The organism is Haliea sp. E1-2-M8 (genome assembly GCF_030649675.1).
In the GTDB taxonomy this organism is placed as follows: Bacteria; Pseudomonadota; Gammaproteobacteria; order Pseudomonadales; family Halieaceae; genus Haliea.
Genome location: NZ_JAUTDR010000029.1, coordinates 1 through 53,449, shown reverse-complemented (window position 1 = coordinate 53,449; position 53,449 = coordinate 1). Strand labels below are relative to the sequence as shown.

Below are 53,449 nucleotides of genomic sequence, written 5' to 3'. Positions count from 1 at the left end.
TCTCGGCAAGATGCAGATCTCAAAATGTCTCGACATTATGTTTCGTAATTAATGGTTTATGATACTAGTGAAATCTCGTTGCTAGTGCAAAATCTACATATCGGAATCAGGGAGACTGCATCAGCACTGGGTGTCGCAGTAAGCTCAGATTCCGACTCTCTCTCAATACAATTTGAAGAAGGTAGGAGGCAACACAATTTCAGAATACAGTTTCAGACGTCTTGGTATGACGGGATAATTTACCTATATATATATGGGCAAGGAAGTGAGTCGGGTAAAAAATCCCGGGCGATTTGTTGACCTTTTTAGAAAAACGCATCGCTCCAGTCGTCAGTAAGACACCATTTAAAGCCTACTCTGGCAATCGAAATTACCCCGCCGCTAGTGGCCCGAGCCTTTCAGCACGCGAAGATGATGGAAGATACTCAATAGGCAAAGGAACCTGTCCGGTTTGTTCTGGCGATGGCGGAGCAGCGGGGTGGTGCCGTAAATGTAAAGGTTCGGGCTGGGCATGAAGCAGAAGCACCCAGAAAAGTCGCACCTCTTTCTGCGTTCTGAGAGCGAAGTTCAATCCAAGCAGAGATTAGCCCTGCCGCATGTCGGCGGCCTGCCAGCACGCCGCTACACCCAGTCCACGTAATCACTTGCCCCACCAGAGTCCGCTAGGGCGCGAAGGAGTACGTCTCCAGAGCATTGTGGAAGTATCGTTGGCAAGATATGCCTTGGTCTTGATCGTGCAGTGAAGACGTTCTGTAGCGGACCTCCTTGCCTGGGTGGGAGAGGCGGGGGATACCTGAGCTCCCTCAGTGGCCACTCGCTGGCCTGCAGGCTAGACTTGGGTAATGAGGTCGCTCGACAAAGACGAGCCAGCCAGGATACGCAGAAAAGCCGCAGAGCGGGTTGCCAATACAAAGCGCAATTACCTTCGCTCAGTCTATTGGCTGGTCGGAGCGGACATGCTAAAGGGCATCCTGATCGGTTTCGAGGCCGGCTTGGTGGTGGCTGATAGCTGGTCTAGTGGCGGGGAGGTGGTCCTTGTCCCTAAGAGCCAGGGCACCGTAGCTTAGCCGATGTGGCATCGCTGGTGGTCAGCGGGTGCTTGAATATAATTCAGCCATCCAGCCGGAGCAGGTCATGTCTGAACACAACCAAAGTCTGAACCTTCGCTTCAGGCTGGCGCGCCAACCTAGCAAGCCGCTAAAACCTCACAATCAAATTACATTTGAGAAAGTCCAGAAGTGTCTGCAGTCTAGCGGTGGTGTTGCCAGGTACCAGGATCTTGAAGCCGCTGCTCGAGGGCATCAATCTGGTGACGCCGGTAGCCCGCACCCCCACCAGTTCATTGATTATCTGATAAAAATCAAGCTGCTGGCGCCAGTAGACCAAATACTTCACAACGAGATTTGGGAAGCCGGTTTGTCGCTTCGGTTAGGTTTTTTCTCGCGTCCGGTTTAGCCAAAAGCTCGCAACGGACTACTGGCAAAACCGCACATCGGTGCGGCAGCTCGACGCTGGCTGAGTCATCAGTACCGCACCGCGGCGGCTCAGCAACGCCGACCTTTGCCAGGATGGTCGGGCGTGAGGGGCGCGCGGCTCTGATGGTGCTGAGGACCCCGTCAGATATGTTCAGATATGCTGCGCTAGAGGGGAAAATCCAACTACGGCCCTGAGGCTTCGACAAATATTCGAGCGGCACGGGTTATATAGAAAACTCTACCTCCCTTGCTGTTGTAGTCGAGCCGGAGTAACCGCATATCGACCAGCGTCAGCAAATCATCCTCGATAAACTGTGGATCGTCATACGCGATCGAGCCACTATTCAAAGCGAATTCCGGACCACCGTACACGTTCAGTTCGATCATGTTGTTTGAGCCAGAGTCAAGAATCTGCTTCAAGATTGAGCCTGCCTGCGTAGAAACAACAGAGTTTGGGTGAATCACACCCGCCACTTCGCCAAAACCCTCCATTCGACTTGCAACGCTCGCAAGCAGTTCGTCGATCTGCGACAGCCTGCTTCTGAGAATCTCACGATCCTGGTTAAGTATCGACTTGATTCCAGTAACGCCGACCAAGCTTTGCTCAATGAGGTGTTTTGTCTCTGAGTGGTTGTTTTGAACAAGCCACTGCGAGAACTCTTTGTATTCATCGTCACTAACCGACTGCCGTCCAGACTTAAACTGACCAACCAGCCCTATGATCGTCGCGAATGCTGTCGCGGTAGATAACGGTTCCAATGCGCATCCTTGAGGTATAGTTGATTTTCTTAGGTATCCAGACCCTACCTATTCGTCGAAGTAGTCCGAGTCGATCCGCTTAATCTCGTAACTTCCAGCAGTTGCGACCCCGACGTCATGGTCGACCATTAACTTTGCCATTCGGTCGCCGTCGATCAAAATAATTTTCGACTCGATCATGGTCACATAGTCGATAGCTTCTTTGGTAAACGAGGATGTGGTTATAAATATACCCTTTTTGGACCTTTTACCCTGAAGTGCTCCCGCGAATTTCTGGATTTCCGGACGGCCAACAGTGCCCTCCCACCGCTTGGCCTGAATATAGATGACGTCGAGACCGAGCTTATCCTCGTTAATCATCCCATCTATGCCCTCGTCCCCTGACTTGCCCATCGCCCGGGCCGCATCTTGCCGGTTGCCGCCATAGCCCATCCTTACCAACAAATCGACGACGGCTCGCTCAAAGAAACCCGGAGAGTTCGATTTAATTGTCGAAAGCACTTCGTCCTCGATGCTCGCCCGCAATTGCTTGTATGCGGAACTGAGGGCGTCCTCGGGGGTGTAATTTGTGTCAAATTCCAGAGGCTACTTGGATCCTCTGGCTTTGTTTTCTTCAACGCCCTGAACTCCCGGAAAGACTCGTACCTTTCTAGGGACGCACTGCTAATTGACACCGGATTCTCCGCGAGCAGATCGAGACCGACGGGCGTAATCTTGAGGTAGCCGCGTTTGGGGCTCGCAAGCACCCCCGCCTTTTTCAGATAGGTACTTGCCCACCCGATCCGGTTACTCATAACGGCGCTGCCGCCACTAGGGAGCATTTCCGACCGCTCTTCCTCGGTTAGCTGGAACTGGTCAGATAATGCCGTCACCGCGTCTTGTTTCTTGTGTTCGTGGCCATCGGCGGCCAGCTTCAAAAGCGGCAGCATAAGAGTCTGGTAGTCGGGAATTGCCATTCGTGCCTCAGAATTGTTTTGCGGAGACTATACAACAAAATTGAGCGATAGGGCTGTATCTGGCAAAGGCACTGGACCTCATGCTGGGATTTTCGCGGGTAGTTTGGCGGGCGGCCTTGAATCGGTTGATGATCGATTTCAAAGGCCGTTGACGGAATATGTTTAATCCGGGCGGTTACACAGGATTATCTACAGGCTCAGTTTTGCGGCCAGGTTCATCGTCGATCCCTGGCTGCTTGGCGACCAGCGGACGCAAATTCTCCAAATACCAAGGCCGCAACTCCGCCAATTTTTCGATGCGGTGCTCGGCACCTTTGAGGCACACGATATAGCGCGCTTTAAGAAATGAACCCTCCACCTTAAGCTTTCCACCTGCAGCCCTAATTGCGTCCCTATATATCTCCACAGGCGCATAACCGTTTTCAATGATGTCCAAAAGCCGCTCAAGCTCCGTATCGTCCGGGGGTGCATTATCCGGGTCAGAATCTAACACCGGTTCAACATCTGACCCGCAGTAGCGACACTTCGTCGCAGCAGCAAGAATACTCTCAGCACATTTCGGACAAATTCGGGTTACCTCAGTAACGTTTGTTCTAGCACTGGCACCAAACCCAAACAGTATTACGCCCGCTAACGTAGCGACGCCGGCAAGTGTCAAATGCGTGCGCCGCTCCTCAACCAAACCCACATTGTGAACTCTGGTACCCCCTGATCGCACTGTGGTATCCATCGCAAGGGCCATCAATGCCCAAAGTATTCCAATGACTACAAGAATTGCCCCAAATGTTTTCATTACTCCCCCTGCTTCCTGCCATTGCATCCGAATTTTTTAAAGCAATGTACTTATACATCACCTATACAATTTCTGCTGGCCGGACCGGCTGACTTTCTTACCCTAGACGGCCCATTATCTCCATGACTCCCGCTTCTGGAACTACTTTTCCGATAAGCCCACTGCTGCCTCAGCAAGGTATCCACTTTGCCAGCAACTACAAAATCAACAACGCGAACTGCCGCTCAATCTCGCCCCCCCCCGAGTATAGCTAAAGACTGAGTCTCGTGGTCCTTTAGTGCTCGAGCAGGCTGTACGTGCAGTCTAGTTATCGACGTCAGTAGTAGGTAAATATAGCCGCTCCTGGAACCCGATGAATACTTCCCTAATATTCTGGACACTGCCCAGCACCTCAACAGCGTCCTGGATGCCATGGTATTTTAGTTCTATCAGATCAGGCAGCTTGCTAATGGCTAACTCGCCAACGCCCTCACCGACGTACTGAGCCAGCACGAAGTCAATGAACTCTCGCTGCTTGTCGTTGTACTGGCTGTTGATGATCGGCTTCTGGCGTCGAGCCCGTTCGTCTCTGGTCAGGGTGCTGGTGGCGAACGCAATGTAGGCGAGGACGTCGTATATGTCGCTGTCCTCGGCGGCAATGATGTGAGTGATTTCCGCCAGCTGCTCTTTGCCGAAACCTCTTTCGGACAGTTCCTGTAGCAGAGCCTCCCTAGTATCGGGCTTGCTCCAAATTTCGCGTAGTTGATCTTCGTCATTGAAGAACGTGGGCAGTTCACCGTATAGCCGCTCTACGAACTGTGCCGCCGACATTGGGGTGCCATCAGGACTCCAGAACGTCGTGGCCACCATGTGCTGGATAAGACGTTCCTTGCCGTCAGCGAGTTTGATTACGACCTTCTGAACTCGTGGAGGCGGATCAACGATAATTGGTGGCTCGCCGAGGGGTGGCTCGGTGTCTGGCCTCGGGGGCCTCGGGGTGCTTGGTTCTGGCTCTATCGGCTCACCGTCCCACTCCGGATCGCTGAAATGCTCGTAGGCCCTGACGAAGTCATATACCGTGAAATAGTCCTTGCCATCGTATAGCCGAGTTCCCCTGCCAATGATCTGCTTAAACTCAATCATGGAGTTCACAGGACGCATCAGGATGATATTGCGGACGTTGCGGGCATCGACCCCCGTTGACAGCTTCTGGGAAGTGGTGAGGATGGTCGGGATGGTCTTCTCATTGTCCTGAAAAACGCGAAGCTGCCGTTCTCCTTCTTTACCATCGTTGGCAGTGACCCGAACGCAGTAATCCGGGTGGGTGCTGGTCTTGTTCTGGTTGATCAGGTCGCGCACCGTGAGGGCATGGGCCTGGTTGGCACAGAACACCAGGGTCTTTTGACGTTGATCCATATCGCCCATAAATATCTTGACCCGCCTCTGCTCCCGGGCCTTGATCTCAATGATGCGATTGAAGTCGGATTCCGTGTACCGCTTACCGGTCTCAACCTCGCCCGCGATCACGTCGTCGTCGGGGGTATAGATATAATCATCCAGGGTCGTCGCAATCTGCTTGACCTTGAACGGGGTCAAGAAGCCGTCGTTGATGCCCTCCTTCAATGAGTAGATGTAAACCGGCTCACCGAAGTAGGCATAGGTGTCGGCATTGGCGTCACGTTTAGGCGTTGCTGTCAGCCCGAGTTGGACGGCAGGTGCAAAATACTCAAGGATGCCTCGCCAGGTGCCCTCGTCATGGGCGCCGCCCCGGTGGCACTCATCAATGACGATGAAATCAAAGAAGTCGGGTGGGTAGTCGCCGAAACTTGGCTTGGGATTGCCCTGTTCATCCCTGCCGGCCATAAAGGTCTGGAAGATGGTGAAGAAAACGCTGCCATTCTTGGGAACCCGGCCCTTCTTGCGGATCACATCGGGTTCAATGCGGACCAGAGCGTCTTCCTGGAACGCTCCGAAGGCGTTGTAGGCCTGGTCTGCTAGGATGTTCCTGTCCGCCAAAAAGAGTATGCGGGGCCTTTTGCCGGGTTCCCCCTCAGGAATGCCCTTGCGCCAATCAGCGATATTCCAGCGGCTTTGGTAAAGCTTCCAGGCGATCTGGAAGGCAATGGCGGTCTTGCCGGTGCCGGTGGCAAGGGTCAGCAGGATTCGATCCCGGCCCTCGGTGATCGCATCCAGAGCCTTGTTGATCGCATTGTGCTGGTAGTAGCGGGGCTGCCACTGACCGCCACTGTCCTCAAACGGGACGGAGGAAATACGGTCGCGCCAGTACCGCTCTGTGGCTTGCTGCTCGGCGTAGGTGGCCTCCCACAGCTCCTGGGGAGAGGGGTAACCGTCGACAGGGCCCTCGGCACCGGTGTGCATGTCCACGCAGTAGATGCCCACCCCATTGGTTGAGTAGGCGAAACGGGATTGAAGCTTCTCCGCATATCGCTTTGCCTGGGCTAGACCCTCGGTGACTGCGGCATCGGCCCGCTTGGCTTCTATAACGGCCAGTTTTTGGTTCTTGTATTCAAGGACATAGTCAGCAATGTCCTGCTTTGCCCTGGAGCCCGCACCCTGCAGGCGGCCAAGGGTGATAGCCTCCCGGCGCACTCGGCTGGCCTCAACCACGCCCCAACCAGCCATTTTTATGGCAGGGTCGATTAGGTCGGCTCGGGTTTCGGCTTCGTTCATGTAAGGCCAGTCATATCGTCAACGAATTCACCTTCAGATTTCATATTGCCGTAATCACTGGCTTTCCAAAAGTGAATAACGGCTCGCGGCACAGGGCCGCCTTTACCTTTTCCGCGGATTCACTGGCCGTCTTGTCCAGGCCCTGGATAGCCTCAAACGCCGCTGTAGGTTCGAGAGGCATCTCCACCACACTGAATTTCAATCCTGCGGGATTGCCCAATAATTTATGTAGGTGCCGCAGGTCAGAAATGTATTGGTCCGTCGTGGCAGAATTACGCAAGCTGGACGGATGGAAGTGGAGATATACCAGTTCAGGCAGGACGTGACGGGCAGTCGCAACCGCACAGGCAGATGCGGCTCGATGCAATACCTGGTACACCACGTCCATAAAATCATCAAGACAAAGATCCTGTTTTGCAAAAGGCCGAAAATATTGTAACCACCCGCTCACTGTGGTTCGGGGATCAGCGCCGTCTGACTCCGGATTTCGGATTCGCTTTGTCACAGTGTCATACCGAGGCTCTCTCCATTTGGCTTCAATGGCCCAAACCCTCGAGTCAGATATTAGCAGGGCGTCGGTCTGGGACGGATTGCCACCTGGCTTTGGTGAGGCGACGCAGTACTCAAAGTAAACCGTGCTGTCAGTCGGTGCGCCCATGGATGTCAAAAGCGAACGCCAATCAGGCTGGCTGTGCTCAACCAGGCTCAATAACGGCACCGTGGAACGATATGGAGACCGCAAGGCCTTTCCTGTCATTCGTTCACATAGTCCTTCAATTCCATCTACCGGCTTGATGTCGAAGCAATAATTGTTCCTCTTCATTATAGTTCTCCGGTGAAGGCTTGGTGAAGAAGTGACTTCTTCAATGCCTGTAGCGCGGCGAGCTTGTGGGAGTAAATGGCGGCGAGGCGTTGGGTTTCTTGGCGGAGGCTGTCGAGGTTAGCGGCAAGTTGTTCTTGCTTTTTCACGTCGGGGAGCCAGACGCGAAACGCGAATAGGTGCTCGCGATTGACCTTCGGCATTCCCGCTCGAGCCGAACCTTGGATTGCGTAATCCGTGAACTCCTTGCTCAACAACAAGTGAAAGAGGTAATTGCGAGTGACCACGTTCGGGGTTGGGGCGAGCGGATACATATCGGCGCTGCAGAGCCCCACGAAGTCGGGACGAGCAACTTTCATCAGGTAGGGACGAATCTTGCTGTAGAGCACCATAGATTGGTCGAACAGGAACTTGCCGGAAATCAGTCCTTCTTCTCCTGCCGTCTTGAGGTCAATGAAGCCGCCAGTTTTTGATTCGATGTTCCCCGCCCCGACGTGTGTCAAACCAAGGAGCTCAGTTTTCCGGGGGTCAACGAGCGTTGAAGTGATCGTGCAGACTTCACCAAGGGTCGTCTCCAGCCACCCCTCACCGCGCTGGCTGAAAACGGAGTGCAAGTGGCTCTCAAACAGTGCGCGGGCGTTTTGGAGGTTCTTTTTGGCGTTGGCTTTGGCGGTGGCGATGCCCTCAAAGGCTTCGTCCAGCAGGACGACGATTCGATGCTGTTCGGGGAGTGGGGGCAATGCGATCTGAAAATCTCGAACCTGTGCCAAAGAGAGATTCTGCTGAGCTACACCGCCTTTGAAGCTTTCGATTTGTGCTAATACGACGCCCGTTTCCAGTGCCTTCAATACGAACTTCGGCGACAAGCCAACGTCACGCTTCAAACGGATTATTGCCAGAGCTTGATTTGTGTTTGCAGGAAGAATGTCGTCTGTCACGAACCCCGTTCGTCCGAGAGCGCCAGCGATGGAAAATAGAATATCACCAGATTGAAGTTGAGAGCGCGCCAAAACCGAATGGCAAGCTGGGGTAATATGTGCAAACTTTTCTTTGATGAACTGACCGGCCGTATTGATTGATTCAACTTTTACGAAGTTGATGCCTTCTTCGACAAACGCGTGTCCGAGTGATGTTGGTGTTGTTCCCTTCGTCACCAAATCGGTCAAGTCACCAAGCCTTGCTACTGGCCACCCTCGCTTCATAGCAGCGCCTTGATTTTGCTCAGTACTTCCGCGCTCTCGGCATCCAGCGCGGCAATTTCTTCCATGATTTCCCGCGGGCTGCGGTGCGTGATTTCCTCGCCACAATCGGGGTTCTTCACCGAAAGGTCAAAGGTCTTCTGATCAATGGCATCGACGTCTGCGCTCCAGCTTTTAGGTGAATCAGCGAAGGTTTTCTGGAGTTCGATGAATTCGGCCAGGTCCGTATCGTTGAGCGGGTTCGTCTTGCCCATGTTGCGGCCGGGATCAAGCTGGTAGTACCAGACCCTTTGAGTCGATGAGCCTTTCTCAAAGAACAGGACCACGGTCTTCACCCCAGCCCCGATGAAGGTACCGCCGGGGCAGTCCAGTATTGTATGCAGGTTGCAGCTTTCCAGCAGTTCCTGTCTCAGGGCTTTGGAGGCATTATCGGAATTGGACAGGAAGGTGTTCTTGATCACAATCGCGCCCCTGCCGCCGGCTTTGAGGCTCTTGATGAAGTGTTGCAGGAACAGGAACGCTGTCTCGCCGGTCTTGATGGGGAAATTTTGCTGAATCTCTTTCCGCTCCTTGCCTCCGAAGGGGGGATTGGCCAGGATCACGTCGAACCGATCCTTGTCCTGAATATCAGCAAGGTTCTCGGCCAGGGTGTTGGCATGGATGATATGCGGCGCGTCAATGCCATGAAGAATCATGTTCATGATGCCAATGATGTAGGCGAGTGACTTCTTTTCCTTGCCGTAGAAGGTGCGGGTCTGGAGGATGTCCAGTTGCTCGGTCGTCAGGTCATTGGCCCGCATATAGTCGTGGGCCTCGCAGAGGAAGCCCGCGGAACCACAGGCACCGTCGTAGATACGTTCCCCTATATTTGGGTCCACAACCCGGATCATCGCCCGGATCAGCGGCCGGGGCGTGTAGTACTCACCACCATTGCGCCCGGCATTGCCCATGTTCTTGATCTTGGCTTCGTACAGATGACTCAGTTCGTGCTTTTCCTTTTGGGATCGAAAGCGCAGTTGATCCATCAGTTCCAGGGCATCACGAAGGGAATAGCCGCTCTGAAACCGATTCTTGATTTCGCCGAAGATTTCTCCGACCTTGTACTCGATGGTTTCCGGCGATGTGGCCCGCTGCTTGAAGCCCTGGAGGTAGGGAAATAGCTCCTGATTGACATAGAGGATCAGGTCGTCGCCGGTCAGGGCGTTGTCGTGATCGAATGAACCATCGGCATTCTTGGGGGCCGCCCACTTAGCCCACCGATGATCCTCATCGAGCAGATACTCATAGGGCTTTCCGACAAGCTCGGCTTCCATGGCCCGCTCTTGCTCCAGGTCATCGAGGTATTTGAGGAATAGCATCCATGACGTCTGCTCGGTGTAATCCAGTTCGGTGGTGCAGCCGGCCTCTTTCCAGAGGACATCGTCAATGTTCTTGAAGGTTTTCTGAAACATCCATATTCGCCATATTGGTCATTTTTTAGCCAGCCACAACATAACCGGAGCTAATCGCGTTAGATGATACCAAGTCTCTGCCATGGGAGAGTCGTTTTTGCAGGTGCAAAGTACACATAAAGACCAGACGGCTGCTACTGCTCCTACTCCCCTTCATATCTCAGCTCTTACTAGATTTCCCAGCCGTCTCGCAGAGAACACAGCTACGCTGGCGTCAACAAACTCACGCACTTTGTCAGCATCCCAAGCGACCAAAGGGCCAGGGACTACGAAGTGGTGATCGGCGAATTCGATGGCGCCCTCTGGCTCGAACAGGGGCAGGGTAGTGGGCGTATTGAAGCCTCTTTCGCCGGAGCGTAACTCGGCGCCTTGATCTGTCACAGCCTAGAAGTTGACTCGGATCGTCACCCCAGTGATCTCTATCAGCAGTTCCAGCAGATCTGCTTCTTCGGCTGCAGAGAGGGATCCTTCCTCGAAGATCTTGTCCAGTGTGACGTAGAGCGTCAGCAGGCTAGGTTCGGGCCACAGATCAATGATCCTCAATCCATTGCAGGACAAAATGCGCCTCTTGGGCGTTAACCACCCCAACAGATGGCACTCCCTTGCAGACCGCATGGCTCTCGACGTCAGCCTGGCTGCGCCCAGCCCTTCGTAAACACTTGTTATCTCCACTCCCATATACTATCCCTGCGACTATTACTGAAGCTTACCCCCGGCCCATACCGCGCGACCAATGATGCCTTGTTCTTGGCACTTGCTGCTGCGGACCTCACAAGCCTGCGTTTAGCCTTGATTCAGTTCCTAGCAATGACGTGATCATAGTCGCCGCGCAATGCACAAGGGTGGCTGTACTCCCTCGACACGTCCACGTGGCTGCAGCCACTAGCAAACGTAACCTGAATTGCACCTTGGCACGGTTGATCCGTGCCGACAGAAGGATCTGCGTAAAAATTCACAAATCTACGTAAATCGACAGGCAGACTAGGTATTGATCGCATTCGTGCAACTTGACCACCACACATGGTTGAGAGGTTTGTACAATAGGGCTTAATGCCTCGCTGCTTTAGGCTTAGCAGCACTTCCTTATCTGGGTGATGTGGGTTTCCGTTTGCAGATATGAGGGCAATTCTTTCTTGCTCCGCGTCTCCACTGAAAAGGTACTCCAGCACGCTGTCGTTACAATCCGCCTTTGCGCCGTGATGTGGCAGCTTTACCACTCCTCCTTCTAATTTTTCCTCAACTCTTAAAAGCTGCCTTCTGTGGTCAAACCAGCTTTGGAACGTCCCGTCGGCGCCCAAGATAATTTTGTGGTGACCGTAGGTGATTTGAAGCGCGACACTGAGATTATTCCAATGAGGATTCGCGACGACACTATCAGTACCTTTTCGAATCGCGTCAAAATAGGCACCCTTTTGCTTGCGAAATGGCAGGATGGCATCAATTTCAAGGCCCTTAGCTCCGTCCACATAAAGACGGTTCTTAGGCCCGGCGCACTCCCCCCATAGGATTCCTGAGGTATGAACCTTTTGCAGTAGACGCACAAATTCAACGCTCTGGGCTCTTACTGTTTCGCTAGGATTCGTTGTATATCTCAGGTATTTCTCAGCTAACTTTTTGAGGTTTCCTCCAGCACTCTCTAGACCTATCGGATAAGAATAGAACTGTTCTACCTCAAACTCACAAAGGACTCTATACAGTCCCATGTAGTGATCGGCATGAGGGTGTGTCAACAAAACAAATGCTAGCTTTTCAGCGCCTAACATTTTCAAGTGGGGCAGTGCTGGGGGTTCAGATTTTCCCGTAGGCACATTTGAATCAATCAGGGCATAAACGGGGGAACGGGAAGGAGGGCAATAGCGAAGGACTATCGAATCGCCTTTGCCGGCATTCAAAATCCAAACGTCTAACATTCAGAAGATTTCTAATTCAGAGGTCGTTTACCAACGCCAATGCCTCCAGATACTCTTCGGTTTCAGACCACAAATCTTCCTCTCGAACGACTTCAATTACTGGCGCCTTGAAGCCATCATTTTGATCAACACTAATTTTCAATCTAGATCCGTATTCGACATGCTCCAAAAACAGACTACGAGGGAGCTGCAGCTGCTCAAGCCCACCTTCCATCTCCACCTCGCACCTGACCGACCAATCATCAACGTCAATCACGGAACCCATTACGTGAGGCTGAATCCCGACTTGTGCCGCGACTGGAATGATACCTTTCCTGGTGCTGGGGTTTTCAACAATCCTTATAGTCTCAAATTCGTCCACGCATTCTGTTGTGGATCCCATGTTGGTCTCGTTGTAATTGATCTTCTTAGATAGGGTGTTGCTGCTCTCGGTTTTGTAAATTGAGTCAGAACGAAAAGCTCGCACGCTGTCCGAGGCCGAGGCGGTGGTGTCTGTTTGTGAGGCCATCATTTCTCAATCCCCCTCTTTTAAGCTACTTTCCAATGCACGAAAAGACGAAAGCATCAATTGTGCAGCATCTCTAGCCCACTTTCGTGGCGGCGCGTAAGTGGTAGTTATTCCTGTCTCATACACATCTATGTCGCACACCGCGGTAAAATCCTCCTTCTGCATCAGCTCACTACCAAGTCGTTGTAACTGCCGCGTAGCCTCTTCGGGCCTAGCGGGCCCTGCTCTATGATGATACTGAAGACTCTCATTCTGTCCGTCCAGCGCGATCCCGAAATCTTTTATTTCGCCCAATGTGGACTCTATTAATTTGCTATACCCAGATCCTATGAACGAAGCAAACGATCTAGTGACTTGTTCATATGGGGCGGGAGCAAAAAAACTGAAGCATCTCATGCCCACCCTACGGACATTCTTAATACTGAACTCGGTCAATAGCCCTTCCATTAGGCGTGTGAGCTTGTCGAAGTCTTCCTCCAAGTGGAGCTTGGCGACGGACACCCCTGACACGTATTCAATATCCATGATTAAAGTAGTAGGTTCAAAAATAAGGACACAAGATTTCCCATTCCCTTCATCATGACGATTCCCAGAAATTCGACCATTGTTTCTGTCCTGACCAACAGACTTCCAATAGTCTTTCCCCAATGATTCCAAATGTCGCACCACAGATCCTGGTCTGTCTAGGAATTCGTAACAGACTTCAAAGTCGAATCTCAAAATAACACGACGAACGCTCACACAGTCACCTAAGACTATCGCCAAGCTAAAGGGGAAACCATTCTCAGGTGCCGCGCAACTCTTGTCAAACGAGAATATCCTTACCAGCGTTTCAATTTGTTGACCGCTGCCTTACCCGGCCTGTGACTGCCAGCTAAGCTCAGCCCGAAGGGCTCAGACGCTCGAATGTATATTATATTAATAATTAGTTGACACATCAAAACCGGCCCAATACTCTGTACATTAAATCAGCCATTTATATTTATTGACACATTACTGTCAAGTATTCGATTTAGTGTACACATGGGAGCCGGAATATGGTCAAGCTCGGATATGCCAGGGTATCAACCAATCAGCAGGACCTCACCACGCAACTCGACAAGCTGAAGGCTGCCGGGGTGAGGGATCACAAGGACTTCCTGTTCACCGATAAGGCCAGCGGCAAGAACGACAAGCGACAGGGCCTTNCCACGCAACTCGACAAGCTGAAGGCTGCCGGGGTGAGGGATCACAAGGACTTCCTGTTCACCGATAAGGCCAGCGGCAAGAACGACAAGCGACAGGGCCTTGAACTGATGATGACCAAGGCCCGCCAGGGCGACCATATCGTCATTACCAAGCTCGACCGTCTCGGTCGCAATACCGCTGACATGATTCGCATCATTGAAGACCTTCATGAGCGCGGCATCACCGTCCAGTTTTTGGACGACGGAATCAGCACCGAGGGCTCCATGGGCAAGATGGTCACCACCATCCTGGCCGCGGTGGCCCAGGCCGAGCGGGAGCGCATCCTGGAGCGCACCAATGAGGGCAGGCGGGCCGCAATGGCGCGAGGGGTGAAGATGGGTAGGAAGCCATCAATCTCCCAGGCTGAACGTGAGCGGGCTGTGAAGATGGTATCCGAGGGCATACCGAAGGCTGCGGTGGCCAAGCAGTTGGGGTTCAGCCGGCAGAAGCTTTACGACATCCTTGATGAGCTTGGGTGACTGGGATTATCTTCCGTCAGATGTCGGCTGTGCGCGGTCATATTCCCAAGGGCGGTCCCATTCGCAAGACAATTTCAGCATCTCTCGACATCAACTTCTCCTGATACTTCTAACGCTTGCAGCGTGCGCGCCCATGGAATGGAGCCGAAGGCGTAATGTAATGGGCGTCGCCGTGCCTGCATTGGTTAGATTCGCCACTCACTGACGTTTCTTTGCTTTCTTGAGATTATCTTCTGCGTCTCCGGCCCCAACACCCGTTGTTTCCTCAAACCTTACCCTTTCAACTTCCAGTTCGGTTTTTATTTCATTATCTTCGCAACGCCGCGCGACAATCTCGGCAGCCGCGGCTACCTTATATGCGTAATTCGCGAGACATTCGGTGAATTGAGGTATACGCGGAGTTCCCGACATTCCAGAAGTAAAAAATCTACACCGGTCAAGGGTAGGCCCACTGTACATCTCCATGATGTGGACGTAGGCACCATGTACATATCCGGAAAATGTCCGACCGAGAACTCGGTATAACTGATTCGCATCAGATGGGTTTATAGGCATTCCTTGAATCCGGGCGATCCCCGCCCGAACTTTATCTCGAGGTACTCGGGCTCTGGGTTGAGACTGCATGAGAGGACCGGGATTTCCCGGAAACTCTTCTTGAAAAAATTCCTCCACCAATCGACTCTGTTCAACGGAGTAACTTCCATCTGTACCAAGCGGCGTAGCGAGGAAAAAGACGTCCTCACAAAACTCATCGATGCATCGGCATTGAGCACCTACCTCTTGGACGAATCCGTTACGCAATAGCACAACTGAGGCATTCAATGCGCTTACAGCCCGAATACATTTCAGGAACGACAGAAGCAGATCATTCCGATGGGCGTGCCGAAATTGCGGGAAACCGTTAACATCCACAAACCGTGGCGGCTCGAAATGGCGAGCAAGCCGATGGACCGAGCCCTCCAGCTGTGATGTAAATTCCGCAATCTGTTCTAGAGAAATTGTCATAGATAATCGAACAGCGAATTAACCAGACCGGGCCGACTAACACATTCCGGTTAATTCGAACATAGAAGCCAATGGTAAAATCATCTCCAGCCTACAATCAGCATCTTATCGAAACTTACCCAAAATTCAACGAAGATAACCGGACGCTGCCACTCCGCGCAATCGCTCTGGGCCCACCGGCTCGGCGAGCGGTAAAGATGGTCTCCGAGGGAATAGTGAAGGCGGCGGTGGCGAAAGAACTGGGGTTCAGTCGGCAGAAGCTGTACGACATTCTTAATGAGTTTACGTGAGCAGGATTGGTATCTGCCGGATTCCTGCTTTCACCTCATAGCGGCCGGTCGTATTGAGTGGGGCCTGGATCGGCTTCCGGCCAACAGCAGCCGGTGGATGCCCTGCCGTAGAGAGGCAGCTACCACCTCATCGCGGACATATAGTGAATTACTATTTGAACGGCCCGGCGACTTACCACATTCAGAGACTAAAGAGACTCGGGGTAGATATAGGTCAGGCGATGTTGTTCAGCGGGTCGACGAGGAACTTGCATTCGATCTCCTGTCCAACATCGACCTGACCTTAAACTCTACTGATTGGAGGCTGTGTACACCTTGATCAGCCGTGCAGTGGGATCCTGCTGCTGCTTTTGCATGAAGGCCTCGAACTCCGGGTGGTCCGCGTCTTGGAATTTGGCCCAGGCATCCCAGCTCGCGAAGTTCATGACGTAGTGCATTCGGTTCATCTGATCGGAATTGATCGAAACCGCAGCTCCGTCCTTTTCGTGCAGAGCCTTAGCCTGCACACCAGCTTGGAACATGTCGGGGCCTCGTCCCAGCTCAGCCTCCCAGATGAATACCTGATAAACATCACCTTCGCCACCGGCAACCGGCGTATTAAGCAGGTAGTTCTCAATCAGTTCCGCAGAAGGGTCGGCACTCCACTTGGCAATAAAGGAGGTCCAGGCCTCATTCTTCTCAAGCTTCGCGTTCTGTTCTGCCCACTCCGCCCAGTTCTCGTGATAGGTGACGAAATGCAGTGTGCCGTCAAGGTCGACGGCGATGCTCACGTTACCTTCAGCTTTGGTGATTATGGCCTGAGCCTCCTTGGCCGCCGCAAGGGTTTCCGCCGCACCGCCCATCTGAGGTTTCCAGATATTAACTTCCAGAACCTGCGCGCCAGCCAGCGATGTGAACAGCGTTAAAGCAATTGCTAGTAATACTCTCATGATATTAATCCCGTTTGTTTTGGAGAAGTTATCGGTTTGCCATTCAGGTACGACAACTCACACCCAGGCCGTTAACTATGACGGCCCTTGATGAGAGCGATGAGTACAAGCGTAGACTATATGCTCCAGTTCGCTAGTTGGCGGGAAATTGACCGAGGTCCGCTGCTAGGACAAAGCGGCCATCCCGAAGGTTGATGGAGCGGTCTCCATGTCGCACGGTCTATACTCAGCCCATGCTCTCAGTGACAATCATATTCAACGGAATCGAGTGGGTGGCTAAGACCCATTGTTCCAGTATCACCGTACGCGGATTTGGCCATACGCAGACACACGCCTGTACGGATTTGCTGCGTGCTTATAGGTGTATCTCGGGCGGCGCCAGGTCAGACTTGCCGAAGGACATTGACGATCTTTCGGGAGCATGAGCGAGGAAACGCATGTCTGGTGAACCGCATCGTATTGCCACTCCAGTATTGCAATTGGTCTCTGAGACACAGGTGTATGAAATCTACGCAGACGGCTCCAGGTATATCAGTAGCGATGCGGGTGGTATCACGCTGGTCAGCCCGTGCGGCTGGTATCAAATAGCGCCGGCCGGGCCTGCGGAGATTGTCGACATCGGCCGTGGTCGATGCCAGGCTCCGAAACGGCGAGCACTGAATTAGAAACGGCGTTTATACTCGCTATCGTGAAGGCGCGCAACGTGAGCGAAATTCACGCGGCGCTGGAGCCACTTCAAATGCCGCCCAGTGGAACACGGGTTGTATGGCCCGTATACAGAACCATCGAACTACATATCGGTTCTAGATATATGCTGAACTTTAACCATAGTACCTTCGGCATCGAACACGATAGCAACGTGTGCTCCCGAACCGCCCACCAAAGTTCCTTGAGCATACTGCCATTGATAGAGCATATCGCCTTCTGGAAGCGCAGATTGAGCCATTGGTGGGCCAAGTAAGGCTGTTGCGTCTTCGATAGTTGAGACTTGGGGCTGCAATTGGTTTATCTTCGCCGGATCGAATTTATTCCCAACAGTGGTGCAAGACACCAAGCAAACCATCAGCAATAACGTAGCAAACGTCTTTAACATCGCCAATCCTCAAAAAATTCAAATGTTACTCACCTCGATGCGAAGGGTTCATGGGCCGCCCTTACCAACAATCAAGTTCTATGGCTGGACGACGTAGCAGGTGTTTTCCACACACTTCACTTTCATAGACCCCTCGTCCCCACAACCCAGCAGCCAGGTCTCGGTGTCGTCAACTACTCCGAGCAATGAAGCCGATTCTTCGCAAGTCATCGCTTCAGCTATCTCCTTGACCTGCTTAGTGTGCTGAGGCTGGTAGATATTCTCACCAGCATCAGCACGATAAGTGCCGGATTCAGCATCTTTCATGATTTCTTCCGGCGACCTAGATGAGATACCGCATTTCTTTTCGACCGAGTTCAGTCGAAGAGCCTCGTGATCGCCCTGGAGTTGAGCGTACTCAGCTGCCTCTGGTCCATCACCGCCTTCCAGAAAGAACAATGATGGCCAGAAAAGAACGAGGCCAATACCCATCTGCCAGTTATCTGCCTTCCTTTCTGACTTCAGCCGCTGGTATAGGTCATTAGTTCGCCTTTCAACATGCTGCATTTCTGTCGCTATCTGGTCACAGTCGTGATTCTTATACTTGGTAGGTGACACATAAGCGGCATCAATTTTATCTGGGTTGGACGCGCAACCAGCAATCACGCTAATCAATGCCCCAATGAGAAAAGTCCTTTTCATTATAATTATTCCTAAAAATGGTATTTTTTAGTCGATATGATGTGCAGCGTACAGACTCCTCATGTTTGACACTGAGCTGGTCGGCGTGGTTACGAGTAAAGCGACGGATGAGCCGTCGCGTCCCCGCGATTCACCCTTACTCAATGAGCGTCGATTTCCTCGGCGCTGTCACCCTGATTTGACGCCAGCGCGCTTGAGGGCCGCATTAAGCTTCTCGACCAAATCGCTTTCAACAACCTCCACCTTGTGGTTGTCCTTCCAGGCCTCGACGTCGACGTGACGACCGACAAGCTCCTGGAGGCGGGTTCTGTCTGCTAGCCTTATCTTGATCACCTCACCAAAAGCGCCATCCCCGTTGCCGATTCGCTGGACATCAACGCCTAGGACAAGACCCTGGCGCCAGATCAGCGGCCACTCGTGGATGGGCTTAAGGGTGCCCGTATCGGCATGATAAATATCGGCAAGGTCTGCCACGACCTGATCGGCCAGATGCTGTAGGAGCCAGTCGGCGGTGATCTGCGTACGGATTGACCTCTCCGCCTTGGCTTCAGCAATGGCTGCGGCGACATTAGTATTCTTTCGTAGCTTGTCTGCATTGGTTCCGGCGTACTTTGGGCTATACCCGGCCCGGATCGCCGCCTGTGTGGCGTTCAGATCAGTCAAATATTCCATCACGAAGACTTCCTGTCGCGGCGTCAGCTTTTTCGTATCGTTTGGCATGTGCTACTCCTTGCAATCATGCATTTAACTTTCCTAGTGCTGGGCCTCGGTCGAACCATCAACTACCTTGATCCAATTCGGGAAGAGGAAGCCAGGGTGATTATCATCCTGGTTGTCCCTGAATCTGGATCAGTGTTTGCTCGGCTTCGTCAAAGACCACCAGTTGCTGCATGGGCTGTTCACCGGAAATGAAAAGCTGTTGGAGGCTAGGGCGATAACGCTGCATCACAAACCCTCCATTTCAGCTGCAGCCAGCTCCTCAGGCGGCTCCCCAAGGCACATCATCCTCAATTTCTATACTAGCAGCAGTTTCAACACTACGAAGTAGCTCGCGTAGTAGTCGCTCACACTCGACCACAGTTATATCCTGGTGGACGAGAACTCGAATACCCTTGCCGTGACCTTCTTTTGTGAGTCCCGTCTCAGGCCCGTAGACTCGCGGTGGGCTATTTTTATAGCGCGCCGTTGGGTCATCCTCTGGCGAGAGTACGTCGTAGTAGTTAACTACTTGTAGGCGCTCATCCCGGGTCAATTCAGAATGTTCCAGTCGGGTGGTGTAGGGCTGTGCCATGGTGTGGTCCTCTTAGTCGCAAGCCGGATTGCTGGTTTGGTGCTTCATGGTGATGTATTCCCGCAGATCATAGTCTGCGAGCCATTCCTCATGTGTTTGGTCTTCAGGGGGTATAGATGGATAAGGGGAGGGTCCCCGTGTACCGCACTCCCTTATGACCGTATTACCGTAGTTTGCTGTGCCCGTAGTTGGATTCGGCTGCAAGTCAGCAGGGGCAAGGGTTTCGGCTGATTCCTTCCCGGAACCACTTCCCGGAACCTTCCCGGAATCTTCCCGGAACCTTCCCGGAGATTCCCCGGAAACAAATGCGCGGCGTATGGTGTCGGCAGTCATGGTCACTGGCTGCAATGTGTCCTTTGCGATTCGCTCATTTGATCGGCTGCCCTGGAACGCGAGTCCCTGAAGCTGATTCATTTGCTCGTGCAGATCAGACCTATACCGTAGCGGCAGGCCGCACCGCTTCCAGAACTTCAAGAAGGCGCTGCGCTGACCTACCCGGAATTGTTTGCCGGGGTAACGCTTACCCTTCTTCGAGCCGCGGTCATACTTCAGGGATGCATTGAACACGGCGTATGCGTCCGACTGGTAGATGGTACTGAACTGCAATGTCACGCCTGGCGCTGAGCATTTGCCATAGCAGCCAGTGCTGAAATTCTCATAGAAGAAGCCGTCCTGGCCGGTTCGCTGCAATATTTCCGTCAAGATTTCGCGGGAATGCGCCTTCAGCCAATCAGGCGGGACGGGTGCGCCGCTCGCTGGTTCAACGCATAGCCGTCCCCCTACAATCGAAACGCTGTCGCCCCGTTTCAGTATTTGGTGCAGCAATATGGTACTTGCTGACATCTCAGACCGGCTTCCTTCTGGAGGGCCACAGTTCTGATTCTGGCGCCACCTCGAGTCCACTACGAATGCCAGTTGCAACTGTCGCCAGCCGGAAACGGACCTGTCTCCTCGTTAGCCGCGAGTCATCGCGAAGACACTTGAAGAACGATCCGTTCATACCTCGGCCTTCAACCATGCTGTTATGGCAGGAATGTCGTAAAGAACAACGGCGCCACGTTTCATCGGTTGCGGGAATCCGGTCTGGTGGCGCCAACGATGCAAAGTCATGATGCTGATTTGAAAGTGATCAGCTGTTTGCTTCGGGCGGGTCAGGGCGGCTGGTGGTGCTGCGTGGGGGTTGGTAGCCATGTTCTGCGCCTCCTTCGTGGCGGTTGATAACAATGGCTACAGATTTAACAGATCAAATGGCGATGAAACCATGCCGAGCTTTCTGGTCTAAGTTTTTCCGGAAAGACTCAGGACTCCTATTCTTCCGGGTTCCCCTCGATTGCTGCTAGCGCCTCCAAGTTGCTGAGGTCTGCCATCAGGCGTTTGGCCAGGGGCGGAACCGTCTTTCGGAAGCTGTCACCTCCTTTACGATACCCTACAGCTTCCGCCATCACGTGATGCGGAATTGAATGTCCGGTTTCCTTCGACCAGATTCGTAGATCCAAATATGGGAGCAGGCCATACCTGGCCCAATACTTGTAGGCCGGACGCTCCCGCTTGCTGTCAATGGCAATTTCCGAACGAGCATCTCGGAGCCATGTTGCGAAGGCATCAATTAGTATTGAGTCAGAGGCGCGCAGGTCTACCAAAATAGGGTATGTATCGAGGCAGTCACTACCAATCGGGGTGCCCAGTTCACTGCTAGGAAAGAAGTTTCCAGTAGTCATATGTTCTATTATCTTGGCCCACAGCCCATTGTTTTTTGAGAGAAAGGGGTCCAGTAAGATGTCGAACGAGGCGCGAGTCGCTAGATCGGCGTAACGTAGCGACCTTACTGGGTTAGCCGGGCCGCCACCGAAGCAGTATAAGAGGTTGTCAATTGGATCGTCGCGAAGGTACTCCGCCCGCTTAGTCGCCTCGCCATCCCCGAGAGCAATCAGTTCGAAAATAGACCTCCGAGTCTCCAGATTGCTCAGCCAGTCAACTGCCGCGAATGATTTACAAAGTTGGTATTTATCCAAATCGAACCAATCCGGCAGGTCTTCTACCCGATCAATTTTCGCCATCGACCACCCTCCCCAGGTTTTCCCGTTGAATAGAGTGGCTGGCCAGGCGGGTGGGAATCCCGCTTTTCGCTCCGTCGAGCTAGGCCAGCCGAAAATCGTTATACGTTTTGCTTGAAACTCACCAGGTTGGATGCAGTGGGTATGGTCACATACCTAGCCCAGGCCTCCATGAGTTCTCGGCGCCGCTCAAGCAGGTCACCCCGCCGGTATGCGGCTTCGGCTTGGTTTGCGATGGTATGTGCCAGCGCCTGTTCAACAACAATGTTCTCAAAAGCGGTATTCTCAGCCGCCCAGTCCCGAAAAGTCGAACGAAAGCCGTGAGGGGTGATAATGTTACCCTGATTGTCGCGCCAGCCACCGGCCTGAGTCTCATCCATGCCGCGCACCAGCATTAGCATGGCCATGTTGCTGATCGGCCTGCCTACTTTGAGCCCCTCGAATAGAAGTCCGCTGCTGGAGCGAGGAATGGTTTCTAGCAAATTCAATGCGGCGCCGCTCAAGGGCACCCGATGATCCTTGGTTTTGATCTTCATTCGACGGGCGGGAACCGTCCAGATGCGGCGCTCTAGATCGAATTCAGACCAGTACGCGCCTAATATCTCGCCAGTGCGAAGCCCTGTTAGAATGGCCAGTTGTAGGGCTTGGGCGCTTGCGGAGGTCTTCTTACTCAGCTCAGACCAGAAAGCACTCATCCGATCCCAGGGCAAGGCAGGATGGTGCTTGCGGTCTGTGGTTGTACGCTTGGCTAGCAGAAGCTCCAGGTGACCACGCCATGCCGCCACGTTTTCGCCGGTGCGCAGCTTGCGAGCCTTGGCCGCATTCAAGACCTTTTCAATACGATTACGCACGCGGTCGGCCGTCTCGTTCTTGGTATTCCATATCGGTTGCAGGATCTCCAGAACTTGCTCGGTTGTTACATCGGCCGGCGCCAGATTGCCAATGATTGGGCTGGCGTAGGTAGCGAGGGTATTCTCCCATTGCTGAGCGTGCTTGGCGTTTTTCCAGCTTGAGCGTTGGGCTGCGATGTAATCGGCCGCCACCATATCAAAGGTCACGCCCTGTGCCTCTGCTTGCTTCTCTACTGCTTCACGATGCGCTTTGGGGTCTACCCCTTTGGCTGTCAGTTTGCGCTGCTCAGCGGCTAGCAGGGCCGCCTCGGCAAGACCAACCGTATCGCTCGAGCCAAGGCCGATTTTTCCCGTTTTGCCGTTTATCTTGTATCGAAAGATCCATGACCCAGAATTGATGCCGTTCACCTTCAGGTAAAGGCCCTTCCCGGACGAGTAGAGGCCAGGCGCCCCGGTCTTCAGCAGGCTAGAAACTCCTCGGGCAGTGGTTGCTTTGATTTGCTTACTCATTTCGGCCAGTCCTATCATTAGGGTACATTTCAGGGTACACCTTTGCGCTGATAATAGGCCGTATTAGTTGTTATGGCTAGTTAACGTTTTGTTGCTATTGTGGCGGTTTCGTTGGCTTAATAGCAGAACTTTGAGCGATTTGTAGTGGCTGGCAGTTACCTAGAATTGGCGGACTCTCTCTCCGCCAAATAGCCCTAAAAATCAAAAGCTTACAACGAAAGTCACACTTACCCCCCAACCTGCCCGGCAAAGAATAAACGCTAGGTAGATCCGATCACGACCCCCGCCATCCCCGATTCAACATCACGCAGCTCGCACTACAATCCCAGAATCCGCCCGATCCCGCTCAACATGCGCGCGGCACTCAGCGTCCCCGATCAACTGTGATTGGTCGCTGGACGGCTGGCGAAGCGTCAGCAACTGAACACCTCAAATAGATGCATCTAGCGGATATTCGTTACAAACCGATGTTTATGGTCTTGATATTCCTGTTGTCTCTATGAAAATGTTCAGACTGTGTAACAAACGCCGCGTTTCGGAATCAATGTCGCGTAAGTGATAACGAACCAGAAAAACCTCTTACGCTGACGCCACGGGAATCTCATAAGATAGGTGATTATGGAACAACGCATTGCCAATGCCCTGCTGCTACTGCGTCTTGGGGTTTTCATCGTGATGATCATGTGGACTTTGGACAAGTTCATAAATCCGCAGCACAGCGGCGCCGTGTTCGAGAATTTCTACGGCCTGAGCGGGCTGTCAGGCGCCACTTTCATGATTATTGGCTTCCTGCAGCTGCTGGTAGTGCTGGCGTTTGTGGCAGGCTTTCTGAAGCGGTACAGCTACGGAATCATTCTTGCGCTGCACAGTATTTCTACACTGTCTTCGTGGCAGCAGTATCTTGATGCCTTTAATAACCTGCTTTTCTTTGCCGCCTGGCCGATGCTGGCTGCCTGTATTGCGGTCTACATGTTGAGGGATCTGGATACTCGCTGGACTGTCGACGACCGAGATCGTACTCGATCACCATTCTGACAATACCCGCCGGCGGATCGCAGAGGTTCTGGATGAACTGGTAACGCATTGCCTGGTCAAAAAAGCGGGAATGCAGACGTTCTGCATTCCGATGCAGGAAGGTGGAACCTGATGTCCCAGCAACCCCCAAAACCAGAAACACGTATTGTATTTTTCGATGTCGTGGAAACTGTTTTTTCCCTGTCCCCGCTGGAAGAAAAACTGACGGAGCTCAATCTGCCCCCCGGCACGGACCGGCTGTTCTTCGCCCAGCTGCTTAGAGATGCCTTCGCTCTCTCCGCCAGCGGTGTGTTTCACACCTTTCCGGAAATCGCCAAAGGCACGCTGAAGGTCCTGCTTCACAGCCGTGGCCACGAGGCCGATGAAGGAACGCTGAAGGATATCCTGTCCGCCTTCTCCCAGCTCCCTGCTCACGGGGATGTCAAACCCGCACTTGAAAAACTCAAGCCTTCGGCTTGCCAGGCCGTTCTGCTTACCAATGGATCCAGGGTCAATACAGAGAAGCTGGTTCGGGACAACGGCATCGAACACCTGGTTGACGATATCGTATCGGTGGAGGACTTCAGAGTCTGGAAACCGCAAGCAGCTCTTTACCAGCAAGCGGCAATGAAATACTCCTGTGCCCCGGAAAATGCACTGCTGGTGGCGGCTCATGCCTGGGATATCCACGGCGCTATCCGCGCCGGATTTCATGGCATCTGGATTCAACGCCAGGAGTCGCTCTACCATCCCCTGATGGATAGCCCTGACCACCAGGTTGCCAACCTAGTCGATGCGGTGGATCTGGCAGTTCAACGGCTAAAGGTTTAAAGCCGCTGATCTGCTCAGCTTCGGTGTTCGGGATTTTCGTAATCGAACCGGCAACCAGCTGACCACGCCTTGCGGTCGTTGCCGTGATTGGGAAGGCCGCCGGCGTCTTTAAGCATCCGCGCCACATGCAGCAGATTCCAGCTCATGATTGTCGTGTTGCGCTGGGTGAATTCATTGTCGAGGCCCGCTCCATCGTCGCCATAGCTCGGGCCCGGTCCGGCTTCGCCAAGCCAGCCGCAGTCTGCTTGCGGTGGAATCAGGTAGCCCAGATGCGAGAGTGAATAGAGTACATTCATTGCCACATGCTTTGCTCCGTCCTCGTTACCGGTGACCACGACACCCCCGGTCTTGCCATAAAAGATGGACTGTCCTTTGACATTCAGACGTCCCGACATGGCGTACAGGCGTTCAATCAGCAGTCGGCAGACCGAGGATTGCTCGCCCAGCCAGATCGGCGTGCCAAGCACCAGAATGTCGGCGGCCTCGATCCGCTGCCACAGGTCTGGCCAGTCGTCGTATTCCCAGCCGTGCTCGCGCATGTCGGGCTGGACACCGAAGGCGATGCGGTGGGCGGTGCCGCGCATGTCGTCAACGATAACACCGTTCCGGCGCATGATCTCGGCAGATGCGCCCATCAGCAGCGCGGTATGCGATTCCTGATCGGGAAGCTTCAGGGTACAATTGAAAAAAACGGCCCTGAGATCTGAAAAATCGTTGTCGTTTTGGTCGCAAAGTGCGGTTTGTCGTTCATTCAATTCCATCGGTTTGCCTCGCGTTCGCGCGCCGGCGTTACACGCCATACCGAGTTGCCGACGTCATCGGCTACCAGCAGACCTCCACGTCCATCCAATGCCACCCCTACGGGCCGCCCACGGGCATTGCCGTCCGTGTCCACGAAGCCGGACAGCACCACCTGTATCGAACCAGTCGGCCGGCCGCCGGTGAACGGTACAAAGACGACTTCATAGCCATTCAAGGGTTGCCGGTTCCAGGAACCATGGAGGCCGACGAACGCGCCCTCGCCAAGGCCGGCCACGCCGCTGTTGTTGAAGGCCAGACCCAGGGGTGCTACGTGCGCGCCTAGGGCGAAATCAGGTGAAACTGCGCTAGCCACCAGTTCGGGCCGTTGCGGGCTCACGCGCTCATCGACGTGCTGGCCGTAATAGCTGTAGGGCCAGCCGTAGAAAGCGTCCCGGCGGACCGAGGTCAGGTAATCGGGCACCAGATCGCTGCCGAGTTCGTCGCGTTCGTTGACAACCGCCCACAGCGCGCCTGTGTGCGGTTCCCAGTCCAGGCCGACCGGGTTGCGCAGGCCTGAAGCGAAGATCCGCGTAGTGCCGGTGGCAGGATCAACCTCAAGTATCGCCGCGCGCATGTGCTCGACCTGCATGCCGTTCTCACCGATATTGCTGTTGGAGCCGACGCCCACATACAGGCGGGCGCCATCGGCGCTGGCGAGCAGGCTCTTGGTCCAGTGATGGTTCAACTCGTCGCCCATGCCGGGCAGATCCGTAACCTTGGCAGGGGCTCCGGTGATGCTTGTGTCGCCGGTCTGATAGGGCACTTTCAGCAATGCATTGGCGTTGGCCACGTATAAGGTGTTTCCGACCAGCGCCATGCCGAAAGGCGAATGCAGGCCCTGGAGAAACACGCTGCGGAATTCGGCCTTGCCGTCGCCATCGGTATCGCGCAGGAGGGTGATGCGATTGGCGCTCGGTACCGCGGCGCCGGCGCGTTTCATCACCCGTTTCATTACCCAGCCCTTGATGCCGTCGATTCCGCTTTTTCCCGGTGGCGCGTTGGTCTCGGCGACCAGCACGTCGCCATTGGGCAGGACGTACAGCCAGCGCGGGTGGTCCAGGCCCGTGGCAAAGGCAGTCACCTCCAGGTCCGCGGCCGGGGTCGGAGTAGCACCGTCTGTCCATCCGACCGCCGGCGCGATCTCGATGGTGGGAATCAGGGTGGGGTTGGGCTGCAGCAATACAGGATCAGCGCCGGTCCCGGCTTCCGCAGGCAACCGTGCATGGTCTCCGCAGGCTGTGAGCAAGACAAGCATGGCTGGCAATGCCACTACGGACCGGAGTGCGGCTTTGGCGGTGTTTTGCGGTGCGATCTGGTCTGGCATGCTCATCTCCTGACTGCATCCATTGTTCACTCATCAAGCCAGGCGATCCGTGCGTTTGCCAACATATTCGTCAGCGCACAGAGTAAGAGAGTTTCATCATGCCACCTCTTGAACTCATGCCCGATGCTATGTTCGGAAACCCACCGACGACATACCCCTACCAGAGCTTTAATGGTTCTCCTGCTTCATATACACCTACCAGAACCTCAGGAGAAAGAACTATGACCAAGCTGAAACCAGCTATTGGCGCGCTTGTGGCCCCTTCAAGCGTATCCTGCTGACTCGCGAGGAGCTGCCGCACCACTTCCCGATCGTTCACATGGACTACCTCCAGCACACGATCAGCTACGATGTGCCGCCCGACAAGGCGGACGAAGTGCTCGCATTCGACCGCACCACCACGATCTATCGCGTAGGCGGTGAGTTGTCCGCACGGTGCGATCTCGAGAGCAACAACGTCCTGACGCTACACCTCGCGCATGAGGTGATCGAGGGCAAGAAGAATGTCCAGCAAGCGCGCAAGGAGTTTGGCGAAGCGGTGATGGCGCGCACCACGGCCGAGAGTCCTGCCATCACTTCGGGACTGCAGTGTGAGCCGCCCGCCCTCAAGGTGGCAGCCGACACCGACACCGTCTCGATTCCTGGCGCACCCAGGCCAGAGGACGCAAATGGCGAGTCAGCGGACCCGGACTCCGAAACGCTCGCCCTGTTGATCGCCGGCGATATGGACAAGGTCCACGCCGCCATGATTGCCAAGAACAAGAAGGTCGACGAGGCTATTCTGGCCTATGCCCGCATGATGCCCGAGTCGCATGGCAAGCACGTCAAAGCGACCGTCGAAGTCGGCATGAAAAACAATGTGACGCCGGTCGTGACCGGGCGCGTCCGCGCGGCGAAAGACAAGCTCGCCGCTGCGCTCGCCGAAATCGTGTTGCTTGATGGCGATGCGTTCGGACGTGCGTACATTGATTTCGCGGTCAAGGCGCACTCCAACGGCCAGAACATGATCGATGAGCGCCTCGCGATGACCGACAACGAGGAAGTCCGAAACCACCTGAACAAGACTCGCAAGATGGTCACGATGCACCTGCAGCAGGCCAGGGAGCTGCAGCAGAAAACCGCAACGGCGGCTCGCTGAAGGCTGTGGCGCGCGGCCTGGCCTGCGGCCCGGTCGGCTGGCGACGCGACCTGCCAGCCACCCGAAGCCTACCCGATTAAAGGAGAAATCAATGACCGAGCAAGACGATATTCTGTTCAAACCCTTTGTCCTCGGGGACCTGACACTCCCCAACCGGGTTTTGATGGCGCCGCTGACGCGCTCGCGGGCCACACAGCCCGGAGATATTCCGAACGACATGAATGTGGAATACTACCGTCAGCGTGCCGGTGCCGGGCTGATCATCTCCGAGGCGACTCAGGTCTCGCCCCAGGGCAAGGGTTACGCCTTTACCCCGGGCATCTACTCCGAGGCGCAGATCGATGGCTGGCGTCGCGTGACCGACGCAGTGCACGAGGAGGGCGGCCGCATCATCCTGCAGCTTTGGCACGTTGGGCGCATCTCGCACCCGGACCTGCAGCCCGACGGCAATGCGCCTGTGGCGCCCTCTGCCATCAAACCGGAAGGCGCCGAGACTTACGTCAGCGCCGACTCCGGCATGGTCCAGATTCCGACGCCACGGGCGTTGACGCTCGAGGAGATGCCCGACATAGTCGAGCAGTTCCGCCAGGGAGCCAAGAACGCCAAGCGCGCCGGCTTCGACGGGGTCGAGGTTCACGCCGCCAACGGTTACCTGCTGGACCAGTTCCTGCGAAGCTGCAGCAACCATCGCGACGACGCCTATGGCGGCTCGCTGGACAATCGCCTCCGTCTGCCATTGGCGGTGGTCGAGGCGGTAGTGGAGGTCTGGGGCGCGGATCGCGTCGGCGTACGGGTCAGTCCCACCGGGAGTTTCAACGCCATGGAAGATGCCGATCCGGTAGCAACTTTCGGCGCCTTCGCCAGAAGACTTGACGCTTTCGGGATCGCCTTTATTGAGGTAGTTGAGGATTCCTTCCAGGGCAATCACGTCTCTGGCCGTCCCGACGCAGTGATTGAGGCCATCCAGAAAGGATTCTCGCGTGCCTATATCGCCAACGGTGACTACACTGCCGACGAGGCTCGTGAACGCATGGCCGCCGGCAAAACCGATCTGGTGACCTTCGGCCGTCCCTTCATTGCCAACCCCGACCTTCCGGAACGCCTCCGCGTCGGCGCGCAGCTCAACGAATGGGACGAAAGCACCTTTTATGGGGGCGATGAGCGTGGCTATACCGACTATTCAACTCTCGCCGGGGCGCCGGATTAGGGCTGGTCAGCCAGTGCCACGAGCCGGATAATCCTTTCCCTGGATAACATCCACCCCCATCTTGATCATTTCCAGATCCGGCCGGCAGAAAGGCGCACTGGCAACCTCAGCGAAATGTAGCCCGCCATCCGGGCGGATAAGAAACATTCCTGGCTCAGCAAAAGGCTGGTCAGTCTCCGTACTATCAATGCGGGTAGAAATATACAGCCCGAGTTCCCGCGCCTGGTCGATACTCAGACCATAGGCCACCTCGAAGTTCAGACCCGATTCAGCTGCAAACTTTCTGGCTTTGTCCTCGGGGTCGGTGGATGCCGCGACAATCTGTACGTCGAGTTGGTCGAAGTCCGCCTTCATATCTTTGAGCTGCTAGAGGGCTACATCGAAAAACTGGATGAGCTGGACCTGGCACCGGGCAGCTTCGACGTGATCGTCTCCAACTGTGTAGTCAACTCGGCCACCTACCGGCTGTTCAAGCTGGAAGGGCTGGAGACCGACTGCGAGGACTACGGCCAGGCGGTGGTCTACCGGGGTACCATGCCGAATTGCCCCCACGGCTTTAGCCTCGACAGCCACCATTTCATCGAGACGGGCCGCGTATTCCCGGTCTGCGGCTGCAACCAGATCTCTCCCACTAGCAGTATCGGTAAACTGAACAAAGTTGTCCCTGAACATGGAAGCCAGTTTGTGAGCTTATCGATCCCACCCATCTGGATTCTGGTAGGTTTTTTGAGGATCGAGAATGCCACTATCCACTCCAGTTAGTGATCGGGGAATGGACAGCTGGAAGGCGGGCATGCGCCTTCCGCATACGCTGATTCAATACTTCAGCATACTGAGTGGGATGCAGGGTCAGAAACGCAGTGTCAAAACAGGCTGAAAACGTCGGCACAGGCTCAGTGACATCGCGCTCCGTTCCCGCCAATTTTGCTGTGTAACCGGAGAGGAAGTAGTATTCCATCTGCACTATTGCTGGGAATGGGGTTTGTTTATTTGAGTATGGCGGCGTCCATGGTTCCGCGGGTCAAGAAAACATTGCGTTCATTCTCTCGGCGTAGGGCCTCAGAATTATTCGAGCTGGCTCTCGAGTTGCCCGACGGTGCGGCAGTGCGTACGATGCTTAACAGGGTTTGCGAGGAGGAGGGGATTGGCGGTCTGGTTCCCGCAGGCCGTTAGACCGACGCTTGAGACTGGCAGGCCTATAGCGATTTCTGCAGGCAATGTTGTCGTTACCACTTTATATCTCTGATACTTTTGACGTGGGAATTTTTGGTTTGGTGGGGTAGTCAACGCTATATAGCTCCAAATAGTCCCGAATCAATTGACGGACAACTTGCGATGGCGTGATATCTTGAGAGGCACATAATTTTTCAAAAGCTTTCTTTTTCTTCGGGTCGATCAGTACCGTCAGCCTTGCTGTTTTAGTCTCCATGAAATTAATCCTTTCTGCATAAACGTAAAATTATAATACGGTTATAATGCCATGTTTTCAAGGGTCCCCAAAGCGATACGCTTTCGCACTCGGTGATCGGTAGAAATCCGGAGGCTCAGGGGTAATGTGGAGGCTAAGGGAGGCGCGCTACACCTGATTCAATGGCAGCGCTTGCCACGGCGGCAGGAACCAGAGAAAGCAATCTTTGATCCGTGATTTTGGGCATAATATACTCAGATCCAAAATTTCACGAACCGGCTCCGCCACGCCTGGGCTTTATGCCAAAGACAAATCCCACTCCGTTTCAGCGGGTTTGCTCAGGGCAGTGCAGATCTTTCCGGGCCGTGGTTCGGCATGGTACTGCAGTGCCGCCTGTTTGCAATCAGTGTTCACAGTCGATTCTTTCAGTATGGAGATTAACACGAAGTTATAATAAAATTATGATCATATAGTATCCATGCCCGCGGTAACTGTAGCTGAAGGCTCCAATGAAGTATCTCATTCGAATTCTTGTCTGTTGGCTCTTCTCAGCTCTCGTGTTTGCTGAAGCGGGCATGATTTCCGGTCCTGATCTGACTGATTATTGGGTTGGTCGCCGGTCTTCTGCTGGTTGATTTTGCGAGGTGTTATGTTTGCAACCCTCGACGTTTTCGTGATTCATATTAAGGATACCAATGATGAGTAGTTTTCCTCCATGTCCGAAATGCCATTCGCCGTTCACCTATGAAGATCTTGATTTACTGGTTTGCCCGGAATGTGCACATGAGTGGCGACAAGCTGCCGACCAAAGTCAGACCGATGAGCCCGTTAAGGTGAAGGATGCCAACGGTAACGACCTCTTCGAGGGCGATAACGCCACCCTGATCAAGGACCTGAAAGTGAAGGGCAGCTCGAATGTTCTAAAAATCGGCACCAAAATCAAAATCACTCGCATCGTCGACGGCGATCACAATATCGATTGTCGTGTCGACAAAATCGGCGAAATGATGCTGAAATCGGAATTCGTCAAAAAGGCCACTGCGTGATCGTTAGACACATAGCGCGCGAAGCCGTGATATTGGTCTGCTCTATACATGCAACCACAAAGAAATGTCTATGAAGCAGTGGTCTTATCTATTGAAAAACCTCGGTGATATCTACCCATTGCCTTTCCCGCTAAAAGGCAAAATTATCCATTTTTCCCAAGACACGTATGGTCGTATGCTGGTCATTGAAGATGGCGCGTACAGAATTCTGAATTTCGACTCGCCGTTTGAGCAGAGTTGTATGCGAATGGACCATCCCTATCGACTGGTTCATCAGCACACACAGCGTATGATAATTGTGCTAGCGTTTATCAATCCGCAAATTATATCGCTATTCGGTCTCGGTGGTGGAAGTTTATTGCGAACACTTCACCATGTGCTGCCCAACTGCATTTTCAATGTTGTCGAACTAAGGCAAAAAGTCGTTGACATCGCAAAAGAATATTTTGCTGTGCCCAGCGATCATCGCGTCCGAATCACCGTTAATGATGCCCTGGCAGAGATTTCAAATGTGGAGGACCATACGAGCGATGTTATCTTCTCGGACATGTACAACGCTTATCAGATAGTCCCGGCACAAACGCAAAATGCATTTTTGCTCAATTGTTCAAGGGTCCTGACGGATCGCGGGTGGTTGGTAATCAACCTGTTTGATCTTCCCGGCAACAGGGTGGCGTTCTTTGAGCAGCTGGCGGCAGTATTTCCGACGATAATCCTCTGCGCTAGTGAGGGTAATACGATTTTGCTGGTTTCCAACGCCGAACCTGAAACGGTTTACCCCCGCATCCAGCACATTGAGGCCATTGAGAACGTTCTGCTGCAGCGATTTTCACAGCTTCTGTCGAGACTGGAGCCCATCAATTTCCGGTTCAGCCAATGCACGTCAAAAATTGTAAAACGTTCTGGTCGGTGATAGATCTCAATTTGGTTTATGAACTTGATTATACCGCCTGGTGGTGTGACTTCTGAAACAACTACAGCGCGAGTAAATGTCGTTATCGCTGACAAACAAGTCATCGAAGCATGGCACGCGCACTTCCCAGGCCAACTCTGCCGCCGTCACCAGAAGATGATCTGCTGTGCCAGTCAACTCGAACAGCCGTCGATGTGGCCACTGCATGAAACGATGAAAATGCAGTCTCCGCGCGGGTACTTTCCAGCCGTGGTGAAAATTATTCATTAGCCAGGTTTTACCCCTGCCGACGGGGCCCCACAGATAGACACCAATCCCGGGGGGATTGGAGGCAGTGTGTAATGTGCGAAAACAGGTTTCGAGCACCTGGACTGCACGCTGCTGCGAAGAATCGGTAACAAAGCCGAATCGGATTTTAGCGGGTTGATAAGCCTGCTGGGGAGAGAGTGAATCCATGGCGGAGAGATCGTGAGCAGGTCCTTAACGGCTGGTAATGATGTTGACCAATACAATCAGGGCGCCAACAATGAGTACGAAATAGACAACAGCGGCAATAAACACATGCAAGCCGTTGGCGCGTCGGAAGTCTTCCTCGCGGTTGGCACGGGAGCGTACGCCGATATGGCTGGAGATCAGAATCACCATCATACGCAGGAAACCGATTGGCTTTTCGCCCGGGTCAGGGCGGGGAATATATCCGGGATGATTGACAGGGCGGGGGGAGTCAGGCGCTGGCATGTTCAATGATGGCTTGGCATTGCCATTGCCATTGCTATTGTTGGTCTCGGGCGGTGATGGTGGACTGGCACGTTCTTTAGGCATGATAATGAAATCTCACAGGGAAACTGACAAATCGCGTCGCTGAAGCGGAGGTTGGAAGTCTAGAGTCGCTCAATGATGGTAACGTTGGCCGGTCCCCCGCCTTCGCACATCGTTTGTAACCCATAGCGACTGCCAGTGCGCTCCAGTTCGTGTAACAAGGTAGTCATCAGTTTGGTTCCGGTTGCGCCCAGCGGATGCCCCAGAGCAATGGCGCCGCCGTTTACATTGGTTTTTTCTGGCGGATAGCCGGTTTCTACCAGCCATGCCATCACGACAGACGCAAAGGCTTCGTTGATTTCTACGAGATCAATATCCTGCCATGTTATACCGGCTTTTTTCAGAGCGGCCTGTGTGGCAGTTATGGGCGCCGTATGCATCGAGATCGGACCATCCGCGCGAACACTGATGTGGTGGACACGTGCACGTGGTGTCAGGTTGTAACGTTTCAAGGCGGCTTCCGATACGATCAACATTGCACTTGCGGCATCACAGGTCTGACTCGACTGCTGCAGCAGTGACCTTGTCGAGACCAAACAAGTACTCCAGTGATGCCATTTCTTCCAGGCTGGTATGTCGCGGTGTTTCGTCACAGTCGATGCCGTCCAGCGCAATGATCTCGCGCTTGAACCGGCCCTCGGCAATGGCACCCAGTGCCCGGTTGTGCGACTCCAGTGAATAGACCTCGAGATTTCGGTGAGAGAAGCCCCATTTGTCGGCAATCATCTGTGCCGACTTGTATTGCGTCGGCGGTTCGGTGCCGTACCGTTCTAACCAGCCTGTTGAGCCAGAATATGGATCGGTGAATCCCATCGCCTCTGCACAGATAACTGCCGATGAGATTGGAATCTGTGACATTGTCTGTACTCCCCCGGCAATCAGCACATCCATCGTTCCGGACATCACTGCCTGTGTCGCGAAATGCACGGCCTGTTGCGAGGAGCCGCACTGACGGTCGATGGTGGTACCCGGAACAGTCTGCGACAGTCCCGCAGCAAGCCAGGAAGTACGCGGTATATCACTGGCGAGCGGCCCGATGGTGTCCAGGCAACCGCAGATCACATCATCGTATTCATCACCAGGGATGCCACTGCGCTTGACGATGGCTTTCAAGACGTCAGCGCCGAGGTGGGCGGGATGCTTCGCCGCCAACGAACCGTTTTTCCTCCCGTTGCGGATTCTCAGTGCATCGACAATGAAGGCGTCAGCCATGTGCTTGCTCCAACGGTGGATTGAGAGACCGACCTTACTGTGGCAGCGTCAGTGATAGCTTCATTGAAAGCCTCGTACACCGCACCTACTCACAACGTGCCTGTTCATGATGTGGGTGGGCGGTAACCTCATGCTTAATGTGAATAGTATACAATGATAATAATATAATATACTATTATAATAAGTTGTTGGTTCTGTAGTGTTTCGGCATCAGCTTGCCCTAGGAGAGATAGGCTCTTCTTTATTCGTGTGGAGACTAGGGCGATCTTGAGGAGGAGCACGATGCGGTTAGACATACGATCTGTGGAGGGAATCCCGATGAAGAAACTGCACTTGTATCCCACGCTAGATATTGATGAGCTGGAGTACCCAAAGGAGAGAGTCAGCTTGTCACTCACCTCCTCGGCGCTAGAATTTTTTACGGATTTTCACGACATAACACCCCTGATTATTCCTGACTCCATGACCGCGGTTGAGGCGCTTAAATTGATGCGGCAAACCCATGTGCGTATGAAATTTGTCGTAGATAATCTCGGACAATTCGTCGGTGTGGTTTCTGCGGATGACCTGGTCGAGAGCAAAATCGTCATGAAGGTTGCTGAAGGCTACGCAAGAGAGGCCCTACAAGTTCGCGATTTCATGACGCACAAGAAAACAATGAAAGCACTTGATTTTGAAGAGATCGTGTCAGCTCAGATTTCCGATGTGATTGCCGTGCTGAAGCAGAGCGGGCAGCAGCATTGTCTGGTAGTGGACCAGAGGAATCATCGAGTGCGCGGGATTTTTTCAGCCAGTGATATTTCGCGAAAGCTTCATCTTCCGATTGATATCCAGGAAAAATCGAGCTTTTATAAGGTGTTTTCGGCTACTGCATAGCTGGCATGTTGATTTGCACCCAAAACTAACCGTTAATGCTGGTTAGTTAATCGAGGAGGTGGAGATTTCGGTTGATGCGCTACTGGTTGAGGAAAGCGTCGGAAAGACTAAAACGTCGTTGTAACATTCTGATGTTGAATTTTTATTCATAGGTTTTAAGGGCGATCCCCTGTCTCTGGAAAATTACCGCGCGCTGGGTGGATTCCGCGGCCTTGAGACGGCGCTTTCCATGACCCCGCAGTCCATTATCGATGAAGTGAAACAGTCCGGCCTGCGCGGTCGCGGCGGCGCTGCGTTCCCCACAGGCATCAAGTGGCAGACGGTGCTGGATACGCCGTCAGAGCAGAAGTACATCGTTTGCAACGCCGATGAAGGGGATTCCGGCACTTTTGCCGACCGACTGTTAATGGAGGCCGATCCTTTCCAATTGATCGAGGGCATGCTGATCGCCGGCCTGGCCGTGGGGGCGACGCAGGGGTTTATCTATCTGCGGTCCGGGTATCCGAAAGCTCATGCGATGCTTCACAAGGCGATCGATACTGCACGGGAAGCCGGCTATCCCGGCACGTCGGTGCTGGGCGATGACCGCAGCTTCGAATTGGAGGTGCGCCTGGGGGCTGGTGCCTATATCTGTGGTGAGGAGACCTCCCTGCTCAACAGCTTGGAGGGCAAGCGGGGCATGGTGCGCGTCAAGCCACCTTTGCCTGCGATTGAGGGCCTGTTCGGCAAGCCCACGGTGGTCAACAACGTACTGACCCTGGCGGCGGTCACCACCATCCTCGCGGAGGGTGCGGATTTCTAGCAAGATTACGGCATGGGCCGTTCCCGTGGCACCTTGCCGTTCCAGCTTGCCGGCAACATCCGTCGCGGCGGCCTGGTGGAGATTGAGGGCCGCCGGGGCTTTCCCGCCTCCTGCACCACCCCGGTGGACGAGGGCATGACTGTGCGCTCCCAAACTGACACTGTGGCTGGTCTGCGCCGCAATGTGATGGAGCTGTATATCTCCGATCACCCGTTGGATTGCCTGACCTGCCCGACGAACGGCGATTGCGAACTGCAGGATACCGCGGGCGAGGTGGGGCTGCGGGCGGTACGCTACGGTTTCGAGGGTAAAAACCACCTGGCGGCAGAAAAGGATGTCTCCAATCCCTATTTCACCTTTGATCCATCCAAATGCATCGTCTGCTCCCGCTGTGTACGCGCCTGCGACGAGATCCAGGGCACCCTCGCCGCTCAGCGTCTCAGGGCGATTCAGGCGAGCCACGGCAGAACCAGTATTGGCGCCATATCCTCCTCCCGCTGCACCAACGAGGAAGTGTGGCTGGTGCAGAAAATGGTACGCACCGGCTTTCTTCCTCCACCGAGGTCTTGTGTTAAAGCGCCTAGCGCGATCAGGTCTTTGATGTCGCGTAGCGCGGTGTCCTGAGAGCTCTTTGTCAGCCTGGCAAGCGTGCTTTTTGCAGCACGCCGTCAACAACCTCGTCGGCGCTGTCGATGGAACGTTTCAGGCACCGCAGGAACCATTCCTGCCACGCGGTGATGTCACAGTCAGCTTTCTGAGTCATCTCCAGCATCTTGTAGTAAACGCTGCGCTCTCTGCGGATTTGTTTGGACACACTATAGTAGCGACGTGATGAATTCTCGGCGCGAGCAAGAGCCATGTCTGCAATCGCGCGCGATGCGTCCGTTGCCATCATCAAAAGGGTGGATGGTTACGAACCATAAATGAGCGAGCCCGGCGGCGAGAATCGGGTTCATATCTCCCGTGTCTTCAAACCAATCCAAAAACACCGCCATCTCCCGCGATAGACTATCCGCCGGCGGAGCTTGAAAATGGACCTTTTCCTTTCCTACGGGGCCCGACACAACGTGCATCGGGCCATCCCGATACCGTCCGGTCGCGATAGAGGCAAGACCGCTTTTCCCAGTAGGGAAGAGCGAGCTGTGCCATTTGAATAGTCGCTTGCGGGTGAGTGGGCGGTTATAGCCGGTGGTAGCATCGGTCATCATCTCAACGACGCCATCCACGTCACACGACGAGGGCACCAGATCCTTAACGTGCTTCATGCCGAGATGGCGGGCCATCGAGGAGCGGACTTCGGCCTGGGACAGATGCTCGCCCTCAATCTCACTGGACTGCACTACATCATCAGTCAGGGCGTGCAGGTGGGCTTCGTCCCTGAGTTCATCAAACCCGAGCCCGTCCATCTTGCCCTGCAACCGGCCCTGCTCATAGGTCACCAAATGCGACAGATCAGGCATTGCCGCAGTGCTTGAGCCAGGAGTTTACTGACACGCCGACCGATAGGCCGTATCATCAAATTTGTCGCTGCTTTATTCCAACTTGCAGGGCGACGTAAAACTATCTGCTAAACAGGAGTTCGCCCAGCGGCTCCAGGCATTCGCCATCAGAACGGAGCCATCTACCATGAACACGACATTACAAACTTGCTTGCAACAACGAGTCGCCAGCGAAAGCGTAGACAATATTTTACGCGCTATGGGTTACAGTGAGCGAGCTCTGGTGCGCGCAGGAAAACGCCTGCAGGCCGTGCTGGCTGATCCCGACCTGGGATTGGGCGCGGGCCGGTACGATTTCCGGTTCAGTAGCCGGGAATTTTTGCGCGCGCTGGCTGGCGCTGTCTCCGTAGATGCAAAGGAGACCGACCGCCGAATTGACGACATTGAGAGGGAGCTGCGGCGTTTGCGCCAGCTCTTCAAGCCCTGGATATTCGTCGATACGCAATTCAAGCGTTCAGGCGAGCCGATCTTTCTGCTGGCCTGGACAGAATACATGCGCCGCTTGCCACTACCAGAGAAAGCCTGCCTATTGTCGAGGGACGAGCTAACCAGGTTCGCAGCAAAACGTATCCGTGAACACTACCGGAAGACGGAGGGTCACTTGCTCCTGTGGGGAGCCATCAGCGAGTACAAACTGGTGGTCTCGGATGCCGAGCAGGTCGCGATGGATAGGGAAGGCAATGTGCTGCACGGAGAGCCACTGCGCCTTGGCGGGTCTGCAGTAATGACATTACGCTGATTGTTGGCGGTGCCAGAAAAATTCGAGGGATATCAGATGAAAGAAGCTAGAACAATATCTCGATTACCTCGCAGTACATGGGGGCGTAAAGTGCTCCATCAAGGAAGCAAAAACCCAGGCGGTCGTAGAGACCGGACAGTCCGGTAAATTGTAGCGGTGAGCGAAACCACACGGTGGAAAATTCCAGGTCGCTTTCGGCGACATGGTCCTGGTGTTCATCCGGGTCTTCGTCCAGATCCGCTTCCTCCTCTACACAGGCCAGCTCCTCACAGGTGGGGTGGTTGAACAGAATATGATCGTTCACCAGATAGTGAAGGTAGCCTGCAAACCCAGGGCTGAGGACTGATGCTTCATGCAGGGAATAGGTGTCGTCCCAGGAGACCTGATTCGGAAATTCCAGTACGACCAGTCCAGTTGCCGGATTCAGCAGTTGTCCGCGGCACGCTTCGGGGTCGAACAGAAATAGTGGGCAACTGTACCCGCGCAGGCAATCGTTACGCATCGGCTTGCCACTCCAATACGCGATAGCGGAACTTCTTGATGCCCTTGTCGATGATCGTGGCTGACCGTGCAGGACCTTGTGGGAGCTGCCACAGGAGGTGAAGCTGATGGAGGAAGTCGCTGTCATAGGCCTCGTCGAATTCGGCGATTTTGACGGCTTCTCCCGGGGCGACATCTTCGTAGTGAAGAATGTCATCCTCGATTGGCGCGATGGCCAGAGTGGGGATGAAAAGCAGCGGTTGCGGACTGGCAACGAAAGCCAGTGTCTGGCCGGTATTGTTGACCAGGTAAATCTCGACGTGATGCGCATCTGCTGAGTTGCGGAGGCTGTCGAGGTATAGGGAGGGCAGTTTATTACTGAAACGTGGTTTGGCCTGGAAACGGCCTTGAAGGCGGAAGTTGCTCATATAGTTCTCCTGAGGAAATGGCAGATGTGCGGTAAGCACACCCCAATCGCCAGGAAAACGCGGTAATTACATGAACAGGTATCCGTAAGAAGACATGGCCACAGATTACCCGCTGGGTACCGCCAACACAAGCGCGCCGCCAAGAACCTGTCGCGATTTCAGGCAGGTCTCTGCTGCTCCAATACTTCGGCGCCCTATGCAGAAAATTGCATAATAAAAATTCAGGGAGGTTTCCCGGGATCTGTCTTTGAGGGATGGTGGAACTGGCTATGCAAATCGCATCAACTTCAGACTCGACGGCTCTGGAATACTTGCCTATGCTCCCTGTCGCGCTCGGGTTGATCCACGACGTGATTTGAACCGCGCCTGACTGCCAGTCAGCCAACCCTCGAAGTCGGCGTACCTCCGGGGCGCTCTCATTTCAGCGAGCAGAAAGGTGAAAATCCGCAAGTAAAAGCCCGGTCGCTCATCCTAAAATGCTATACTTGTTCGCCTTTAGTGAACTCTCCTTGCATGATCTGCCATCCTTGGAGTCTATGGTGCCAAAGCCTTGAACACAGGCCGTGTCCTGATACTTGATGACGATCCCCCAGTTGCCCAGTTGATCGCATCCGTGGTTTCCAGTTGTGGGCTTGATTCGACCATTACCCACACCCCGGCTGCGTTCTTCGCCAGCCTGGAAGCGTCCGAGCCCGATATCATCGCTCTGGACATGCTGCTGCCGGAAATGGACGGAGTGGAAGTGATGAGGCGCCTTGCCAAGCAAGGATGTGCTTCAAAAATCATAGTGATAAGTGGCCTGGGCGGACGGGTACTGGACGCTGCAGGGCGCTCCGCGGTGGAACATGGACTGGACATCATTGGAGTCCTGAACAAACCCTTTTCTGCTGTCCAGTTGCGAGCGATGATTGCCGAGGCTGAATCAGATACCCCTGCACTTCCCCTGAAGCAGCGCCAGAGTGACTGGAGCGTGACTGAGTCATCGATTTGCGAAGCAGTTGAGAATGAGCAGTTCGTACTGGCCTATCAACCCAAAGTAAGCTGCCAGTCAGGTGAAATCTGCGGTATCGAGGCCCTGGTTCGTTGGCAACACCCCACCGAAGGACTGATTTTTCCAGACCAGTTCATTCCGCAGGCCGAGAGCTGGGGATTGATGGATATGGTCACACGCGCGATCCTGATTAGCGGTCTCAACTGGTTTCAACACGCTGCGGTCGGTGAAGGCTCACCGCTCTCGGGGTTGCCGCTGAGCATATCGTTCAATCTGTCTGCGAAGAATTTGCGCGACATCCACTTCGCTGACCACCTGCAAGGGCTGTGTCAGGACTTCGCAATTGCACCTGACAGGCTGATTCTTGAGTTGACCGAAACCAGCGCGATGGATGACCCCATGACTTCCCTTGATCTGGTGACCCGGCTGAGAATGAAAGGTTTTCATCTCTCCCTGGATGATTTTGGTATTGGGTATTCATCCATGGCGCAACTTGTTCGTTTGCCCTTCTCCGAAATCAAGGTAGACAAGAGTTTCGTGATGGCGGTTGGGCGCTCCGCGGAAGCCCGTACCGCAGTGCGATCGATCATAGACCTGGGCCACAATCTCGGCCTGAAGGCGACAGCGGAGGGGGTGGAGGACGCAGAGACTTTGAACTTTCTCCGGGAAGTGAATTGTGATCTGGCGCAAGGCTACTACATTAGTAAACCTTTATTTGGTCAGGAGCTCCTTTCATGGTTTACGCGGTATTTAACCAAAAATTGAAAGGTACGCTCCTGTGAACACATTTATTCAAGATCCAACTGCTGCGGTTGACTGGGCAGGGTATTCCTTGACCGCTCCCGGGGAAATCCAGCCTTACGGCTGCCTGCTGTGTTTCACTCGCGATTTCAAACATCTTCTGGTGGCCAGTAGCAATTGCCCGGACCTTTTGGGTCTGAATATCCATGAAGCGCTGGTTGAACCTTCGAGGAGCTTGCGCAATGTTGGCTTGGAGCAATTGCTGGAGGCATTGAGCCGTTGGGGCTGTGAGACGCAGCGGTTGGTCCAGGAGATGAACTGGAACTGCAGTGGGGACGTGCGTCCCTTCCAGATAACGGCATGGGCGATCGACGACCGGGTTGTCGTGGAATGTGAGCCACTCCCCTTGCTGTCCCAGCCTCGGGTTCTGGCTCAAACAAACACTTGGCTGCGTGAGCTGGCCGCGGCAGAAGATTCGGCGTCCTTGTTCAAGTTGCTGTCTCAAGGAGTGAGAGAGCTGACCGGGTTTGACCGAGTGTTGGTTTTCGAAATGCAGGAGGAGGGCTGTGCCACTGTCGCCGCAGAGCACATGGCAGCAGGCGTCACCTCTGTGTTGGGTAACTGGGTCCCATCCTATGAGTTCCCTCCCAGGATTCGGGAGGCTTTCGAACAAAATCCGACTCGGCTGATTGCCGACGCCGGTGCCGCATCTGTGGCCCTGGTGACATCAGGCCATCCGCTGTCGCAGATGCCTCTGGATCTTGGCCACGGCAATTTAAGGGCGATTGCTCCCGTGCACCGGCGTTCACTTATTCGTCGAGGAGTTCGGGCAGGGCTGTATCTGACGATTACCGATACGCAGGGGCTTCGTGGTCTCGTTGTATGCCATGCCAAAGACGCGACTCCGGTTTCGCCCCTGATTCGGGATGCCTGTTCGACTCTGGCGCAGATGGCATCCCAGCGTCTGGCATTTATCGAATTGCGAGCTCATACGCGTTTTGAAAGACGATTGCTGGAAAGTCGCACCTTGACAGGTGATCGTCTCAGCGGGATCAAGGAGCCAGAGCAAATTGTGGAGAGTCACGGGGCTCAGTGGCTGGATTTGCTGGGTAGTACCGGTGTGGCGTTGGTGGCGGATCGCCAGGCCACAGTGGTAGGTGCCGCGCCTGCAGCCGAAGCCCTGTTCGCCGTCAGGCGGCAGTTGATAGCCCGACATCACCGGGATGAAGCGTGGTTTACCGACAGGCTGCAGCAGTCGGTGCTGGCGGACATAGAGGGTCTGGTTCCTTTTGGCGGCTTGCTGGCTGCGCGGTTGCCCTCCACATCTCCCCCGGGGTGGCTCCTGTTTTTCCGGGAGGAAACGCCCCGTCAGTTGCATTGGGTTTCGGATCCACTGGATTCGAAGTCCTCGTACAGCGCTCTTGCGCTCAGTGATTTATCCAGTCTACCGACACCAGCGGTTGTCAGTGTTGATGGAGGTACCAGTCCCTGGTTGCCAGCGGAAATCAAGGCGGCCGCTGATTTGGCAGAGGATTTGGCGGTGGCATTGAATGCACGGCGGATATCAGGCCTGGCTGATCAGCTGGAAGAACAGCGTAGCAGGTTCGCTGCCCTGGCGAGAGTTGATGGTCTGACTGCAATTTGGAATCGTTACTACACTGACGAAGTTATTGAGAAGGAAATAGCGGCTGCGGTCCGTTATGGGCGCCCCTGCAGCGTGATCCTTTTCGATGTCGACCACTTCAAATTATTCAATGACCGCTGGGGACATGCTGTCGGTGACAAGGTGTTAAAAGCGATTGCCGACACTGTTGGCCTGACAGTCAGGGATTCCGATCATCTTGGTCGATGGGGCGGGGAAGAGTTTTTGATTATCGCTGGAAACTCGACCTTTCAAGACGCTTTTCTCCTGGCCGAAAGAGTAAGGCTAAGCGTGGCTGGCGTGCAGCTGGATAATCTGGATCCAGTGACCGTCAGCTTGGGGGTAGCTGAGTGGGCTCCCGATGATGATCGCCGAACATTGGTCGCGAAAGCCGACAGTGCCCTGTACCGCGCCAAGGCGGCTGGTCGCAATTGTGTTGCTGCATAAGCTGCTGGATACCGACATCATTTGCGTAGTGCTTTCTTGGCTCCAGTCTCATGCAAGGATATGCCGGCGATGAACACAGTCCTGAATGAATCTCTTTTCTTTGCAAAACACCCCGATGCCATGTGGATCTATGATTTGGAGTCACTGGCCTTTCTCGAGGTGAATGACGCTGCCATTGCCCGTTATGGATACACCAGGCCCGAGTTCCTCTCCATGTCAATTCGCGACATTCGCCCTGAGGAGGATATACCTGCACTTGATGCCAGGGTCAGACAGCACATGGAAGGCCTCGATCAGGCAGGCACATGGCGCCACAGAACCAAATCGGGCAGAGTGATTCACGTAGATGTATCTTCTCATGCACTTGTCTACCAGGACGTTAAGGCAAAGCTTGTATCGGTTCGAGATGTCACCAGGCTGGTAGAGATGGAGAGGGATCGGGCCCTTTCGGTCGCTCGCGAGCAGGAACTGCGGCAACAGGCAGAAGCCTCCGCTGTCCGCTTCCGCTCGCTGTTTGAGAGCTCACCGGAAAAAATGCTGGTATTGAACCCCGATGACCTCAGTATTATCGCCGCGAGTAACAACTATCTGGAGGCAACGCTCACAGCACGGGACGACATCCAGGGGAAATATATCTTCGATGTATTTCCAGACGACCCGAGCGAGCCGCTGGCGAACAGCACCAGCCACCTGCGATCTTCCCTGGATCGAGTTATGGCCACATTAGCGGTTGATGTCATGCCGCTACACCTTTATCCAATACCGCTCCCCGCTGAGCTTGGCGGGGGATTTCAGGAGCGCTACTGGAGCGTTGTCAATACGCCGGTTGCGGGTCCGGACGGCCAAGTCGTCTACATTATTCATCGAGTGGAAGATGTCACCCAAATCGTCTCCGGCACGTCTGGCAGCACGGAGGTGCCGGGTATACAGCAAAATATTGGTGATCACCGCTTTCTCGATGTTTTGCTTCGCTCCCGGGAATTGCACGCCATCAATGTCAGGCTGCGCGAGCAAGAGGCCCACCTGAACACTGCGAAACGGCTTGCGGGCCTGGGTATCTGGAAGCTGAATATCGATACGGGGTGCCTGGAAGGGTCTGAGAATCTCATTACTTTGTACGGGGTCGACCTGTCCAAACTCGAAAATAGTCTGGAGGGGTACCTGTCGGTCGTTCATCCGGATGATCGATCTGATATTCTGGTAAACATTCAGAATTATGTAGAGAAACCGTCTTCGCATTTTACCTTCGGGCATCGGATTTTTCGGCCGAGTGGCGAGATCATTTATGTTCGCGGCATAGGTGAGCTCACTTTCGTTGACGGTAATCGAATTCTTACCGGAGTGGTGCAGGACATCACAGCCGAACTGGAATCTGCAAGTCGTCTGGTAGCCGCAACCAATCTTGAAAAGATTGCGGGACAGTATGCGCATCTGGGAGGCTGGCGGGCCGACTTTGCGAGTGGAATGTTGGAGTGGTCTGACGAAACCGCAGCTATTCATGAAGTGGAGCAGAACAATCCGATTCCCGTGAGTGAGGGGATCAATTTCTACTCTGTTGAACATCGTGATCGTATAGGCGCTCTGTTCACGGCGTGCGTTGAGGAGGGCGAACCTTACGACGAAGTTTCCCAGATAATAACAGCAAAAGGCAGACGCGTATGGGTGAGAGCCATCGGGCAGCCGGAATATGATGACGCTGGCGCTATCATTGCTGTTCGAGGTGCATTTCAGGATATCACTGATCTTGTGGAAGTCCGGGAGCAGTCAGAGCAGTTGTCGCGGCAATTGCGCCAGACGCTGGAACAGACAAGTGACGCAGTATTGATGTTGAACAGGGAATTTGAGATCACCTACTTGAATCCCCAGACAGAGCGACTATTACAAAAAGCCTCTGTAGAAGCCGAAAACAGGCATATATCGGATGTCTTTGAGGAGACAGCCAGCGCACCCTTCATGGTGCACTATGAGTCTGCAGTATCCAGGCGCCAAAGCGTGCATTTCACGGAGTTTTTCGCGCCACTTGATATGTGGATTGAGGTAGATGCTTACCCTGTACCTGAAGGTTTGGCACTCTATTTTCGCGATGTCACTTCGAGGCGGAAACGGGATGAGCAACTACGTCTATTGGAGTCTGCGGTATCACACCAGAATGACATCCTGCTCATTACTGAAGCGGAATCCATTGATGAGCCATACGGTCCAAAAATTGTGTATGCGAACGATGCACTAACCAGGATCACGGGATTCACACCAGGGGAAGTCGTTGGCAAGACGCCGCGTATATTCCAGGGGCCAGGCACGCAGCGCTCAGAGCTCGCACGTATTCGATCTGCGCTGGAGAATGGTGAAGGCGTACGTGCCGAGTTGATCAACTACAGCAAATCAGGTGACGAACTGTGGCTTGAAGTGGACATTATCCCGTTAACCGATGAGCAGGGCACTACTCGCCATTTCGTTGCTGTGGAGCGTGATATCACACAGCGCAAGCTAATGGAGCAGGCCGCTCTCGTCAGCGACGAGCGTTTCAGGCTGGTGGCCAAGGCTGCCAATGACGTAATCTGGGACTGGGATCTGGTCAAGGACACACTATGGTGGAGTGAAGGTCTGGAAGAGCAGTTCGGCTACCTTCGTAGCGAAATTGAACCGGGCGGGGAGTCCTGGAGTAACCGTATTCAGGCGGAAGACAGCAGCGCGGTCTTGTCCAGCATTCATGCTGTCATTGAAGGTCAAGACACCATTTGGCAGCAAGAATACCGGTTTCTGCACGCCAATGGCAAAGCGCTGACCGTCATCGACCGCGGCTTCGTGATTCGCGACCTTTTTGGCACGGCCGTACGTATGGTGGGCAGCATGCGTGATATCACGGAATCGCGTAAAGTCGCTGGCCAGCTGCGACAGGCCCAGAAACTGGAGGCCGTCGGCCAGCTCACGGGTGGTGTTGCGCACGACTTCAATAATCTCCTTACCGTAATTCTGGGCAATGCCGAACTGCTGCAAGAGCAACTCACGGATCAGGAACAACTCCGGCTTCTCGCCGAGATGACTGTCAGCGCCGCCCAGCGAGGTGCGGAGCTGACCAATCGCCTGCTGGCATTCGCCCGACGTCAGGCGCTTGAACCTCGGCGCATCAATGTCGACAGTCTCATGGCGGGGATGGAGACATTGCTGCGCCGGACGTTAAGTGCGGATATTGATTTTCAACTGAATCACTCGGCCGAACTGTGGGCTGCAGAGATCGATCCAGGGCAACTGGAGACGGCGTTGCTTAACCTGGTGATTAATTCGCGCGATGCGATGCCCGATGGAGGACGCCTTACTCTTGAAGCCGTCAATATTGCTGTTGACGGTAGATCTGTGACAAGCCATCACGAACTGGTTCCGGGGCACTATGTACTTCTTTCGGTTTCAGACACGGGTCTTGGCATGACAGAAAAAGTTTCGACCCGGGCGTTCGAACCGTTTTTTACTACCAAGCCTCCGGGGAAAGGTAGTGGTCTCGGTTTGAGCATGGTTTATGGCTTTGTCAAACAGTCGGGCGGGCACCTACAAGTCTTTTCCGAACAGGGGGAGGGAACTACGATCAAGCTCTATTTCCCCAGGGCTGTAGCGGATGAGGGCGAGGTCTACCCGTCGGTCACGCAATCAATGACCCAGGGAGGACAAGAACACATATTGGTCGTTGAAGACGACCACCTTGTTCGCAACCATGTCATCACCCTCCTGGCAGGGTTGGGTTATCAAGTCTCAATAGCGCGCTCCGGCCAGGAGGCTATCGACATCCTTGCTTCCGCAACAGGTATCGACCTGCTGTTTACCGATGTGGTGATGTCCGGCGGTATGAACGGTCGCCAGCTGGCAGAGGCTGCGTCTGTGTTGAATCCGCGGTTAAAGGTTCTGTTCACTTCAGGCTACAACGAGGATGCCATCATTCATCATGGCCGACTGGATCCAGGGATTGATTTACTGAGCAAGCCCTATCGTCGCCAGGAGCTGGCTGCGAAAGTGCGCAAGGTATTGGAAGATCCTGGCCATATTTGAAAGAGTGGCCCTGGCGACTATGCTTGGGGGGTGAGCGAACAGAAATCCAGAATCGTAATCGAGCAATAAGCCGGGAGAAGTCATCATGAAGAAAAATATTTTGGTAGCAATTGTGCTGGCCGCCACTTTCCCCACCGCGACACTGGTTCCCGCCGCGTCCGCCCTGGCCGAGGACAAGCGGGTAATAGAGGAGATCCTGGTGGTGGCGCCGCGCATCACCAGGGAACGGGAGGAGCGCGTTGGCGCCACACAGGTACTTACGGTCGAGAGGGATGAAGCGGTTAACCTGGAGGACCTGGACCTGAGCCGCACCGTCGATGTGAGAAAGCTGGAGCAGCGTATCGCCGAAGCTGCCAGGCGGATATGTGAGGAACTGGCCAATGAGTATCCTTTTGGCGAGCCGAGCACTCCTGTCTGCATTCGCCGCGCCATAGAAGACGCCATGGCGCAAGTGGATGAGGCGGTGGATGAGGCAATCCGCCGCTAAAGCCGTGGGTAAACCGGCAACCGGCACCGTTGCCCGGACATTGCCTTGGATCTGTATTCTGCTGCACTGCAGACACTGCGCGGTATCACGGGAGGCATCATGCAGAACATCTTCATCGTTGGCCTCGACGACTTCAACCGGCGTGAGCTGGAGTCGATTCGTCAGGCAGGCGAGTGCAGCTTCATCGACCTCCTGGGCTATGATGCCGTAGTTCGGCCCCGGGAGGGCCGAATCGACTTTGACGCGCTTCTGCGCCAGGCCAGAGTTGAGCTCGACGATTTCTCGGGGACCATCGATGCCATCGCCACCTTCTGGGACTTCCCGTCGAGCTCGTTGGCGCCGGTGCTGCGCAACGAGCGCGGTCTGCCCGGACCGTCCAACGAGGCGGTGGCCCGATGCGAGCACAAATACTGGTCGCGACTCGAGCAGCAGAGCGTGGTGCCGGCGCTGGTTCCGGAGTTTTGCGCCGTGGATCCGTTCGACGACGCTTCTGTCACTGCCATCACGCTCGACTACCCGTTCTGGATCAAGCCAATCAAGGCGCACTCCTCTTATCTCGGCTTCAAAATCCACAATGCGGACGAGCTGCGCCGCCACATACAGAGGATTCGCGACGGCATCGCCCTGTTCGGCGTCCCGTTCGATCAATATCTTCGGCACTTGACGGTGCCGGCCGTCCTCGCCGGCATCGGCGGCCACTGGTGCATCGCCGAGGCCATGATCTCCACCGGCCAGCAGTGCACGCTGGAGGGCTATGTGCACCGGGGGGAGGTTGCGGTCTACGGTGTCGTCGACTCCATCCGTTCCGGCAAGCATCGATCCAGCTTCGCGCGTTATCAGTATCCCTCCCGGCTACCCAGGCGCACGCAGAGCAGCATGATCGAAGCGGCCGCCCGGGTGATGACCCATATCGGCTATGACAACGCGCCGTTCAACATGGAGTTCTACTGGAACCACCGCACCGGGGACATCCGCCTGCTGGAGATCAACGCCAGAATCTCGAAGTCCCACTGCCCGTTGTTCCGCCTGGTGGACGGCGCTTCTCACCAGGAGGTCATGGTCGACCTGGCGCTCGGTCAACGTCCGGAGTTTCCCCACCGTCAGGGTGATTTCAGGGTTGCCGGCAAGTTCATGGTCCGCGTACACGAGGATGGTATCGTCCGTGGCATGCCGACGGCGGTTGAGATCGCCCGGGTTCAGGAACGGTTCCCCGAGGCCCGGATCCATCCACTGGCCACGGAGGGCACTGCCCTCAAACACCTGCCCTACCAGGACAGCTACAGCTTCGAGCTGGCCGAGATCTTCCTGGGGGCCGACAGCCAGAAGCAGCTCCTGGAAAAGTACAATACCTGCCTGGAGCTGCTGACTTTCGATGTGGAACCCCGGCCGGACGCCGCGTGAAGACCGTTACCGAACTACCGTTCGCAGTCGAGGAGCTCGAGAATATCTGGATCCCGATGGCGGACGGGGCCCGTCTGGCGGCGCGGATCTGGATGCCGGAAAACGCCCGCTCCACGCCGGTCCCGGGGATCATCGAATACATTCCATACCGTAAACGCTTCGGCACCGCCGGCCGGGATACTATCAGCCATCCTTTCATGGCCGGCCACGGCTATGCCTGTGTGCGGGTAGATCTGCGCGGCAGCGGCGAATCCGATGGGGTGCTCACTGACGAGTATCTCCCCCAGGAACTCGACGACGGCTGCGAAGTGATCCGCTGGCTCGTCGAGCAACCCTGGTGCGACGGCAACGTGGGCATGATGGGCATCTCCTGGGGCGGTTTCAACGGCCTGCAAATCGCCGCCATGCGGCCGCCCGCACTGAAGGCCGTGATCAGCCTGTGCTCCACCGACGACCGCTACGCCGATGACGTGCACCACATGGGCGGCTGCATGCTGGGGGACAACCTCTCCTGGTCCTCTGTCATGTTCGACTACAACGCGCTGCCCCCGGACCCGGCGCTGGTCGGGGAGCGCTGGCGCGACATGTGGCTCGCGCGTCTCGAAGGCAGCGGGCTGTGGCTGGCGCAATGGCTGCATCATCAGCGCCGTGATGCTTACTGGAAGCATGGTTCCATCTGCGAGGACTTCGATGCTGTGCGCTGTCCGGTGTATGCGATCAGTGGGTGGGCTGACGGTTATTCCAATGCCGTGTTCCGCCTGTTGGCGAACCTCCCTGGTCCCTGCAAAGGGCTGATCGGCCCCTGGAGCCACGCTTATCCGCACATCGCCCAGCCGGGTCCGGCCATCGATTTTCTCGGCGAGGCTCTCCGCTGGTGGGATTACTGGCTCAAGGACATCGACACCGGCATCATGGCAGAGCCCGCACTGCGAGTGTGGATGCAGGACAGCGTACCGCCGACTACCAGCTACGTAGAACGTCCCGGTCGCTGGGTCGCCGAGCCCGCCTGGCCGTCGCCGACCATCGAACCACGCCGCTATGCGCTTTCTCATCACCATCTGGTGCCGGAGGGGACCAAAGTGCCGGCTCATGAGCTCAAGCTGCAATCGCCGCTCACGGTGGGATTGTTTGCCGGCAAGTGGTGCTCTTATGCCGCCGGGCCGGACCTGGCCCACGACCAGCGCCGCGAGGACGGCGGTGCGCTGGTGTTTCAGACGTCTCCACTGTACGAAGACGTGGAAATCATGGGCCCGGTGGTCGCCGAGCTCACGGTGTCTGCCGACAAACCCGTCGCCCTGCTGGCCCTGCGACTTTCAGACGTGCAGCCCGATGACAAAGTGACGCGGGTTACCTACGGCCTGCTGAACCTCACGCATCGCGTGGGCAGCGCCGAGCCAGAGCCCCTGGAACCGGGTAAACGCTATTGCGTACGCGTCACGCTCAACGACGTGGCGCATCGGTTTCCACGCGGACATCGACTGCGCCTGTCGGTATCCACATCCTACTGGCCGCTGGCCTGGCCGTCGCCCGAACCCGTGCAGATCACGCTCTACAACGCTGAATCCGGCATCCTGGTGCCGGTGCGTCCACCCCGGGCGGAAGACCAGACGCTACGACCATTTGGCGAACCCAGGGGCACGCCACCTCCAGCCATGCGAACGGTGCAGGCGCCACGACGCAATTGGCTGGTGCACATGGATCTAGCCGAGGACACTGCGCTGCTCGAGGTGATCGACGATGCGGGCACCTACGTGCTGGAAGATATCGGCCTGGAAGTAAGCCAGAGTGCCCGGGAGTGGTACAGCAGCGTAGCCGACGACGTGAACACCGTGCGCGGCGAGACACTACGCAAGCGCAGCCTGGGCCGCGGCGACTGGCAGATCCATATCGAGACACGAACGGTAGTCACTTCCACTCCGACACACTTCCACATTGTCGCCGCCCTGGATGCCTATGAGGGTGACAAACGGATTTTCAGCCAAAACTGGGACGAGCGCATAGCGCGCGATCTCGTCTGAAACTTCCGAAGGTCGGGCCGAAGAGCGCTGTCGACCGGCCTGGCGGAGCTCATTGGTAAGCTGGATAAATCAGGCAAACCGGGATTCCCATCGCCCCGGCCATCATTTAACCTGTGACGTAATGTTTGAAAATCCGAAATTACAGCAGTTGGCCAGCCGCATCCTGAATTGGTTTGCGGAGGAAGTCTGGGCGCCCAGCACTTTCTACCAGGCGATCATGATCATGTTCGCCCTTGCTTTCGGCATGCTCGTTTACAGTGCCGTACGCGACCGTTTAAGCGGTTCGATTGATAGGTCCGACATGCCTGTCCGGGTGAAACTCGCCCTTAACAATTTGCAAAGTCTTGTCGTACCCCTGGTGATGCTGGGCGCGTTGTTCTTCATCACCTTATTCGCTTCTTCCGAATACCTGTTGTTGCGTGTCTCATTGGCCACCGGAGTAATGAAACTACTGCTGGCCTTTATGGCCATTCGTATTGCAATGCAGTTTATCTCCAATGTTGTGGCGCGTGATTTCTTTGCGCTTACGATGTTATCGATCGCAGCACTCAGCATCTTTGGCATTCTGGATGAGGCTGCAGTTGCACTTGATACGGTGGCGTTCAGCATGGGCAGTTTTCATGTTTCCGCCCTGGCAGTGATCAAAAGTATTTTATCCCTTGTTGTGTTGCTTTACCTGGCAACTTTTATTTCCACTTTTGCCGAGCGCCGAGTTCTAAAAAGCAAGAGCCTTACCCGCTCTTCACAGGTACTGTTTGCGAAGATAGTCCGCATTGTCCTTGTAACCTTTGCCCTGCTGATTGGGGTGACGAGCGCCGGTATTGATTTATCCGTCTTTGCTGTCTTTTCCGGTGCGGTAGGCCTGGGCATTGGTTTTGGTCTGCAGAAGGTTATCTCCAACCTGTTTAGCGGCCTTTTGCTGCTGATGGATAAATCGATCAAGCCCGGGGATGTGATCGAGCTGGAAGAGAGCGCGACCTTTGGCTCGGTCGAGCATATGGGGGCGCGCTATACGGAGATTATTACGCGTAGTAATAAATCCTTTCTGATTCCCAACGAGGATTTCATTACCCAAAGGGTTATTAACTGGTCGCACGGCAATCGCCTGATCCGTATCCAGGTGGAGTTCGGAGTGCACTATGATTCCGATCCCCATGAGGTCATCGAGGTCGCGGTCGCAGCTGCCAAACGCCCGCCGCGTGTGGTGGCAACCCCGGAGCCCTTGTGCCTGCTCATGGAGTTTGGCGATAGCTCGCTCGATTTTGTCCTTCGCTTTTGGATTACAGACGCCGAAAAAGGCGTCAGCAATGTTCAGGGGCAAGTCATGCTGTTCCTGTGGGATGCGTTCAAGGAGAACGGAATCAAAATCCCCTATCCACATCGGGAGGTTTATATGCATCCTGCTCCCACCCGTTCCGGATCAGGGGGAAAAAACCCCGGAGAAAATTCCGGCGTTGCGGATTGATGTAAAGCCGATAGTGGCCACTACGGCAGCACATTAATAACCACCTTGCCGCGCGTGCGCCCCTGTTCCTGATAGCGAATGGCGTCGGCCACTTCAGCCAGCGGAAACCGGCGGTCGATAGCGGAAGTGAGCTGGCCGGCCTCGGCGTAGCGGCTTAACTCGGCCAGGTCGTCGGCAGTGACGCTCGCCAGCATCGGTTCCAATCGCTGCGATACGAAGGGCGAGCGGAGAATTGCGTGCAGCGGTCGAGCCAGCGGACCCCACCAGGGGTTGATCTCCATGGAACCCACCAGCACCAGGACCCCGTCGGGCTCGGTTACCTCAAGCATGGCCGACAGCGGGTGGTTGCCGACCATGTCGATGATCGCATGGTAGCGGGTGTCACCTTCAGTGTAGTCTTCCTGCGTGTAGTCAATCACGTGGTCGGCACCGAGGGTGCGCACCAGTTCCGCGTTGCGGCCGCTACATACCGCGGTGACCGTCGCGCCCATCGCCTTGGCGAGTTGCACTGCATAGCTGCCGACGCCGCCGGAAGCGCCGTTGATCAGCACGTGCTGACCAGGCTGTAGCCGGGCCTTGTCGCGCAGTGCCTGCAGGGCAGTGATCGCCGCCACCGGCATCGCGGCTGCCTCCTCGAAGCTGAGGCTTGCCGGCTTCAATGCGGTGTCTGTCAACATAGTTGCCCGGTCATTCATGCAAAATGTTTCGCGGCTATTTCATGATCCGCAGCT

At 54.8% G+C, this 53,449-nt stretch carries 54 protein-coding genes and 1 pseudogene; 19 read left to right on the top strand and 36 right to left on the bottom strand.

Features of this window, described 5'->3' with window-relative positions:
* Positions 1–1,134 precede the first annotated feature (1,134 nt).
* Complete coding sequence (locus Q6D67_RS18700) at positions 1,135–1,455, top strand: hypothetical protein (RefSeq protein ID WP_304707190.1); 321 nt, start codon at positions 1,135–1,137, stop codon at positions 1,453–1,455.
* Positions 1,456–1,658: 203 nt separating this feature from the next.
* Here the strand turns inward: Q6D67_RS18700 and Q6D67_RS18695 are convergent, their stop codons facing one another.
* The 12 genes from Q6D67_RS18695 to Q6D67_RS18645 form a co-directional block, all read right to left on the bottom strand.
* Entirely contained in the window at positions 1,659–2,234 is a 576-nt protein-coding gene (locus tag Q6D67_RS18695; protein ID WP_304707189.1) for a hypothetical protein, read from the bottom strand.
* Between the two features lie 48 nt (positions 2,235–2,282).
* The gene (locus Q6D67_RS18690; RefSeq protein WP_304707188.1) at positions 2,283–2,759 is read right to left on the bottom strand and encodes a restriction endonuclease; all 477 of its coding nucleotides are present in this window, start codon (positions 2,757–2,759) and stop codon (positions 2,283–2,285) included.
* Complete coding sequence (locus Q6D67_RS21900; RefSeq protein WP_370551993.1) at positions 2,669–3,163, bottom strand: winged helix-turn-helix domain-containing protein; 495 nt, start codon at positions 3,161–3,163, stop codon at positions 2,669–2,671. Before Q6D67_RS21900 ends, Q6D67_RS18690 begins: the two co-directional genes overlap by 91 nt.
* 202 nt (positions 3,164–3,365) lie before the next feature.
* Positions 3,366–3,983: a hypothetical protein gene (locus Q6D67_RS18685; protein ID WP_304707187.1), complete on the bottom strand. Its 618-nt coding sequence runs from the start codon at positions 3,981–3,983 to the stop codon at positions 3,366–3,368.
* A gap of 303 nt (positions 3,984–4,286) precedes the next feature.
* Complete coding sequence (gene hsdR / locus Q6D67_RS18680) at positions 4,287–6,653, bottom strand: EcoAI/FtnUII family type I restriction enzme subunit R (protein WP_304707186.1); 2,367 nt, start codon at positions 6,651–6,653, stop codon at positions 4,287–4,289.
* 40 nt (positions 6,654–6,693) lie between these two features.
* Complete coding sequence (locus Q6D67_RS18675) at positions 6,694–7,476, bottom strand: hypothetical protein (protein WP_304707185.1); 783 nt, start codon at positions 7,474–7,476, stop codon at positions 6,694–6,696.
* Positions 7,476–8,675, bottom strand: coding sequence for a restriction endonuclease subunit S (locus Q6D67_RS18670; RefSeq protein WP_304707184.1), 1,200 nt, complete (start codon positions 8,673–8,675; stop codon positions 7,476–7,478). Before Q6D67_RS18670 ends, Q6D67_RS18675 begins: the two co-directional genes overlap by 1 nt.
* Positions 8,672–10,123, bottom strand: a complete 1,452-nt coding sequence (locus tag Q6D67_RS18665; protein ID WP_304707183.1) for an N-6 DNA methylase — start codon at positions 10,121–10,123, stop codon at positions 8,672–8,674. The genes Q6D67_RS18670 and Q6D67_RS18665 overlap by 4 nt, the downstream gene beginning before the upstream one ends.
* 384 nt (positions 10,124–10,507) lie before the next feature.
* Positions 10,508–10,681 carry a hypothetical protein gene (locus tag Q6D67_RS18660; RefSeq protein ID WP_304707182.1) on the bottom strand — a complete coding sequence of 58 codons (174 nt, stop codon included), beginning with the start codon at positions 10,679–10,681 and terminating at the stop codon, positions 10,508–10,510.
* 236 nt (positions 10,682–10,917) lie between these two features.
* A complete protein-coding gene (locus Q6D67_RS18655; RefSeq protein ID WP_304707181.1) occupies positions 10,918–12,033 on the bottom strand; it encodes a ComEC/Rec2 family competence protein in 1,116 nt (371 codons plus the stop codon).
* Positions 12,034–12,049: 16 nt separating this feature from the next.
* A complete protein-coding gene (locus tag Q6D67_RS18650; protein WP_304707180.1) occupies positions 12,050–12,544 on the bottom strand; it encodes a hypothetical protein in 495 nt (164 codons plus the stop codon).
* 3 nt (positions 12,545–12,547) lie between these two features.
* Positions 12,548–13,207: a hypothetical protein gene (locus tag Q6D67_RS18645; protein ID WP_304707179.1), complete on the bottom strand. Its 660-nt coding sequence runs from the start codon at positions 13,205–13,207 to the stop codon at positions 12,548–12,550.
* A gap of 371 nt (positions 13,208–13,578) precedes the next feature.
* Between Q6D67_RS18645 and Q6D67_RS18640 the strand changes: the two genes are divergently transcribed.
* Positions 13,579–14,247: a recombinase family protein gene (locus Q6D67_RS18640; protein ID WP_304707178.1), complete on the top strand. Its 669-nt coding sequence runs from the start codon at positions 13,579–13,581 to the stop codon at positions 14,245–14,247.
* A 1,585-nt stretch (positions 14,248–15,832) separates the two neighbouring features.
* On the opposite strand, the gene Q6D67_RS18635 is transcribed toward Q6D67_RS18640, so the two are convergent.
* The 10 genes from Q6D67_RS18635 to Q6D67_RS18590 all read right to left on the bottom strand — a co-directional run bounded on the left by Q6D67_RS18635 (position 15,833) and on the right by Q6D67_RS18590 (position 22,951).
* Positions 15,833–16,471, bottom strand: a complete 639-nt coding sequence (locus Q6D67_RS18635) for a hypothetical protein (protein WP_304707177.1) — start codon at positions 16,469–16,471, stop codon at positions 15,833–15,835.
* A gap of 790 nt (positions 16,472–17,261) precedes the next feature.
* Positions 17,262–17,564 carry a hypothetical protein gene (locus tag Q6D67_RS18630; RefSeq protein WP_304707176.1) on the bottom strand — a complete coding sequence of 101 codons (303 nt, stop codon included), beginning with the start codon at positions 17,562–17,564 and terminating at the stop codon, positions 17,262–17,264.
* 78 nt (positions 17,565–17,642) lie between these two features.
* Complete coding sequence (locus Q6D67_RS18625; protein WP_304707175.1) at positions 17,643–18,245, bottom strand: hypothetical protein; 603 nt, start codon at positions 18,243–18,245, stop codon at positions 17,643–17,645.
* Between the two features lie 168 nt (positions 18,246–18,413).
* Positions 18,414–18,965 carry a terminase small subunit gene (locus Q6D67_RS18620; protein WP_304707174.1) on the bottom strand — a complete coding sequence of 184 codons (552 nt, stop codon included), beginning with the start codon at positions 18,963–18,965 and terminating at the stop codon, positions 18,414–18,416.
* Positions 18,966–19,068: 103 nt separating this feature from the next.
* The gene (locus Q6D67_RS18615) at positions 19,069–19,191 is read right to left on the bottom strand and encodes a hypothetical protein (RefSeq protein ID WP_304707173.1); all 123 of its coding nucleotides are present in this window, start codon (positions 19,189–19,191) and stop codon (positions 19,069–19,071) included.
* A 33-nt stretch (positions 19,192–19,224) separates the two neighbouring features.
* Entirely contained in the window at positions 19,225–19,536 is a 312-nt protein-coding gene (locus tag Q6D67_RS18610; RefSeq protein ID WP_304707172.1) for a hypothetical protein, read from the bottom strand.
* 12 nt (positions 19,537–19,548) lie between these two features.
* Complete coding sequence (locus Q6D67_RS18605; RefSeq protein WP_304707171.1) at positions 19,549–20,379, bottom strand: hypothetical protein; 831 nt, start codon at positions 20,377–20,379, stop codon at positions 19,549–19,551.
* 153 nt (positions 20,380–20,532) lie between these two features.
* Positions 20,533–20,727 (bottom strand): AlpA family transcriptional regulator, encoded by a 195-nt coding sequence (locus Q6D67_RS18600; RefSeq protein ID WP_304707170.1) that lies wholly within the window; start codon positions 20,725–20,727, stop codon positions 20,533–20,535.
* 116 nt (positions 20,728–20,843) lie between these two features.
* A complete protein-coding gene (locus Q6D67_RS18595) occupies positions 20,844–21,593 on the bottom strand; it encodes a DUF6387 family protein (RefSeq protein WP_304707169.1) in 750 nt (249 codons plus the stop codon).
* Between the two features lie 98 nt (positions 21,594–21,691).
* On the bottom strand, positions 21,692–22,951 hold the full coding sequence (locus Q6D67_RS18590) for a site-specific integrase (RefSeq protein ID WP_304707168.1): 1,260 nt from the start codon (positions 22,949–22,951) through the stop codon (positions 21,692–21,694).
* 618 nt (positions 22,952–23,569) lie between these two features.
* Here Q6D67_RS18590 and Q6D67_RS18585 point away from each other — a divergent pair.
* Both Q6D67_RS18585 and Q6D67_RS18580 read left to right on the top strand, forming a co-directional pair.
* Entirely contained in the window at positions 23,570–23,986 is a 417-nt protein-coding gene (locus Q6D67_RS18585) for a hypothetical protein (protein ID WP_304707167.1), read from the top strand.
* 111 nt (positions 23,987–24,097) lie between these two features.
* Positions 24,098–24,796 carry a haloacid dehalogenase type II gene (locus tag Q6D67_RS18580; RefSeq protein ID WP_304707166.1) on the top strand — a complete coding sequence of 233 codons (699 nt, stop codon included), beginning with the start codon at positions 24,098–24,100 and terminating at the stop codon, positions 24,794–24,796.
* Between the two features lie 14 nt (positions 24,797–24,810).
* Here the strand turns inward: Q6D67_RS18580 and Q6D67_RS18575 are convergent, their stop codons facing one another.
* Positions 24,811–25,557, bottom strand: a complete 747-nt coding sequence (locus Q6D67_RS18575) for a flavodoxin family protein (protein WP_304707165.1) — start codon at positions 25,555–25,557, stop codon at positions 24,811–24,813.
* Complete coding sequence (locus tag Q6D67_RS18570) at positions 25,548–26,921, bottom strand: sorbosone dehydrogenase family protein (RefSeq protein ID WP_304707164.1); 1,374 nt, start codon at positions 26,919–26,921, stop codon at positions 25,548–25,550. Before Q6D67_RS18570 ends, Q6D67_RS18575 begins: the two co-directional genes overlap by 10 nt.
* 319 nt (positions 26,922–27,240) lie before the next feature.
* On the opposite strand from Q6D67_RS18570, the gene Q6D67_RS18565 reads away from it, so the two are divergent.
* Positions 27,241–28,059, top strand: a complete 819-nt coding sequence (locus Q6D67_RS18565; protein ID WP_304707163.1) for a DUF4142 domain-containing protein — start codon at positions 27,241–27,243, stop codon at positions 28,057–28,059.
* Between the two features lie 91 nt (positions 28,060–28,150).
* Positions 28,151–29,266: an alkene reductase gene (locus tag Q6D67_RS18560; protein WP_304707162.1), complete on the top strand. Its 1,116-nt coding sequence runs from the start codon at positions 28,151–28,153 to the stop codon at positions 29,264–29,266.
* Between the two features lie 6 nt (positions 29,267–29,272).
* Here Q6D67_RS18560 and Q6D67_RS18555 read toward each other — a convergent pair whose 3' ends face one another.
* Entirely contained in the window at positions 29,273–29,620 is a 348-nt protein-coding gene (locus tag Q6D67_RS18555) for a redoxin domain-containing protein (RefSeq protein WP_304707161.1), read from the bottom strand.
* On the opposite strand from Q6D67_RS18555, the gene Q6D67_RS18550 reads away from it, so the two are divergent.
* Positions 29,600–30,028, top strand: coding sequence for a hypothetical protein (locus Q6D67_RS18550; protein WP_304707160.1), 429 nt, complete (start codon positions 29,600–29,602; stop codon positions 30,026–30,028). The genes Q6D67_RS18555 and Q6D67_RS18550 overlap by 21 nt on opposite strands.
* Here the strand turns inward: Q6D67_RS18550 and Q6D67_RS18545 are convergent.
* Together Q6D67_RS18545 and Q6D67_RS18540 are read right to left on the bottom strand one after the other, a co-directional pair.
* Positions 30,012–30,224 carry a phosphoenolpyruvate carboxykinase (ATP) gene (locus Q6D67_RS18545; protein ID WP_304707159.1) on the bottom strand — a complete coding sequence of 71 codons (213 nt, stop codon included), beginning with the start codon at positions 30,222–30,224 and terminating at the stop codon, positions 30,012–30,014. The genes Q6D67_RS18550 and Q6D67_RS18545 overlap by 17 nt on opposite strands.
* A 276-nt stretch (positions 30,225–30,500) precedes the next feature.
* Positions 30,501–30,695 (bottom strand): ribbon-helix-helix protein, CopG family, encoded by a 195-nt coding sequence (locus Q6D67_RS18540; RefSeq protein WP_304707158.1) that lies wholly within the window; start codon positions 30,693–30,695, stop codon positions 30,501–30,503.
* Between the two features lie 677 nt (positions 30,696–31,372).
* On the opposite strand from Q6D67_RS18540, the gene Q6D67_RS18535 reads away from it, so the two are divergent.
* Both Q6D67_RS18535 and Q6D67_RS18530 read left to right on the top strand, forming a co-directional pair.
* The gene (locus Q6D67_RS18535) at positions 31,373–31,720 is read left to right on the top strand and encodes a zinc ribbon domain-containing protein YjdM (protein ID WP_304707191.1); all 348 of its coding nucleotides are present in this window, start codon (positions 31,373–31,375) and stop codon (positions 31,718–31,720) included.
* A 70-nt stretch (positions 31,721–31,790) separates the two neighbouring features.
* Positions 31,791–32,633: a spermidine synthase gene (locus Q6D67_RS18530; protein ID WP_304707157.1), complete on the top strand. Its 843-nt coding sequence runs from the start codon at positions 31,791–31,793 to the stop codon at positions 32,631–32,633.
* 6 nt (positions 32,634–32,639) lie between these two features.
* On the opposite strand, the gene zapE is transcribed toward Q6D67_RS18530, so the two are convergent.
* From zapE to Q6D67_RS18510, 4 genes are read right to left on the bottom strand one after another with little or no spacing between them, the layout of a single operon-like run.
* Positions 32,640–33,089 carry an AFG1/ZapE family ATPase gene (gene zapE, locus Q6D67_RS18525; RefSeq protein ID WP_304707156.1) on the bottom strand — a complete coding sequence of 150 codons (450 nt, stop codon included), beginning with the start codon at positions 33,087–33,089 and terminating at the stop codon, positions 32,640–32,642.
* Positions 33,090–33,113: 24 nt separating this feature from the next.
* Positions 33,114–33,455 carry a DUF2970 domain-containing protein gene (locus tag Q6D67_RS18520; RefSeq protein ID WP_304707155.1) on the bottom strand — a complete coding sequence of 114 codons (342 nt, stop codon included), beginning with the start codon at positions 33,453–33,455 and terminating at the stop codon, positions 33,114–33,116.
* A 59-nt stretch (positions 33,456–33,514) separates the two neighbouring features.
* Positions 33,515–33,928 (bottom strand): hypothetical protein, encoded by a 414-nt coding sequence (locus tag Q6D67_RS18515; RefSeq protein WP_304707154.1) that lies wholly within the window; start codon positions 33,926–33,928, stop codon positions 33,515–33,517.
* A 13-nt stretch (positions 33,929–33,941) separates the two neighbouring features.
* Positions 33,942–34,664 (bottom strand): beta-ketoacyl synthase N-terminal-like domain-containing protein, encoded by a 723-nt coding sequence (locus Q6D67_RS18510; RefSeq protein ID WP_304707153.1) that lies wholly within the window; start codon positions 34,662–34,664, stop codon positions 33,942–33,944.
* A 318-nt stretch (positions 34,665–34,982) separates the two neighbouring features.
* On the opposite strand from Q6D67_RS18510, the gene Q6D67_RS18505 reads away from it, so the two are divergent.
* Together Q6D67_RS18505 and Q6D67_RS21895 are read left to right on the top strand one after the other, a co-directional pair.
* Positions 34,983–35,540, top strand: coding sequence for a CBS domain-containing protein (locus Q6D67_RS18505; RefSeq protein WP_304707152.1), 558 nt, complete (start codon positions 34,983–34,985; stop codon positions 35,538–35,540).
* A gap of 163 nt (positions 35,541–35,703) precedes the next feature.
* Positions 35,704–36,966 (top strand): annotated as a pseudogene (locus Q6D67_RS21895) (2Fe-2S iron-sulfur cluster-binding protein); the annotation flags it as partial.
* 10 nt (positions 36,967–36,976) lie between these two features.
* On the opposite strand, the gene Q6D67_RS18490 reads toward Q6D67_RS21895, so the two are convergent.
* Together Q6D67_RS18490 and Q6D67_RS18485 are read right to left on the bottom strand one after the other, a co-directional pair.
* Positions 36,977–37,105: a hypothetical protein gene (locus tag Q6D67_RS18490; protein ID WP_304707151.1), complete on the bottom strand. Its 129-nt coding sequence runs from the start codon at positions 37,103–37,105 to the stop codon at positions 36,977–36,979.
* Between the two features lie 52 nt (positions 37,106–37,157).
* Positions 37,158–37,802, bottom strand: coding sequence for a Fic family protein (locus Q6D67_RS18485; protein WP_304707150.1), 645 nt, complete (start codon positions 37,800–37,802; stop codon positions 37,158–37,160).
* A 166-nt stretch (positions 37,803–37,968) separates the two neighbouring features.
* Here Q6D67_RS18485 and Q6D67_RS18480 point away from each other — a divergent pair, with 166 nt between their 5' ends.
* Positions 37,969–38,580: a hypothetical protein gene (locus Q6D67_RS18480; protein WP_304707149.1), complete on the top strand. Its 612-nt coding sequence runs from the start codon at positions 37,969–37,971 to the stop codon at positions 38,578–38,580.
* Positions 38,581–38,626: 46 nt separating this feature from the next.
* On the opposite strand, the gene Q6D67_RS18475 is transcribed toward Q6D67_RS18480, so the two are convergent.
* Both Q6D67_RS18475 and Q6D67_RS18470 read right to left on the bottom strand, forming a co-directional pair.
* On the bottom strand, positions 38,627–39,082 hold the full coding sequence (locus Q6D67_RS18475; protein WP_304707148.1) for a hypothetical protein: 456 nt from the start codon (positions 39,080–39,082) through the stop codon (positions 38,627–38,629).
* The gene (locus Q6D67_RS18470; RefSeq protein WP_304707147.1) at positions 39,075–39,488 is read right to left on the bottom strand and encodes a hypothetical protein; all 414 of its coding nucleotides are present in this window, start codon (positions 39,486–39,488) and stop codon (positions 39,075–39,077) included. Before Q6D67_RS18470 ends, Q6D67_RS18475 begins: the two co-directional genes overlap by 8 nt.
* 550 nt (positions 39,489–40,038) lie before the next feature.
* On the opposite strand from Q6D67_RS18470, the gene Q6D67_RS18465 reads away from it, so the two are divergent.
* From Q6D67_RS18465 to Q6D67_RS18435, 7 genes are all read left to right on the top strand, one after another.
* Positions 40,039–41,244: an EAL domain-containing protein gene (locus tag Q6D67_RS18465; protein WP_304707146.1), complete on the top strand. Its 1,206-nt coding sequence runs from the start codon at positions 40,039–40,041 to the stop codon at positions 41,242–41,244.
* A 13-nt stretch (positions 41,245–41,257) separates the two neighbouring features.
* The gene (locus Q6D67_RS18460) at positions 41,258–43,309 is read left to right on the top strand and encodes a sensor domain-containing diguanylate cyclase (RefSeq protein WP_304707145.1); all 2,052 of its coding nucleotides are present in this window, start codon (positions 41,258–41,260) and stop codon (positions 43,307–43,309) included.
* Between the two features lie 69 nt (positions 43,310–43,378).
* Positions 43,379–47,347: a PAS domain S-box protein gene (locus tag Q6D67_RS18455; protein ID WP_304707144.1), complete on the top strand. Its 3,969-nt coding sequence runs from the start codon at positions 43,379–43,381 to the stop codon at positions 47,345–47,347.
* 85 nt (positions 47,348–47,432) lie between these two features.
* Positions 47,433–47,834 carry a UrcA family protein gene (locus tag Q6D67_RS18450; protein WP_304707143.1) on the top strand — a complete coding sequence of 134 codons (402 nt, stop codon included), beginning with the start codon at positions 47,433–47,435 and terminating at the stop codon, positions 47,832–47,834.
* A 45-nt stretch (positions 47,835–47,879) separates the two neighbouring features.
* Positions 47,880–49,235 carry an acetyl-CoA carboxylase biotin carboxylase subunit family protein gene (locus tag Q6D67_RS18445; protein WP_304707142.1) on the top strand — a complete coding sequence of 452 codons (1,356 nt, stop codon included), beginning with the start codon at positions 47,880–47,882 and terminating at the stop codon, positions 49,233–49,235.
* Positions 49,232–51,253, top strand: coding sequence for a CocE/NonD family hydrolase (locus Q6D67_RS18440; protein ID WP_304707141.1), 2,022 nt, complete (start codon positions 49,232–49,234; stop codon positions 51,251–51,253). Before Q6D67_RS18445 ends, Q6D67_RS18440 begins: the two co-directional genes overlap by 4 nt.
* 121 nt (positions 51,254–51,374) lie before the next feature.
* Positions 51,375–52,718 carry a mechanosensitive ion channel family protein gene (locus Q6D67_RS18435; RefSeq protein WP_304707140.1) on the top strand — a complete coding sequence of 448 codons (1,344 nt, stop codon included), beginning with the start codon at positions 51,375–51,377 and terminating at the stop codon, positions 52,716–52,718.
* Positions 52,719–52,738: 20 nt separating this feature from the next.
* Here the strand turns inward: Q6D67_RS18435 and Q6D67_RS18430 are convergent, their stop codons facing one another.
* Positions 52,739–53,395, bottom strand: coding sequence for an NAD(P)-dependent alcohol dehydrogenase (locus Q6D67_RS18430; RefSeq protein WP_304707139.1), 657 nt, complete (start codon positions 53,393–53,395; stop codon positions 52,739–52,741).
* Between the last annotated feature and the right edge of the window lie 54 nt (positions 53,396–53,449).

Excerpts from the sequence above, each read along its gene's own strand:
- Q6D67_RS18700 (WP_304707190.1), top strand. The coding sequence starts at position 1,135 with ATGTCTGAACACAACCAAAGTCTGAACCTTCGCTTCAGGCTGGCGCGC.
- Q6D67_RS21900 (WP_370551993.1), bottom strand. The coding sequence starts at position 3,163 with ATGCTGCCGCTTTTGAAGCTGGCCGCCGATGGCCACGAACACAAGAAA.
- Q6D67_RS18685 (WP_304707187.1), bottom strand. The coding sequence starts at position 3,983 with ATGAAAACATTTGGGGCAATTCTTGTAGTCATTGGAATACTTTGGGCA.
- hsdR (WP_304707186.1), bottom strand. The coding sequence starts at position 6,653 with ATGAACGAAGCCGAAACCCGAGCCGACCTAATCGACCCTGCCATAAAA.
- Q6D67_RS18675 (WP_304707185.1), bottom strand. The coding sequence starts at position 7,476 with ATGAAGAGGAACAATTATTGCTTCGACATCAAGCCGGTAGATGGAATT.
- Q6D67_RS18670 (WP_304707184.1), bottom strand. The coding sequence starts at position 8,675 with ATGAAGCGAGGGTGGCCAGTAGCAAGGCTTGGTGACTTGACCGATTTG.
- Q6D67_RS18665 (WP_304707183.1), bottom strand. The coding sequence starts at position 10,123 with ATGTTTCAGAAAACCTTCAAGAACATTGACGATGTCCTCTGGAAAGAG.
- Q6D67_RS18655 (WP_304707181.1), bottom strand. The coding sequence starts at position 12,033 with ATGTTAGACGTTTGGATTTTGAATGCCGGCAAAGGCGATTCGATAGTC.
- Q6D67_RS18650 (WP_304707180.1), bottom strand. The coding sequence starts at position 12,544 with ATGATGGCCTCACAAACAGACACCACCGCCTCGGCCTCGGACAGCGTG.
- Q6D67_RS18635 (WP_304707177.1), bottom strand. The coding sequence starts at position 16,471 with ATGAGAGTATTACTAGCAATTGCTTTAACGCTGTTCACATCGCTGGCT.
- Q6D67_RS18630 (WP_304707176.1), bottom strand. The coding sequence starts at position 17,564 with ATGTTAAAGACGTTTGCTACGTTATTGCTGATGGTTTGCTTGGTGTCT.
- Q6D67_RS18625 (WP_304707175.1), bottom strand. The coding sequence starts at position 18,245 with ATGAAAAGGACTTTTCTCATTGGGGCATTGATTAGCGTGATTGCTGGT.
- Q6D67_RS18620 (WP_304707174.1), bottom strand. The coding sequence starts at position 18,965 with ATGCCAAACGATACGAAAAAGCTGACGCCGCGACAGGAAGTCTTCGTG.
- Q6D67_RS18615 (WP_304707173.1), bottom strand. The coding sequence starts at position 19,191 with ATGCAGCGTTATCGCCCTAGCCTCCAACAGCTTTTCATTTCCGGTGAA.
- Q6D67_RS18610 (WP_304707172.1), bottom strand. The coding sequence starts at position 19,536 with ATGGCACAGCCCTACACCACCCGACTGGAACATTCTGAATTGACCCGG.
- Q6D67_RS18605 (WP_304707171.1), bottom strand. The coding sequence starts at position 20,379 with ATGTCAGCAAGTACCATATTGCTGCACCAAATACTGAAACGGGGCGAC.
- Q6D67_RS18600 (WP_304707170.1), bottom strand. The coding sequence starts at position 20,727 with ATGGCTACCAACCCCCACGCAGCACCACCAGCCGCCCTGACCCGCCCG.
- Q6D67_RS18595 (WP_304707169.1), bottom strand. The coding sequence starts at position 21,593 with ATGGCGAAAATTGATCGGGTAGAAGACCTGCCGGATTGGTTCGATTTG.
- Q6D67_RS18590 (WP_304707168.1), bottom strand. The coding sequence starts at position 22,951 with ATGAGTAAGCAAATCAAAGCAACCACTGCCCGAGGAGTTTCTAGCCTG.
- Q6D67_RS18585 (WP_304707167.1), top strand. The coding sequence starts at position 23,570 with ATGGAACAACGCATTGCCAATGCCCTGCTGCTACTGCGTCTTGGGGTT.
- Q6D67_RS18580 (WP_304707166.1), top strand. The coding sequence starts at position 24,098 with ATGTCCCAGCAACCCCCAAAACCAGAAACACGTATTGTATTTTTCGAT.
- Q6D67_RS18575 (WP_304707165.1), bottom strand. The coding sequence starts at position 25,557 with ATGGAATTGAATGAACGACAAACCGCACTTTGCGACCAAAACGACAAC.
- Q6D67_RS18570 (WP_304707164.1), bottom strand. The coding sequence starts at position 26,921 with ATGCCAGACCAGATCGCACCGCAAAACACCGCCAAAGCCGCACTCCGG.
- Q6D67_RS18565 (WP_304707163.1), top strand. The coding sequence starts at position 27,241 with ATGGACTACCTCCAGCACACGATCAGCTACGATGTGCCGCCCGACAAG.
- Q6D67_RS18560 (WP_304707162.1), top strand. The coding sequence starts at position 28,151 with ATGACCGAGCAAGACGATATTCTGTTCAAACCCTTTGTCCTCGGGGAC.
- Q6D67_RS18555 (WP_304707161.1), bottom strand. The coding sequence starts at position 29,620 with ATGAAGGCGGACTTCGACCAACTCGACGTACAGATTGTCGCGGCATCC.
- Q6D67_RS18545 (WP_304707159.1), bottom strand. The coding sequence starts at position 30,224 with ATGGAATACTACTTCCTCTCCGGTTACACAGCAAAATTGGCGGGAACG.
- Q6D67_RS18540 (WP_304707158.1), bottom strand. The coding sequence starts at position 30,695 with ATGGAGACTAAAACAGCAAGGCTGACGGTACTGATCGACCCGAAGAAA.
- Q6D67_RS18535 (WP_304707191.1), top strand. The coding sequence starts at position 31,373 with ATGAGTAGTTTTCCTCCATGTCCGAAATGCCATTCGCCGTTCACCTAT.
- Q6D67_RS18530 (WP_304707157.1), top strand. The coding sequence starts at position 31,791 with ATGAAGCAGTGGTCTTATCTATTGAAAAACCTCGGTGATATCTACCCA.
- zapE (WP_304707156.1), bottom strand. The coding sequence starts at position 33,089 with ATGGATTCACTCTCTCCCCAGCAGGCTTATCAACCCGCTAAAATCCGA.
- Q6D67_RS18520 (WP_304707155.1), bottom strand. The coding sequence starts at position 33,455 with ATGCCTAAAGAACGTGCCAGTCCACCATCACCGCCCGAGACCAACAAT.
- Q6D67_RS18515 (WP_304707154.1), bottom strand. The coding sequence starts at position 33,928 with ATGTTGATCGTATCGGAAGCCGCCTTGAAACGTTACAACCTGACACCA.
- Q6D67_RS18510 (WP_304707153.1), bottom strand. The coding sequence starts at position 34,664 with ATGGCTGACGCCTTCATTGTCGATGCACTGAGAATCCGCAACGGGAGG.
- Q6D67_RS18505 (WP_304707152.1), top strand. The coding sequence starts at position 34,983 with ATGAAGAAACTGCACTTGTATCCCACGCTAGATATTGATGAGCTGGAG.
- Q6D67_RS18490 (WP_304707151.1), bottom strand. The coding sequence starts at position 37,105 with ATGACTCAGAAAGCTGACTGTGACATCACCGCGTGGCAGGAATGGTTC.
- Q6D67_RS18485 (WP_304707150.1), bottom strand. The coding sequence starts at position 37,802 with ATGCCTGATCTGTCGCATTTGGTGACCTATGAGCAGGGCCGGTTGCAG.
- Q6D67_RS18480 (WP_304707149.1), top strand. The coding sequence starts at position 37,969 with ATGAACACGACATTACAAACTTGCTTGCAACAACGAGTCGCCAGCGAA.
- Q6D67_RS18475 (WP_304707148.1), bottom strand. The coding sequence starts at position 39,082 with ATGCGTAACGATTGCCTGCGCGGGTACAGTTGCCCACTATTTCTGTTC.
- Q6D67_RS18470 (WP_304707147.1), bottom strand. The coding sequence starts at position 39,488 with ATGAGCAACTTCCGCCTTCAAGGCCGTTTCCAGGCCAAACCACGTTTC.
- Q6D67_RS18455 (WP_304707144.1), top strand. The coding sequence starts at position 43,379 with ATGAACACAGTCCTGAATGAATCTCTTTTCTTTGCAAAACACCCCGAT.
- Q6D67_RS18450 (WP_304707143.1), top strand. The coding sequence starts at position 47,433 with ATGAAGAAAAATATTTTGGTAGCAATTGTGCTGGCCGCCACTTTCCCC.
- Q6D67_RS18435 (WP_304707140.1), top strand. The coding sequence starts at position 51,375 with ATGTTTGAAAATCCGAAATTACAGCAGTTGGCCAGCCGCATCCTGAAT.
- Q6D67_RS18430 (WP_304707139.1), bottom strand. The coding sequence starts at position 53,395 with ATGTTGACAGACACCGCATTGAAGCCGGCAAGCCTCAGCTTCGAGGAG.